The organism is Fulverythrobacter fulvus, assembly GCF_037154085.1.
Taxonomy (GTDB): Bacteria; Pseudomonadota; Alphaproteobacteria; order Sphingomonadales; family Sphingomonadaceae; genus Andeanibacterium; species Andeanibacterium fulvum.
In genome coordinates this window covers 961,051-1,017,581 of record NZ_JBANRM010000001.1, presented here as the reverse complement: position 1 = coordinate 1,017,581, position 56,531 = coordinate 961,051, and the positions used below count along the sequence as shown (strand labels likewise).

Below are 56,531 nucleotides of genomic sequence, written 5' to 3'. Positions count from 1 at the left end.
GCAGGAAGCGCCATGGCACAGGTTCCCCCCGATATCGCTACGCGGCTCCATGAAATGGGCCAGAGCATGGACCCGACCGTGGGCCAGCTTTACGAGCCGCTCTTCGCCGCCGAAACCTATGCCGGGATCGCGCTGACCCGCGACGTTTCCTATGGCGCCGACGCCCTGCAGAAACTCGACCTCTATGTGCCGGAGGCGGCAGAAGGACCGTTGCCGGTGCTGGTCTTCGTCCATGGCGGCGGTTTCGTGCGCGGGGACAAGCAGGGCACGTTCTATCCCGACAACATCACTGCCTGGGCCGCGCGCCACGGCATGGTGGGCGTGGGTATCAATTACCGCCTGGCGCCCGATCACCCCTGGCCGACCGGCGTGGAAGATCTGCGCGCGGCACTGGCATGGGTGCGGGCCAATATCGCGGCGCATGGCGGCGATCCCGAGCGGATCGTGCTGTGGGGCCATTCCGCCGGGGCGAACCACGTGGCGGATTATGTCGGCCATACGGAGCTGCATGGCGACGAGGCGGCAGGCGTGAAGGGCGCCATCCTGCTCTCGCCTAATTACGCCGTGGATGCGCCTGCGCAGGCGCATGTCTATTACGGCGCGGATGGATCGTTGCAGACCCAGTCCGCAACCATCGCCCGCCTGCGCCACGCCGCTACGCCGCTTTTCATCGGCTTTGCCGAACTGGACCCCGATCCCATGCGTCACACGGCCGAGACGCTGATCGCCGCGCTGTGCACGCAATCCGGCCCCTGCACGGCCAGTATCGACTTGCCGGACCACAACCACTTCACCGAAGGCATGGCCGTGGGCACGGATGACACTTCGCTCTCCGGCCCGGTGCTGGACTGGGTGAAGAAGGTGACCGCGCAGTAGATCGCGCTACTGCCGCCTGATCTCGTAATCGATCCTGATCCGGACCCATTCGCCATAGACATATTTGCCGCCCAGCCGGGGCGGGCGGACCTTGAACTGCCAGGCGGCGGCAAGGGCGGCGCGAGCAATGTTGGAATGGTCCGGGGATTCCTCCAGCGCAACGCAGCTGTCCACCCGGTATTCGGGCACCGTGCGGCAGGTTATCAGGCCCCAGCCAGGTCCGTCTGCGGTGGAGAGATAGCCGGCCAACTCGTCATGGGTCGGCTCGCGATACCATTGTGCGGCATACATCGGCTTGCCGTTGGGGGCAGTGCCGACGCGCTGCGAATCCTTGGCGCCACCTACATTCGCCGGGCCATAGGCCTGTTTCGTCTGCGCCGGTGCGGGCTGCGCCTTGGGCAGGTTCGAAATGTCGAGCTGCGCCATCTGGCTTTTCGAGATTGGAATGAAGGCAGGCTGGCTCGGCGCGGGCTGCGGCTGCACGACCGGCTCCGGGGCAGGTTGCGGATCGGGCTGGGGCTGCTGCTGCGGTTGGGCACTGGGCTGCACGACAGGCTTCTGTTCCTCCGGCTTCGCGTCCGGCGGAGACTCGGAATCGTCTTCTGACGAGGAATCGAACGTCGTTACTACCGAGGCGAGCGGAGCATCCTCCTTCTTGCCCATGCCCAGGGTCAACAGCAGCGCGAGGATGACTGCTTCCAGCAGCAGGGCGACGACGATCCCCGCGGCGCGACGGCCGAATTCGCCGCGCATCCGCTCGATCAGGGTCGTGCTTGAGGCGTAGGCCGGCTGGGACAAGGAACCTCGGGGTGGGGCTGCGACGATTTCTGGCGGCTCGATACCAGCACCGCGCCCTAATGTCTCGCGGATGAACCGTGGCTGTCGCACGATGATGCGTTCGCCTGTCCGCTACGGATCATCATTCGCTCAAATCCATGGATTGTTGTTTGCCAGCCCGCGATAATCTGGAATAGCGATTGCAGGCATTCACGGCTGAGAGTTGCTTTTTTGGGGTTGAGGGCGTTCGATTCCGGCACATGCGCCATCGGAGCGATGCCAGGCCCGGCTGTGAGTTTCGTGCGCGTTCTTGCTGCTGTGCTGCTGGCCTTGGTGCCTTCCTTCCTTGTTCCCGCGCCAGCCGGAGCGATGACGGACGAGATGGCGTTCGTCGTCTCCTCCCAGCAGGGCGACGGGGGCATGGATGCCTCCACGGCGCGTGTCGTTCGTGCGATCCTTGAATATTCGCGTTGGCCGAAAAGGGCAGATCCCGTGCGTTTGTGTGTGATTGGCCAGGCCGACAATGCGGAAGGGCTGGAGGCCATCATTCTTCCCGACGGACGGCAAGTGGCGGTCCGTCAGCTTACCCGCGATGCCGTTGCCGCGCCGGCCGCCTGCGATGCGTTCTATCTCGGCGCGATGGATCTGGCCGCGATGCGCCAATGGACCGCAAGGGCGCGCGGGCTGCCGATCGTGACCATTGCGGAGCGCGATCCGCAGTGCCGGAGCGAGGCCATGTTCTGCCTGGTCTACAAGCCGGCGGCAGTGACTTTCCGGCTCAATATCGATGCAGTGGCGCGCTCGGGCGTGCGGGTCGATCCGCGCGTATTGCGCATGGCGGAAGGAAGGTAGCCATGGCCGAGACGCAAAGTCCTTCGCTGCTTTCCGTTCTTTCGCGGGCGCACCGGCAATTGATCGGATTTGCCGTCATGCTGGCGGGCTTGACGGTGATGGCCAGTGGCGCGGCGGTGATCCGCGACAATGCGGAGCGTAATCTGACGCTGATCGCCCGGACGCTGTCCTATTCGGTCGAGCCGGCCATCGTGTTCGGCGACCGGGAGGCTATCGGCGAGAGTATTGCCTCGCTGGCCGGCAATGGCGCGGTGGAACGGATCGAGGTCCTGGATGCCGATGGCGCGGTGCTGCAGAGCTGGTCGCGCAGCGGCAACGGGCTGTCGGCGGGGATCGAACGGCTTGTCGGCAAGGTGATCTGGCCCACGCCCTATGTCATTCCCGTGCAACGCGGGGGCGAGAAGATCGGCGAGGTCCGTGTAATGGGCAGTTCGGGCGATATTGCCCGCTTCCTGCTGCAGGGGCTGCTGATCGCACTGTGCTGCACGGGTATCGCGCTGGTCGCCATGCGTATTCTGGCGCGCAAGCTGAAGCATGGCGTGATCGATCCGCTCAACCATGTGGCGGAAGTCGCCCGCTCCGTGCGGACGGAGCGGGCGTTCCATCGCCGCGTGCCGGCTCCGGGCCTTGCCGAAGTCGATATGTTCGTGGACGATTTCAACGCGTTGCTCTCGGAGCTTGAGGGCTGGTATGACGGGCTCACAGAGGAAAATCAGGAACTGGCGCGTCAGGCCTCGCACGATGCGCTCACTGGCCTCGGCAATCGCGCCTTGTTCGAAAGGCACCTCGCGGCGGCCATCCAGGCCGGGGCCTCGGGCGGTTCGCGTTTCGCGCTGCTTTATCTCGACGGGAACGAGTTCAAGCAGATCAATGACTGCCATGGGCATGAGGCTGGCGACAGAGTGCTGCAGGCCATCGCTGTGCGACTGCGCAAATGCGTGCGGCAGGCCGATACGGTGTTCCGCCTGGGTGGCGATGAGTTCGCCATCCTGTTAGGCGCGCCGATCGAAGCGGAAGAGGTCGACGCGATTGTCGACCGTATCGAGGCCGCGATGGAAGAGGCAATCGAACTCGGGAAGGGTGGCTTTGTCGCCCTTTCGATCAGCGTCGGCTTTGCGATCTATCCGGATCACGGGCAGACGGCCGAGGATCTGGTGCGCAGCGCGGATGCTGCGATGTATCGGGACAAGACCAGGAGAATTAATAATGCATTCGGTTGAGCAGGCAGCTGGCGGACGAACAATCAGGCGGCTGGTGGCCTCGCTGGCGTTCCTGCCGTTGCTGGCCTGCCAGACGATCCCGGACCAGCCTGTGTCGCCATATTCGGCGGAGCAGATTGCCAAGCTGCGCCAGTATGAATTCCGCGAGGAAGGCGATCAGTGGCTGCTTGGCCTCGACGGCAAGCTGCTGTTCCCTACTAACGGCTCGGTTCTGGCCGAAGAGCAGGTTTCGCGCATCGGTACCATGGCGCGTGAACTTTCCGGTGTCGGTATTCACGGGGCCGATGTGGAAGGCCATGCGGATTCGGTTGGCGAGGAATCCTATAATCTGGACCTGTCGCAGCGCCGGGCGAATGCGGTGAAGCTGGCGCTCGTTTCCGGCGGGATGACGGATGGCCGCGTCAAGGCAATCGGTCTGGGGGAAACCCAGCCGATCGCGAGCAATGCCACCGAGGAAGGCCGGCAGGAAAACCGCCGCGTGGTGATTATCGTCTCGCCCGAAGACGTTCTGCCCGAGTGATCCGGGCCTAGCCTCAGGCGAAGGCGGCGATGGCTCGAAGGAACACGTCGCCATAGGCCTCGCGCTTGCGGGTGCCGATGCCGGGCACTTCCGCCAGTTCGGCATGGCTTAGCGGACGGCGGGCGGCCAGTTCGCGCAAGGTGCTGTCATGGAAGATGACGTAAGGCGGCACATCCGCATCGCGGGCAAGGTCGCGCCGCAATTCGCGCAGCGCGTCGAATAGCGGATCGCCCACCGGGTTGGCGGTGCTGCCCCCGCGTTTGCCGCGTTTTGCCCGGGCGGGGGGCAGGACAAGCTGCACGCTTTCTTCTCCGCGCAATATCGCCCGTGCGTCCTGGCCCAACATCAAGCCGCCATGTTCGGTCGTCTCCAGCGCGCCGCGCACCAGCAGCGCCCGGGCGACGGGCTTGATGAGTGCAGTCTCCTCGCCCTCCACGATCCCGAATACCGACAGGGCGTGATGCCCGCGCTGGATCACTTTCTCGTTTTCCTGCCCCAGCAGCACCGCTTCCAGATGGCCCAGGCCGAAGCTCTGGCCAGTGCGATAGGCGGCTGAGAGCAGCTTGCGCGCAACTTCGGTGCCGTCCACGCCCTTGGGCGGGGTGAGGCAATTGTCGCAATTGCCGCAGGTGGTGGGGGGATGTTCCCCGAAGTGGCGCAGCAGCACAGCGCGGCGGCAGGTCGCGGTTTCCACCAGCGCGCCCAGCGCGCCGATCCGTGCACGCTCGCCCGGCTGGCGGGCTTCCTCTGTCTCGCCAATGCGCTGACGGGCGCGGACGAAATCCTCCGGTCCCCACAGCAGGGTGGCTTGCGCGGGATCGCCATCGCGCCCCGCACGGCCGCTTTCCTGATAATAGCTCTCGATGCTCTTGGGCAGGCCGGCATGCACCACGAAGCGCACGTCCGGCTTGTCGATCCCCATGCCGAAGGCGACCGTGGCGACCATCACCATATCCTCGCTGGCGATGAAGGCGGCCTGATTGCGGGCGCGCACTTCCGGATCCAGCCCGGCGTGATAGGGCAGCACGCGGCGCGCGCCCTTGGCGGCGAGGCTTTCCGCCAGGCGCTCGGTCTGCGCGCGGGTGGGGGCATAGATGATGCCAGGGCCGGTATTGGCGGCGAGGATGTCGGCCAACTGGCGCGAAAGCCCATCGCGCGGCTGCACGGCATAGCGGATGTTCGGCCGGTCGAAGCCCGAGACGATCAGGCCTTCTTCCGGGATGCCCAATTGGGCGAGGATATCCGTGCGGGTATGATGATCCGCCGTTGCCGTCAGCGCCAGACGCGGGACTTGCGGGAAGGCATCCAGCAAAGGGCGCAGCAGGCGGTAATCGGGGCGGAAATCATGCCCCCATTCGGAAACGCAATGCGCCTCGTCTATCGCGAAAAGGCAGATTTTCGAGCGTTCGAGCAGGTTGCGAAAAGCTTCGCCGCTCGCTCTTTCCGGCGCGACGTAAAGCAGGTCCAGATCGCCCGCCAGCAGCCGGTCCTGCGTTTCGCGCCAGTCGGCATCGGCGGAAGTGAGGCTTGCCGCGCGAATGCCCAGCGCCCGCGCGCTGCGCAATTGGTCATGCATCAGCGCGATCAGGGGCGAGATGACCACGCAGCAGCCCGGCAGGGCCACGGCAGGAAGCTGGTAGCACAGCGACTTGCCTGCCCCGGTAGGCATGATCGCCAGAGTGCCCCGGCCTTCCAGCACCCGCTCCACGACCTGTTCCTGCACGCCCCGGAAATGTTCGAATCCGAACACGTCGTGCAGCAGGGTGGCAGGGGATGGGCGCATGGCTTGGGGCTATAGGTTGCGGGGCCGGGCCTGCCTATGGGGTGCAGGCGGCTGTCCGCAGATTTGGGATGGTTCGATCCTCCCCGGTCCGGGGGGGGGCAGCCCGCAGGGCTGACGGAGGGGCACGTCCCTAGGGCAGAACGTAACGGCAGGAGCCCCTCCACCATGCTGTGCATGGTCCTCCTCCCCCCTATGGGGGAGGATTTAGAACGCCGCCAGCCCGGTAATCGCCCGGCCGATGATCAGGGCGTGGATGTCATGCGTGCCTTCATAGGTGTTCACCGTTTCGAGGTTCACCATGTGGCGGATGACCTGATATTCCTCGGAAATGCCGTTGCCTCCGTGCATGTCGCGGGCCATGCGGGCGATGTCGAGCGCCTTGCCGACATTGTTGCGCTTCACCATGCTGATCATGTCGGGGGCGAAGCGGTGTTCTTCCATCAGACGGCCGACGCGCAGCGAGCCCTGGAGGCCCAGCGCGATTTCCGTCGCCATGTCGGCCAGCTTCTTCTGGAACAACTGGGTGCCTGCGAGTGGACGGCCGAACTGCTTGCGATCGAGGCCATATTGGCGGGCGGCGGCATAGCAGAACTCGGCCGCGCCCATGGCGCCCCAGGAAATGCCGTAGCGTGCGCGGTTGAGGCAGCCGAACGGGCCCTTCAGCCCCTCGACATTGGGCAGCAGGGCATCGCCCGGCACTTTCACCTCGTCCATCATGATCATGCCGGTGGTGCTGGCGCGCAGCGAGATTTTGCCTTCGATCTTGGGCGCTTCGAGCCCGGTCATGCCCTTTTCCAGCACGAAGCCGCGGATCTTGCCGCCATGGGCTTCGCTCTTGGCCCAGACGACGAATACATCGGCAAAGGGGGAGTTGCTGATCCAGGTCTTGCTGCCGGAAATGACGTAGCCGTCGCCATCCGCCTTGGCCACCGTGCGCATCCCGCCCGGATCGCTGCCCGCATCGGGCTCGGTCAGGCCGAAGCAGCCGATCAACTCGCCGCTGGCAAGGCCGGGCAGATATTTGCGGCGCTGCTCGTCAGACCCATAAGCGTGGATCGGATACATCACGAGGCTGGACTGGACGCTGGCCATCGAACGATAGCCGGAATCGACCCGCTCGATCTCCCGCGCGACGAGGCCATAGGCGACATAGCCCGCGCCCGCGCCGCCGAATTCCTCGGGGATTGTCACGCCCAGCAGGCCGGACTGGCCAAACAGGCGGAACAGTTCCGGCGCGTCCACTTCGTCCCGGAAGGCGTCGATCACGCGCGGCTGCAGTTCGGACTGGGCGAAGCCGTGGGCGGCATCGCGGATCATCCGTTCTTCTTCGGTAAGCTGGCTGTCGAGATCGAAGGGATCGGCCCAGTCGAAGGGAACCATAAGGGATAGTCTCCTCTGAAACCGGTCAACTAGCGGGCCGCGGAAAGCCTAGCAAGAGGGATCGGCGACGAAGGTCAGACAGCCCCGAATTTTGCCTTGAAACCCGCATCGTCCCCTGCGGCGAGGAACTTTGCCTGTTCGGGCCAGCTATCGCGCCGGATACGGCCCGCAAAGGTGCCGAGCTGGGCGTCGATCCGGTCGATATCGGCATCGTTCCATCCGGCGATTTCGGCATAGGTCGTCACGCCCAGCGAATGGAGCAGCTTTTCCAGCTTGGGGCCGACGCCCTTGATCCGCTTGAGATCGTCTGCGGCAGAGGCCGCAGCGGCAGGTGCGGGGGAGGGTGCCGGTACCGGCTCGGCCTTGGCTGCCGCATTGGCTGCGGGCGCATCGATCAGCGCCTGATTGCGCTGGGCAGGCGCTGCGCCTTCGTCCAGCACGTCGGGCCGGGACGTGACCACCCGTGTCTTGCGGTTGGCGACGAAGATCCACCACGCGACCGCAATGCCGACGATCAGCGCGATCACGAACAGCCACCAATTGGCGGCGACCAGTTGCATCATTCCTTGTCCTCCCTGACAGGGGCCGGCGTACCGCCCCACAGCACCCAGCCCAGCGCCATGCCCGCCGCGAAGACGACCAGCAGCAGCACCAGCAATTCGAGCCAGATCGGCATGGGCGCATCGTTCCTTTCAGCGGTGGCTCTAAGGCTTGCCGTGCCCGGAGCCAAGGGCGCTATCGCGGCCCGGGCGTATCGACCGGCGTGGGTTTGATGGGCACGCTTTCGATCACGGAAAATTCGATGCGGCGATTGGCCGGATCGGTGGGATCGAGCCCCTCGACCGGCAGGGTTGAACCGACCCCGCTCGCCCGTAGCCCGTCAGCCGGAATCCCGCGCCCGACCAGCGCCGCCAGCACGGCATTGGCCCGCTCGCGCGAGAGAGCGAGATTGCTCGGCTCGGGGCCGGAGGAATCGGTGTGGCCGGTGATCGCGATGATCGCGCCGAGGCAGGGGCGCAGTGCCGCCGCCACTTCGTCCAGCAGGCCAAGGCTGGATGCGTCGATCCGGCTGGAGCCTTCCTCGAACCGGATGGACCGGGAACTGAGCAGTGCTGCGACATCGTTCTCGCAATGGAGCGGTCGTTCGGCAGGTGCCGCGCGGGAGGCGAGGGCAGAGCTGTCTTCCCAGCGCACGCCGCCCACGCCGGGGATGGCGGCAATTGCGCGGGCCACTTGCCCGCGCGAAGCGTCGCTGAGCCCCTTGCCGCCGATCAGCAGCGGATGGCGGCTGGGCTGGCCGCTGGCAGTGCTGAAGCGCGCGGTAATGCCAGTGCCGCCCGCCTTGGCAATAACCGCCTGCGCCTTGTGTGAGAGGTCCCCGGCAAGCGCAGGCCCGGTCAGCCGCGCGCCGGTGAAGGCAAGCAGCACGATAAGGGCCAGACCCAGGACCAGCGGGAGCAGCGGTGAGCGGAGCATGAACTCCTATATTCACGCGGGGCAGGTCGAGGTCTATCCCCGAACCGGAAAAAACTCAGCCTAGGGGTTCTTCCGTCTTTTTCTTCGTAACGTTCCGGCGGAACAGCAGGCGATCTTCCGGGCCGAAGCCCTTGTTCCAGATCATCCAGCCATAGACGCCCAGGATCAGCGGCACGCCCAGGCTCAGTTCCAGCCATTCGGGCAGCTGGATGGCGATCCAGCCCACGACGATGGCAGGGGCCGCGGCCCAGACGAGTGCCCAGCGCCAGTTGTTCACCGGCTCGCGCAGCAGGCGCGAGAGGATGAAGCCCTTGGTGATGGAGGCGAAGCCCAAAGCCAGTGCGAGTGCCAGAGCTGCGCCGCCCGCATAATAGAAATCCGGCAAATTATAGCGGTCTACTGCCATCATGAAGGCCACGGTCAGCCCCGCCTGCAACGAAATCGTGGTGAGCGAGACCCACAGGTTCTTCATCCGCGCCACGTAGATCAGCGCGGCTTCGGAGACGACTGCCGTGGCGGCTACCACTTCGGCGATCAGCAGGAAGGCGAGCGCGGCGGTGCCGCCGACGAATTCCGGGCCGACGAGGCCCATCACGGCCTCGCCCGGAATGCCCAGTGCCAGTGCCACGCCGGCCTGCATCGCAGTGATCCAGAAGCCGACCTGGCAGACCTGCTTGGCGATGGCGCCGTAATTCTTCTCGATGACGTTGCGGGTGATGACCGGGCCCAGGATCGGCTCGAAGCTGCTCTTGAGCTTGGAAGGCAGGCTGGCGACCTGCTGGGCCGCCCAATAGACCCCCACGGCCGTGGGGGTGGCGAACTGGCCCAGGATCGCGATGTCGATGCGGCGCGTGCCCCATTCCACCGCGTCGGCGGCGGCCAGCGGAATATTGCCGATGGCCAGCTTGCCGATGCGGAAAGGGTGCGGGGTCCAGCCATGAGGCATGCCATAGGCGCGGAACAGCGGGATCAAAGCGGTCAGCGCGGCGGCGAAGATCGATGCGATATAGGCCAGCGCCAGCCCGCTATGCGGCAGGAAGAAGAAAGCGCCGGCCGCCGCGATCGACAAGGTCCACGGCTCCACTACCGAACGCGCCTTCACCGTGGTGCCGATATCGTAGCGATAGGCAAGGGCAGACAGCGCGATGTCGGTCAGGGTGAAGGGAATCACTGCCAGCGGCAGCAGCCAGTCGATCTGGGTGAACCCGCCGGAAGGGAACATCACGTGTGGGAACAGCATCAGCAGGGCCGCCAGGGCGGAACCCGTGATGATGCTCAGCACCATGCCGTCGGCGATGATGTGGGCGGGGGGCTGCTCCCCGCGCGAAAGCTGCTGCGCCAGTCCGCGCTTCTGGCCCAGGGCGGCGAATTGTGCCGCCAGTTCCACGGCCACGAGCGCATAGGCGAAGCGGCCCAGTGCCTCGGCCCCATAGAGGCGGCCGGCGATGAACAGGAACGGCATGCGCGCCGCGAGGCGGAGCAGGAAACCGAAGAAATTTGTTCGCCCGCCCTTGGCCAGAGCGGCGATGTCGCCGCCTTCGGGCGCGGAATTATGCGTGGCGGCACTCAAGCAAGCTGTCCTTCGGCGCGCAGGGGACGGGCGAGAAGGTCCGAGACGACTTCCGGTGCGGAAACGCCGGCCAGCAGCCGTTCGACCGCCTCGGCAATGGGCATGGCGATGCCCAGCTGCGCCGCGCGTTCGACCAGAACCGGCGCGGTGGAGGCGCCTTCGGCAACAGTGCGGCGATTGGCAAGCAGGGCGGCGGGAAGCTGCCCTTCGCCCAGCGCCTTGCCAAGCGAGAAATTGCGGCTGGAGGTGGAGGAGCAGGTGAGGACGAGATCGCCCAGCCCGCACAGTCCCGCCAGAGTATGGGAGTTGGCGCCCAAAGCCTCGCCGAAGCGGAGCATTTCGGCATAGCCGCGCGCGATCAGGGCGGCGCGGGCATTCTGGCCGAGGCCCAGCCCTTCGACCACGCCGCAGGCAATGGCGAGTACGTTCTTCACCGCGCCGCCGATCTCCGCACCCACGACATCGTCGGTATAATAGGGGCGGAAGCTCGGCCGGGCGATGGCGGGCGCGAGCCTGTCCCACTGTTCTTCACCCCCGCTGCAGGCCAGCGTGACGGCAGTGGGGAGGCCCGCGGCCACTTCATGCGCGAAGGTGGGGCCGGATAGGACGGCGATTTCCGCACCCGGCACGGCATCGCGGGCGACATCTGCCATAAGGCGGCCCGTCCCAGCCTCGATCCCCTTGCTGCACAGGACCAGATCGCGCGGGGCGCGGGGGAGTTTGCGCAAAACCGTGCCCATGTGCTGGGCGGGGGTGACGATCAGCAGGATGTCGCACGCGGCCGCCTCCGCGATCTCGCTGGTCGCGCGGATCGAGGGGGAGAGCCTTGCGGATGGGAGATAGGCGCTGTTCACTCGCGCCGTGTTGATTTCCTGAGCCAGTGCCGCCTCGCGTGCCCATAGCAGCACTTCGCTGCCATCGCTGGCGAGCATCTGGGCCAGCGCCGTGCCCCAGGCGCCTGCGCCGATCACGCCGATATTGGTCGCCCCCTTAACCTTGCCTGACGTCACGCCTTGACCCCCGCGCCGCGTACCGGCTCGGCCGCCGGATCGAGCGGCCAGCGCGGCCGTGCGGCAATGTCGAGCGGGTCGGAATGGCCCGGCTCGAACCGCTCCAGCCCCGCCCAGGCAATCATCGCCGCATTATCCGTGCACAAGGCCATGGGCGGGGCGGAGAAGGGCAGGCCGAACTCTGCCGCGACGCCTTCCAGCGCCGCGCGGATGGCGGAATTGGCGGCAACCCCGCCGGCCACGACCAGCGCGGTCACTTCATCCATTTCCTGAAGAGCGATGCGCAAGCGGTCGACAACGCAGTCGACGGCCGCCTGCTGGAAGCTGGCGGCGATATCCGCGTCGGAATACTTGCCGCTCTCCTTGGCGCGCAGGACCGCGCTCTTGAGCCCGGCAAAGGAGAAATGCACTTCCCCGCTACCCACCAGCGGGCGGGGCAGGGGCACGCCCTTGGGGTTACCTTCGCGGGCCAGCTTTTCAACCTTCGGTCCGCCGGGGTAGCCGAGCCCGAGAATCTTGGCCGTCTTGTCGAAAGCCTCGCCCAGCGCATCGTCGATCGTGGTAGCATAGCGGCGATATTCGCCCACGCCTGCCACTTTCAGAATCTGGCAATGCCCGCCCGAAACGAGCAGCAGCGCATAGGGGTAGCGCAAGCTCTCATCCGCAAGGCGCGGGCTCAGCGCGTGGCCTTCCAGATGGTTGATCGCATAGAGCGGCTTGCCGGTGGCCATGGCGAGTGCCTTGGCGGAAACCAGCCCGACCATTACCCCGCCAATCAGGCCCGGCCCGGCCGTGGCGGCAATGGCATCCACATCGTCCAGCGTCATGCCCGCATCGGCCAAAGTGGCCTCGATCAGGGGGGCGAGCTTCTCGGCATGCGCGCGCGCGGCTATTTCCGGCACCACACCGCCATAGGGGCGATGTTCCTCGTCCTGGCTGGCGATACGTTGCGCAAGAATGCGCCGGTCGGACGCGACCAGTGCAGCCGCCGTCTCGTCGCAGCTGGATTCGATGCCAAGGATCCTCCTCATCCGGGGTTTCACTGGACGCAAATGCGCTTTAGGGCAACCCACTGCCATGAACGCTCCTGCAACACCTTCTCCGAAGCTCCGCCTCGGCACTCGCCGCTCCCCGCTCGCCATGGCGCAGGCGGAGGAAACCCGCCGTCGTCTGTGCGCCGCCCATGGCTGGGAGGAGGCCGATGTGGAACTCGTCCCCGTGCTCGCCAGCGGGGACAAGGTGCTCGACCGACCGCTGGCGGAGATCGGCGGCAAGGCGCTGTGGACCAAGGAACTCGACGCCTGGCTGCATGAAGGCCTGATCGATGCGGCGGTCCATTCGATGAAGGATGTGGAGACCTTGCGGCCCGACTGGCTGACCATCGCCGCGATCCTCCCGCGCGAGGATGTGCGCGATGTGCTGGTGGGTGCGGCCTCGATTGCCGAACTCGCACCGGGATCGCGGATCGGCACCAGCGCCCCGCGCCGTGCGGCGCAATTGCTCCATTTGCGGCCCGATTGCAGCGTGGTGAGCTTCCGCGGCAATGTCGCGACGCGCCTCGGCAGGCTGGAAGCGGGAGAGGCGGATGTGACCCTGCTCGCCGCTGCGGGGCTCAACCGGCTGGGCGAGAGCCATGTGGGCTCGCCGCTCGATGTGGATCAATGGCTCCCGGCCCCGGCACAGGGCGCGATCGGGATCGAATGCAACGCTGACGATGCGGAAACCCGCGCCCTGCTTGCCGCGATCGACCACGCGCCCAGCCGCGCACAGGTGATGGCGGAGCGGGCCTTGCTCGCCGGGCTGGGCGGTACCTGCCACAGCCCCATCGCGGTCCTGTGCCGCGAAGAAGGCGGCCTGCTGGCGATGCGCGCCGCGATCTTCAGCCCTGACGGGGTGGAGCGGGTCGAATTCGAAGCCCGCTTCGTTCCGGGCGACGAGGATGCGCCTGCCGCGCTGGCGGCGGAATTGCTACGCCGGGCTTCGCCCGCCATCCGTCAGCATTTCACCGGTTCTGCAGGCTGATGGCCGCCATGAAGCGCGCAATCGTGATCCGGCCCGTAAGGGGCATGGAAGATACGCTGGCGGCAGCTGCTGCCGTCGGGCTCGACATGGCCGGCTGGCCCCTGTTCGAAATGCGTGCCCGGCCGTGGGAGCCTCCGGCACCGGAAGGGATCGACGGGCTGCTGATCGGCAGTGCCAATGCGCTACGTCTGGGTGGGGCCGGGCTCGATGCCTTCAGGGCCAAGCCGGTCTATGCCGTGGGCGTGGCAACGGGCGAGGCGGCTCTGCGGGCAGGATTTCCGCTGGAAGTCGTGGGGACAGGCGGGTTGCAGCAGGTGCTGGACGGACTCGCGGGAAGGCCGCTCACGCTGCTGCGCCTTGCCGGGGAGAAGCATGTGCCGCTCAATCCCCCGCTCGGTATCGTGCTGGTGACCCGCGTCGTTTATGAAAGCGCGGCCCTGCCGATGTCGCCCGAACTGGAACTGGCCTTGCGGGAGGGCAGTGAGGAAGGCCCCGTTGTGCTGCTCTATTCGGCCGAGGCCGCACGGCATTTTTCCGCCGAATGCGAAAGGCTTGGGGTCGACAAGGCGCGGATCGCGCTGGCCGCGCTGGGCCCGCGTATCGCGGCGGCGGCGGGCCAGGGCTGGGCGCAGGTCCGCAGCGCGGCAGCACCCAATGAGGCTGCACTATTGGCACTTGCGCAGGACATGTGCCATTGAAACCGGATTGTTCCGTGCCATAAGAGTACTAACGGTGCGGACTGTCCGGGTCGACTAAGGACGATATGGAAGAAGATTTCCTCAGCCGGGCGCGGCCCCGCAGCCCTGAGCGCCGGGGCAGTGGCAGCGGCTTGCTGATCGGTGCCGTGCTCGTCTCCTTCCTCGTCGGGGTGGGGGCGACGGGCTATGTCGCATGGCAGGGCGGGCTCGATTTCCTGCCCGGCATCGGCGACGCGGCCCAGGATACATCCCAGCCAGCCGACCGCCAGCCGCTCCTCGCCTCCGCACCCACGCCAGGCGCCAGCGCGAGCGATGCCCAGGCCGCCGCACAGGCGGCAGAGAAGGTGGAGCAGGTCGCACAGCAGCAGGGCGGGATCGAAGCGCGCGTAGTCGCGGTGGAGCAGCGGCTGGACCAGCTTTCGCTGCAGGCGCAGTCGGTTGCCGGCAATGCTGCCCGCTCGGAAGCCTTGCTGGTCGCCTTCGCCTCGCGCCGTTCGATCGAACGTGGTCAGCCGCTGGGCAGCCTTGCCGATCAGCTCAAGCTGCGTTTCGGCGATGCCCATCCCAACGCCGTGCGCACAGTGATCGAGGCGGCCAAGTCCCCGGTCACCCTCGATCAACTCGTCGCCCGGCTGGACGGTTTGGCGCCGGATCTCACCAGAAGGTCCAGCAGCGAAATCAGCTGGGCACGGCTTAAGCGCGAATTTTCCGAACTCTTCGTCGTCCGGCATGAGGCGACGCCTTCGCCCCAGCCGCTCAAGCGGATGGAGCGGGCGCATCTGTTTCTCGAGAGCGGTCGCGTCGCGGCGGCAGCGGCCGAAGTGAGCAACCTTCCCGGCGCGGATAGCCCGGATGCCTTGCGCTGGATCGCCGACGCCCGGCGCTATGCCGCCGCACAGGATGCGCTCGACCGGCTGGAAACCGCCGCGATTTCCGACGAAGTGCGCCTGCGTGACGGGCAGGGCAGGCCGGTGCAGCAACCAAGCCCCATTCGCCCCTAGTCACTGCTGCCCTCTTCCAATATACGAACCATATACGAATCGTATATGGAGACCCCGATGGGCATCGTGAATATTGACGACGATCTGCACGATCAACTGCGCCGGGCGAGCAAGGTGTCCTGCCGCTCGATCAATGCGCAGGCGGCGTTCTGGATCAGGCTCGGCATGCTGTGCGAGACCAATCCGACGCTGAGCTTCAACCAGATCATGGAGCGGGAATTGAACTCCGCAGGCGTTTCGCCTCCACCGCTGGCAGATGTGGCGCATGATCAAGCAGCCTGAGGAATTGGCGCTGATGGCCCAATCCGGCCGTCTGCTCGCTTCCGTTTTCGAAATGCTCGACCGCACTCCACTGGCGGGTAAATCCACGCTCGAGATCGACGCGCTGGTGGAGCGCTTCATAGTCGACGATCTGGAGGCCCGCCCCGCCAGCAAGGGGCAATATGGCTTCGCCTTCGTGCTCAATTCCTCAGTGAACGACGTGGTCTGCCACGGTGTCCCCTCGGCGGTGGATGTGTTGAAGGACGGCGATATCGTCAATCTCGACATCACGCTGGAGAAGAACGGCTATATCGCGGATTCCAGCAAGACCTTCCTGGTGGGGGAAGTCCATCCGGCCGCGAAGCGACTGGTTCGGGGAACCTATGAGGCGCTGTGGCAAGGCATCCGCACTGTTCGCCCCGGCGCGCGGCTGGGCGATATCGGCGCCGCGATTGAACGCCACGCGAAGAAATACGGCTATAGCGTGGTGCGCGAATATTGCGGCCACGGCATAGGCCGGGAAATGCATGAAGACCCGCAAGTGCTCCATTTCGGCCGCCCCGGCACCGGAATGACCCTGCGCGAAGGCATGACCTTCACTATCGAGCCGATGCTCAACCAGGGCCGCCGGGCCGTGCGAACCGAAGATGACGGCTGGACCGTGGTAACCCGCGACGGATCGCTCTCCGCGCAGTTCGAACATACGGTGGCGGTTACCGCGACCGGGGTCGAGGTACTGACCTTGCGCGCGGATGAGCGCGGGATGGGGGGAAGGGATAAGGTTTCCTATACGTCATCCCAGCGAAAGCTGGGATGACGATGGGGCGGCCCACCATTCCCTTTCCCAGCCTATGTCGCTAGGCATGGCGGATGGATTTGGACGACCAGCTTCGCCGCTATTTCGGCACTTCGGACCTTTCGCAGGTGTCGCCCGCGGTTCAGGCCGATGGGCTTGACCGGATGCGGGTCGATTTCGGGCTGGAGACGGATCGGGCGCGGCGGTTTGCGCTGTGGAGCTTGCTCTACATGCTGGGACAGGCGCCCGATCTCGATGTCGCCTTCAAGGACGAGGCCGATCGCGAGGCCGCGCGCAACCTGATGGATCTGATGGCGGCTTCCGAAGGGGATTAACGCCCGTTGCTCTCAAAAATGCGCTCGTCATTGCGAGCGGCAAAGCCGTGCGGCAACCCAGGGCAATTGCACGCAAAGGTTCTGGATTGCCACGGGGCCTGCGGCCCCTCGCAATGACGTTTATTGGCCAAGCCCCGGCAGGCGCTTGCCTTTCCGGCGGCTTGTCAGATGAAACTGCCAGCACCGGTCGCAGCGATAGAGGCGCAGGTCCAGCCCTGATGCCCTAATGGCGGCCAGTGCATCGTCCTGAGTGCGATAGGAAGCCTTCTTCCGGCAGATGCTAAGCCTTGTGCGCATGGCATTGCCTGATCGGATTTCGTCATTGCGAGCGACCGAAGATCGCGCGGCAATGACGAAATCCGTTGAGAGGCCTTACTTGGCTACTGCAGCCGCCAGCATTTCCGGCGTGGGCGGAGCGGTATCCTTCGGGTCGGAACCCTTGTGCTTGTCGGTGGCAGGCAGGGGCGCACCATTGGCGATGCCGAAACCGGCCTGCTCGCCCGCGAATTCGGTGTAGGCGACGTTGACGTTCATATGTGCGCGGGCCAGCGGCGTATTGCCATATTCGAGGCCCTTCTTGATGTGCGTGTCGAGCAGTGGCGCGAATTCCGGATTGCGCTGCAGCTCGGCCACGGCCACGCCCGGTGCGTCGCCGCGATCATAGGCGGCCCTGGCTGCGGTAACGAGGGCACGGTTGAAGTGCGACAGGCGCGTGAGCCCGGCCCAATTGTTCACATGGCCGTGACCTTCGACCACGATTTCGATGCCCATGTCCTTCACGGCATCGACCAGCTTCTCGGTCTCGGTGGCAATGGCCTCTGCGCCGCCTGCGGGGAGGAAGGGCGCCATGTTCCACGCCATCACGTCACCCATGAACAGCAGCTTGGCCGCTGGGACGACCACGAAAGTGTCGCCGCCGGTGTGGCCCACGCCGGTGTGGAACAGCTCGATCCGCTCATCGCCTTCGCCGATGGTCAGGCGGTCCTTGTAGGTCTCGGTCGGCAGCAGCTTGGGATTGCCCTGCGGATTGGCCGCCAGTTCGGCCTTGGTGCCTTCGCTCATCACGATGCGGACATTGGGATAGAGTTCGCGGATGAAGTCGGTGCTGCCCGTATGGTCGGGATGGCTATGCGTGCAGATGATCGTCTTGATCGGCTTGTCCGTGATCTTGCGGACTTCATCCATGATCGCCTGGCCGTTGCCGGGCATCTTGGTGTCCACCAGGATCACGCCGTCATGCTGGACGACAACCAGCGTGTTACCGCCGCCGCCGAAGATCTTGTAGACGTTGCCGGTGATGTGTTCGATCGGCTCCGGCGGGGGCAGCATCGAACGCGGGGCCGCCGGGGCGCCGGGGCGAGCCGGGGGCGCGCCTGCGCCGGTCTGCTGCGCCGCTGCCGTTGCGGTCATGCTGCCCGCAACGAGGAACGCCAGGACTGCCTTGAACTTCATCATTTCTCTCCCTGATCGCGATTCGATCTTGTGCACGCGTTGCCTAGCCCGCGCAGGAATGCAGGCATAGGTCTGCAAGTGTAGCGAAAGGTCGCAACGGAGGGGGCGGCGTTCCGTTCCCCGGATCGCCCCGATTATGCCTGCAAAAGCGAAGGCAGCTTGCCGCTCATTCCGCGAGCCTCGTCCATGAAGAAGTTCTTCAGGGCGGGCAGGCGCTGCACGCCCGCCATGCCGAAGCGGCGGATGGCGGAGGCGGCGCGGCCTTTAACGCCGAACAGGCGCGTGATGCTGTCGCAAGTGGCCGAAACCGTGAAATTGTCGAGGCTGCGCCAGCGTTCGTAACGCTCGAGAATCTGGGCATCGCCCGGATCGAGGCCGAGGCGCATTCCGTCCATCAGCACTTCCACCAGCGCGCCGACATCGCGCAGGCCCAGATTGAGGCCCTGCCCGGCAATCGGGTGAATGCCATGGGCGGCATCGCCCGCCAGCACCAGTCTTTGCCCAGTCATCCGCGCGGTGTGCTGGAAGCCCAGCGGATAGGAGGAGACGCGGCTGTTCAGCTTGATCGTGCCGAACATGCCCTGCATCCGCTTGTCGATTTCGGCCAGGAAGGCGCGTTCGGAAAGCGCCAGCGTGCCGGCCGCATCCTTTTCCGCCACGGTCCATACCAGCGCGCTGCGGTGTTCTCCATTGGGCCCGTCACGCATCGGCAGCAGGGCGAAGGGTCCGGTGGGATAGAAGATTTCCCACGCGACATTGCCATGCGGCTTTTCATGATCCAGCCCCACGATCATCGCACGGTGCTGGTAATCCCAATGGGCCAGCTTCAGCCCCGCCTCGTCCCGCGTGGGGGAACGGCGGCCCTCGGCTGCGACCATCAGGCTGGCGTGGAGCACCTGCCCGTCAGACAGGGTGGCCGACACGCCATGTTCGCCGCGCTCGCGCTTCACCATGTCGACGGGCGCATGCCAGGCGATCAGCTTCTCGTCCTTCGCGGCTTCGAACAAGGCGAGGCGCAGATCTCGATTGGCGAACATACGGCCGAGCGAGCCTTCATCCGGCTGGGGGCGGAAATCGATCTGGCCGGGGCGCATGGCATCGGTGACCGCAATCGAATCGATCGGGCAGCCATGCGGCTCCAGCCTCTCGCCCAGGCCGATATTGCAGAACAGGTTCCAGCTGGCGGTGGAGATCGCGCTGGCGCGGCCGTCAAAGCCGTCAGCTGTCAGTTCCGCCGGGTCCGCGCGGTCTACTACATGGCTGGCAATGCCCTGTTTCGCGGCGGCGAGGGCCAGGGTCATGCCCACCAGGCCGCCGCCCAGGATCAGCAATTCGCGCCTCTCGTCCATCGTGCCTTCCTTGCGGGTTGGGAACTCAGGCCCTACGCCGTGAGTCCCATGCGAGACAAGTGCAACATTACCCGACACGAAAGACACATTGCCATGCCGGTGTTCCGGTGCATTGCCGCTCTGCTTGCTCTTCTGACCGCCATCTTCTCGCCCTCGCTCGCGGCGGCGCAGGGCCGGGCGAACCACATCGCCGCGGAACTGGTGGCCGAAGGGCCTGCTACGCCGGGTGGCACGGTGGACCTTGCCTTCGTGATGAAGCCCGAGCCGGGTTGGCACGGCTATTGGGCCAATCCGGGCGATGCGGGTTACGGCATGGAACTGACTTGGTCGCTGCCGGAGGGGTGGAGCGCGGGGGACCTGTCCTATCCCGTGCCGCAGACCCTGCTCATCTCCGGCATGATGAACCATGTCTATGAGGGGCCCTATGCAGTGCTGGTGCCGCTTTCGGTGCCGTCGAACGTCCGGTCGGGGGCAATTATACCCATTTCTGTCGAGGCCAACTGGCTGGCCTGTACGGACAAGATTTGCGTTCCGGAACAGGCGCTTCTGGCAGCTACCGTCAAAGTCGGTTCAGGAACCGCTACCGAGGCGCGCTTCGATGGCTGGCGTGCCGACATCCCGCCGTTGATCGACCGGGCAGCCAGCTTCTCGTTCGATAATAATACGTTGCGCATTGGTATCCCACTGCCCGCAACGCTTGAAATCGCCGCCCCGCACTTGTTTCTGGGTGAGACTGGCCTGATCGACTATGCCGCCCCTCAGACCTTCCGCCGGGAAGGGGATATGCTGGTGGCCGAACTGGCTTTGGCAAAGGATGCGGACCTTTCCGCCAAGGCGATTTCCGGCATTCTCAAGCTTGACGATGCAGGCAACGGGGTGAGCTTCGCCGGCCAGCCGGGCAGCGTGCCGCAAGGCGGCGAAGTGCTCGAATTCGGGGCCGCGAGTAATGGAATTCCGGCATTCCCGCTGCTTCTGGGGATGGCGCTGGTGGGCGGGCTTCTCCTCAATATCATGCCCTGTGTCTTCCCGATCCTCAGCCTCAAGGCCCTCAGTCTTGCCCGTGCGGGTGAGAGCGAGGCGGAGGCGCAGCGGGAAGGGCTGGCCTATACGGCGGGCGTGATCCTCGCCTGCCTTGGCCTTGGTGCACTGATGCTGGCCCTGCGCGCCGGTGGCGCGGAGATCGGCTGGGCCTTCCAGCTGCAGGAGCCGGGCGTGGTCGCAGCCTTGCTGGTGTTGGCAGTAGCGATCACCGCCAATTTCGCCGGACTTTACGAACTGCCTTCGCTTTCGGTTTCGGGGGGCGGACAGCCGATGGGTGCATTCGGCACCGGGTTGCTCGCCGCCTTCGTCGCAACGCCCTGCACCGGGCCGTTCATGGCCGCCGCGATGGGCGCGGCGCTGCTGCTGCCTGCCGCACAGGCCATGCTACTTTTTGCGGTGCTTGGGCTCGGCATCGCGCTGCCGTTCTTCGCCCTCGGCTTTATCCCCGCGCTTCGGCGACTGCTTCCGCGCCCAGGCAAATGGATGAGTGTTTTCCGCAAGGTAATGGCCGTGCCGATGGCGCTGACCGCGCTGGCGCTGGGCTGGCTGGCGTGGCGCCTGGGCGGCTGGCAATTCCTGCTGGCGGCGAGCAGCTTTGCGGGTCTGTTCCTGCTGGTCCTGGTAATCGCGGGGCGCCGGCAGCGGGCTGGGCAACGGGCATGGCCGCTGGTCGCGGGTGCCGTGCCGGTGCTGGCCATAGGCTGCGTGGCAGCCCTGCCGCACGTGATGGCACCGCCGGTTGCGGCGGAAGCGGGCCTGATCGCGGCACAGCCGTTTAGCGAGAAGGCGCTGGCCGAGGCGCGGGCGAGCGGCAAGCCGGTATTCGTGTGGTTCACCGCCGACTGGTGCCTGACCTGCAAGGTCAATGAAGGCGTTGCCATCGAGCGGGAGGAAACGAAGCAGGCCTTCGAGAAGGCCGGGGTCGTTGCCCTGGTGGGGGACTGGACCCGGCGTGACCCTGCGATCACTCGCTTCCTCACCGCCCATGGCGCGGGCGGCGTGCCGCTCTATCTGTGGTATCCGGCAGGAGGTGGAGAGCCGCAACAATTGCCGCAGGTGCTGACGCCGTCGACCCTTACGGAGCTGGCGGGGGCGAACTGATTTTCTGGGGCTCGGCCAGCCCGCCACGGCGGCACCAGCCGAGAAATTCGCGGGGCAAAGGGCTTCCCGCGATCTTCAGAGTGCCCGCACCGGGCAGGGTCGCCTCGATATTCCGCTGGCCGGTGAACACGTCCAGTTCCACGGCATCGGCGGGATAGAGACCCTCCCAGCGCCAGCCATCGGTCTTGGAGAGAGTGGCGTCGAGCTTGAGGCGGGCAGTGATGCCATTGCCCAGCACTGCGAACAGAGCCTTGGCACCGGGCTGCGACTGGGCATGGCGGATCACGGCGAGTTGCGGGGGCGTATCTTTCGCCAGCACGCAGTGCAGCGTGAGGAGCGGTGGCAGTTTTTCCTGCCCGAAATCGATTCCCTTTCCGTCGGCGGACACATGCCATGCAGCGCCCTCGCTATCGGGCGCAGGATTGAGCGCCAGCGAGGCCGCACTCTGTGTCTCCTCCAGATCGATGCGCTGCACCGGCGGCCGGTCGCAGGCAGTGACGATGAGAGAGAGGGGGGGAAGGGTGGAAAGGAAAAACCGGTTCATGCTTGTCTCGCGATACGCAGCAGCGCGATGCCGGTAACTGCGCCGATCGACAAGCCTGCTGCCATTCCCCCTGCAAGCGCGCTCAGGGCGATGAGAAACGGTGCAGTCGTCATGTCGGGCCAGGTTGCGGCAAGGAAAATCCACATCATCGCGATCGACCAGCCTGCGATATTGGCTGGAAGCCACCACCCGGCACGCGCGGTGAAGGGACGCAGGGCCAACCATTGCGCCACGCCGAAAACCAGTCCGCCCGCAGCCCCCATGCCTGCAGAGGCAAGGAGGATGAAGCCGATACCCGGTTCGCTTGCTGCGGCCGCCGGAGCGGATGCCGTGCCCACGCTGAGCGTCGAGGGCAGCATCCCCACGGCCCAGCCGAGAATGGCAACAGCCATGGTTGCGCCGACCCAGCGGTGTGGCGGCAGACTGGGGAATATCCGCCTCAGAACACGCCACTGGAAAAAGCCGATTGCGCCGCCTTCGACTGCACCCACGGCGACCATCATCAGATAGATCGCCCAGGCTTCAAGCGTGCTGTCGGGCTCGCCGATCAGGCTGTTCGCCGCCAACGCGACGATGCCGGCCAGGCCGATGCCGATGAATTCTCCGAGTGCGCAGGACAGGACCCAGCTGCGATACAGGCGATCTTCGGAGATCGAAGAGATCAACGCCCCCACTTCCGCTGAGTCTTGCCGTATCGCGTCTTGCGGGTGCCGGGCTTGCCTTCGTTACTGCGCCCCACCAGCGGAGCCTTCTTCTCGTCATCCGGCAAGCCAAGCTCTTCGGCTTCCAGGCGGCGGATTTCGTCGCGCAGGCGACCGGCTTCCTCGAATTCCAGATCTGCGGCGGCGGCGCGCATCTTCTTTTCGAGATCCTCGATATAGGCGCGCAGATTGTGGCCCACGAGGTTGTTGCGGCCGTCTTCCGCCTCGATGTCCACCAGCACGCCATCGCGGCTGGCCGTGTGGGCGACGATGTCGGCGATCTGGCGCTTGATCGTCTGCGGCGTGATGCCGTGTTCCTCGTTATAGGCGCGCTGCTTCTCGCGGCGGCGGTCCGTCTCGGCAATGGCGCGTTCCATGCTGCCGGTCATGCGGTCGGCATAGAGGATCACCCGGCCATCGACGTTGCGGGCCGCGCGGCCGATGGTCTGGACGAGCGAGGTTTCGCTGCGCAGGAAGCCTTCCTTGTCGGCATCCAGAATGCAGACGAGGCCGCATTCGGGAATGTCGAGCCCCTCGCGCAGCAGGTTGATGCCCACCAGAACGTCATAGACGCCCATGCGCAGGTCGCGGATCAGTTCGATACGTTCCAGCGTCTCGACGTCGCTGTGCATGTAGCGAACGCGCACGCCGGCTTCGTGCATGAATTCGGTGAGGTCCTCGGCCATGCGCTTGGTGAGGGTGGTGACGAGCGTGCGGTAACCCTTTGCCGCCGTCTCCCTGCATTCGTTGATGCAATCCTGCACCTGATCCTCGACCGGCCGGATCGTCACCGGCGGATCGATCAGCCCGGTGGGCCGAATGACCTGTTCGGCAAATACGCCGCCGGTCTGCTCCATTTCCCAATTGCCGGGCGTGGCCGAAACGGCGACGGTCTGCGGGCGCATCGCGTCCCATTCGTTGAAGCGCAGCGGGCGGTTGTCGATGCAACTTGGCAGGCGGAAGCCGTATTCGGCCAGTGTCAGCTTGCGGCGATGGTCGCCCTTGGCCATGGCGCCGATCTGCGGCACGGTCTGGTGGCTTTCATCGACGAACAGCAGGGCATTGTCGGGCAGATATTCGAACAGGGTTGGCGGCGGCTCGCCCGGCAGGCGGCCCGTCAGGAAGCGGCTGTAATTCTCGATCCCCGCGCAGCTGCCGGTGGCTGCGATCATCTCCAGGTCGAAATTGGTGCGCTGTTCCAGCCGCTGGTGTTCCAGCAGCTTGCCCTCGGCTTCCAGTTCCTTGAGCCGCTCGGTCAGTTCGAAACGGATTGCCTCGCTCGCCTGTTTCAGCGTGGGGCCGGGCGTCACATAGTGCGAGTTGGCATAGACGCGCACGCTGTTGAGGCTTGCCCCCTTGGCGCCGGTAAGGGGATCGAATTCGCTGATTTCCTCGATCTCGTCGCCGAAGAAACTCACTCGCCAGGCCATGTCCTCATAGTGGCTTGGGAAGATTTCCAGGCTGTCCCCCCGAACGCGGAAATTACCGCGCGCAAAGGCCGCATCGTTGCGCTTGTATTGCAGCGCCACGAGCTTGCGGATGATCTCCCGCTGGTCGACTTCCTGCCCCTTCTTGAGGTCGAAGATCATGGCCGAATAGGTTTCGACCGAGCCGATACCGTAAAGGCAGGAGACCGAGGCGACGATGATCACGTCGTCCCGCTCCAGCAACGCACGCGTGGCGGAGTGGCGCATCCGGTCGATCGCCTCGTTTACCGAGCTTTCCTTCTCGATATAGGTGTCGCTGCGCGGCACGTAGGCTTCGGGTTGGTAATAATCGTAATAACTGACGAAATATTCGACCGCGTTTTCCGGGAAGAAGCTCTTGAATTCGCCATAGAGCTGCGCGGCGAGAATCTTGTTCGGCGCCAGGATCAGGGCGGGGCGCTGCAAGGTCTCGATCACCTTGGCCATGGTGAAGGTCTTGCCGCTGCCGGTCACGCCCAGCAGCACCTGCGTTTTCTCGTCTTCGCGCATGCCCGCTACGAGTTCCGCAATCGCGGTGGGCTGGTCGCCGGCTGGCTCGTAATCCGAGACGAGCTTGAACGGCCGCCCCCCATCGGACTTTTCCGGGCGCGTGGGCTTGTGGGGCGTGAAAGTGCCCGACGTGTCGGGCTCTTCCAGACCCCTGCGGATTACGAGTTCGGCCATGGCGCGATATATGGCCGTTCTGCATGCGTTCCGCAACGGGGCGTTGGCAGGAAGGCGCCGGCTTGGTATCCCCATGCCGATGGGTCGCGTCATCTGTTCCGTTTTTCGAAGGGATCGATTTGATGCGTAAACTGGTTCTCCTGCCGATCGTGGCGGCAATTGCCCTTGCCGGGTGCGGCAAGAAGGAAGAAGCGCTGGCCAGTGGCGAGGCAGGCAGTGAAAAGGCTGCGCCTGCCGAGGCCGCGGCGGCAGGCCTCGAAATGCCGCAGCCGGGCGAATACAAGCAGACCGTGGAAATCATCGAGATGAGCATCCCCGGCATGCCTGCGGCGATGGCTGCGCAGATGAAGAAATCCATGTCGGCCAACATGGAACTGACAGATTGCCTCACTCCGGAAGAATCGAAGGAAGCGCTGAAGCAACTCACCTCGCGCGGGATGAGCAATGAGAGCAACTGCACTTACGAGAAGTTCGACGTGTCAGGCGGCAAGATCGACGCTGTGATGAAGTGCGGCGGCGATGGGGAAAAAGGCGGGGGCGGTACCTTCAAGCTCAGCGGCAGTTTCAATTCTACCGGCAGTGATATGACCGTGGAAGGCGATCAGATCGTTCCGGACATGCCCGGCGGCACAATGCATATGAAGATGCACATGGTTTCCGAACGCATCGGCGAGTGCAAAAGCTGACGACCTGAGCCTGGGCGGCTGCGGAAGGATTGCCCGGGATCGCCGGGGCCGATGTGTAACCCTTGCGTTACACGAAATGCCTATCGAAGTGTGCGGCGCTACACCCTCGTTTGGCCCGGTTTCGAGCCGTTTTCGGGGCTTGGCCGCAGCCTTGGGTGTTACCTTCCATTTCGGGTTTACGTGCAGGGTCCGCGCGGTAGGGAAGGCGGTCCCGGAAACGGGGCGGGCGCGGACGGGCAGGGTAGCAGGGCGGCTGTTCATCGGGCAGGATAAACGCCATCTGGGGGCCTGTAGGAAAGGGTTTTCTCGCCGGGGCATGGGAAGCAGGCCGCCCTGCCAGAATGCTACAGTTTCGTGACTGCGGCAGATTTCATTCAGCCTACAATAAGTCAGTTCTGTTACAGTGCCCGCATGAACTCGCTGAGTCGAAGCCATGCGGGCGCCGCGTTGCGCCGGAATGCCATCGGGCATCGCCCCTTGCGCATGCCTGCAGCGGGCGAGTGGCTGGATACGATCAAGGCGCGCGCCGCGCTGGTGGCTGAAGCGCAGCCCAGCGGAATTCACGGCCCGCCATTGAAGCATCTGCTGGGCGAGCTGCAGTTCCTCACGCGCCCGCTCAAGCGCAAGGAGCCGGGCCTTGCCGTGTCTCGCAGCGCCAGTCCGCGCGTGGTCATGCTGCTGCCCGGTTTCGCGACTCACCCGGTGCGGCTCCGCCGGCTGGCGCGCCATCTCGAAATGGCCGGTCACACGGTGAAGAATTGGGGCCTGGGCTTCAACATGGGGCCGTCGCCCGAGAATTTCGATGTGGTCACCCAGCGCGCGCTCGATCTCCATCGCCGCTATGGCGAGCAGGTGGTGCTGGTCGGCTGGAGCCTGGGCGGCATCTTCGCGCGCGAAGTGGCGAAGCGCCATCCCGATGCGATCGCCAAGGTCGTGACAATGGGCTCGCCTTTCTCGGGCAATCCCAAGGCCAATAATGTCTGGCGAATCTATCACCTGATTACCGGCCATTCGGTAGAAGCGCCGCCGGTAGTGGCGGATATCGCCACCAAGCCGCCGGTGCCGACAATTGCCCTGTGGAGCCCGCGGGACGGAATCGTCTCTCCGCGCAGTTCCTGCGGCCGTCCGGGCGAGCGCGACAGGGCAGTTGCCCTGCGTTGCGGCCATATGGGTTTTGCCTATTCGGACGAGGCAATCGAGGCGGTTCTGGCCGAACTCGAAGACATCTGATCGAATTCCACATTGACCCCTTGGCAGGCATAAAGTTCCGTGCCAGTGTTGCACTGCAACATAAGGGGCAGTGAGCATAAAGCCGGAGCCTAATTTCGATGAGATGCGGCAGGCCGACGGGTCCATCCGTCCGGCTTACCGGGACTACGTAACCTGGCTGGAAGAACAGGACCCGGCCCTCATGCGGCGCAAGAGCCGCGAGGCCGAACAGTTCTTCCGACGAACCGGGATCACCTTCAATGTCTATGGCGACGATGACGCGGAAGAGCGTCTGATCCCCTTCGACATGGTGCCCCGGATCATCACCGGCGGCGAATGGCGGCGGCTTTCGCGCGGGATCGAACAGCGGGTGAGGGCGCTCAACGCCTTTATGCACGATCTCTATCACCGGCAGGAAATCCTGCGTTCGGGCCGCATCCCGCTCAGCCTGTTCAAGGGCAATGTCGCCTGGCTGCCGCAGATGGTCGGCTTCACTCCGCCGGGCGGCGTCTACACCCACATCGTCGGCATCGATCTTGTCCGCACCGCGCCCAACGAGTTCATGGTGCTGGAAGACAATGCCCGCACGCCCAGCGGCGTTTCCTACATGCTGGAAAACCGCGAAACGATGATGGCGATGTTCCCCGAACTCTTCGCCAAGATTCACGTCCAGCCGGTTTCGGATTATCCTCGCCGCCTCGCCAAGAGCCTTGCCGCCTGCGCGCCCGATGCCGCGTCGGACAAGCCGGTCGTGGCAGTGCTGACGCCGGGCATCTACAATTCCGCCTATTTCGAACACGCCTTCCTGGCCGACCAGATGGGCGCCGAACTGGTGGAGGGCAGCGATCTGCGCGTGGTCGACGGCCGGGTGCAGATGCGCACCACGGCGGGCTTCCAGCCGATCGACGTGCTCTATCGCCGGGTGGACGACGATTTCCTCGATCCGCTGACCTTCAACCCGCAATCCATGCTGGGCGTGCCTGGAATTATGGACGTCTATCGCTCGGGCGGGATCACCATTGCAAATGCGCCGGGCACCGGCATTGCTGACGACAAGGCGATCTACAGCTTCATGCCGGAGATCGTGGAGTTCTACACCGGCGAGAAGCCGCTGCTGCCCAATGTGCCCACCTGGCGCTGCGCCGAGGCGGACAGCCTGGCCTATGTGCTGGATAACATCGCCGAACTGGTGGTGAAGGAGGTTCACGGCTCGGGCGGCTATGGCATGCTGATCGGCCCGACCTCGTCGAGCCGCGAGATCGCCAAGTTCAAGGACAAGCTGAAGGCCCGGCCGGACAATTACATCGCCCAGCCGACGCTGGCCCTGTCCACCGTGCCGATCTTCACCAAGGCCGGGCTCGCCCCGCGCCATGTGGATTTGCGGCCCTTCGTGCTGGTTTCACCCAACGGGGTGGACATCACGCCGGGCGGGCTGACCCGCGTGGCGCTGAAAAAGGGATCGCTGGTGGTCAATTCCTCGCAAGGGGGCGGGACCAAGGACAGCTGGGTTTTGGAAGACTGAGGGGCGCGGGCAAGAAGATGCTGGGCAGGACAGCCAATTCGATCTTCTGGATGTTCCGCTATCTGGAGCGGGCGGAGAATACCGCGCGCCTGCTGGAAGCGGGCTTCCGCATGGCGCTCACTCGCGGGGCGGATGCCGCCAATGAGGAATGGCGCTCGGTCATCGTTACGCTGGGCGAACGGGCGGAATACGAAGCCTTGCATGGCGAATATGCCGGCGCACAGGTGTGCAATTTCGTGCTGCGCGACAAGGAAAACCCGCAAAATGTCCTCGGCATGATCGAAGCCGCCCGGGCCAATGCCCGCAGCGCGCGCACCTCGATCACCGCCGAAGTGTGGGAATCGGTCAACGAAGCCTGGATGATGCTGAGCGAATTGCTCGATCGCCCGGTGCGCGAGGCGAGCCTGGGCAATGTCCTTGCCACTATCCGGCGCGAGGCGACGCTGGTGCGCGGCGCGACCTATGGCTCGATGTTGCGCAACGAAATCTATCACTTCGCGCGGGCGGGGACCTATCTGGAACGTGCGGACAATACGGCTCGCATCCTCGACGTGAAATATTACCTGCTGCTGCCCTCGCTCGCTTACGTGGGCTCCAGTCTCGATACCGGGCAATGGGACACGGTGCTGCGCTCCCTCTCGGCCGAGCGTGCCTATCGCTGGCTCAATGCCGGGCGAATGGACCCGCGGGGGATTGCGGAGTTCCTGATCCTCGACCGCCGTTTCCCGCGCAGCCTGGCCTTCTGCTACGATGCGTTGCGCGGCAATCTGGGCGCCCTTGCCGAACTCCACCATAATCGCGGCGACTGCCACGTGCTGATGCGCGAGGCGGATCGGAAACTGTGCGAGGCGACGATCGATTCGGTCTTCGACAAGGGCCTGCACGAGTTTCTCACCGCCTTCATCGGCGAGAACCAGTCCATCGCCAATGCCATCTCCCACGATTATCGTTTCATCGCCTGAAAGCCATGCGCCTCTCCATCCGCCATACCACTCACTACCGTTTCGCAGATCCGGTCGCGCATGGGCTCCAGCGCCTGCGCCTCACGCCCAAGGCCACGCATGGGCAGGAGATCCTGTCCTGGTCGATGACCTATGAGGGGGCGAAGCTCGAACTGGAATATGACGACCAGAACTGGAACCACACCACGCTGATCTCGGTGCTGCCGGGTGCGCAGGAAGTGGTGATCCATTGCGAAGGCACGGTCGAAACACAGGACAAGGCCGGTGTCATGGGCTGGCACGCCGGACATTTGCCGCTCTGGGCGTTCCTGTCCCAGACTGCGCGGACGAAGCCGGGCGCGAAGATGCGTTCGCTCATTGCCCAGGTGCGCCGCCACGACGGAGATGCGCTGACGATGCTGCACGGCCTTTCGGACGCGATCCGCGAGGCGGTGCGCTATGAAACCGGCGTGACGCATGTCCATACCACTGCCGAAGAGGCCCTGACCGAAGGCGTGGGCGTGTGTCAGGACCATGCGCATATCTTCATCGGCGCCGCGCGGGCGCTCGACATTCCGGCGCGTTACGTATCGGGCTATCTGATGATGGACGACCGCGTCCATCAGGAAGCGACCCATGCCTGGGCAGAGGCCCATGTCGAAGGGCTCGGCTGGGTCGGCTTCGACGTGTCGAACGGGATTTCGCCCGATCCGCGCTATGTTCGCGTCGCGACCGGGCGGGACTATGGCGAGGCGGCTCCGGTGACCGGGATCAGCTTCGGCGCGGCGCAGGAAGAACTGCACGTCGCATTGGCGGTAGAACAGCAGACCGTGGAACAGTAATCTTCAGGGCAGCGGTATTGCCACGGGCGGGATCGCCCGCAATGGCTGTTGAAGGATCAGAGTCAGGGGATTCGAAGTGACGTATTGCGTGGGCATGATGCTGGAAAAGGGGCTGGTGCTGATGAGCGACACCCGCACCAATTCGGGCGTCGATAACATCTCCACCTTTCGCAAGATGTTTCACTGGGAAGTTCCGGGCGAACGGATCATCACCCTGATGACGGCCGGCAATCTCGCCACCACCCAGGCTGTGGTCAGCCAGTTGGAAGAACGCAACAAGGCGCCGGACCAGCGGCAGAACTCGCTGCTGGAAGCGCCGAGCATGTTCCAGGTGGCCGTGGAAGTCGGTCGCCTGCTGCGCTCCACCATCCAGTCCTCCCAGGTGGGCAACGGGATGGAAGGGGAAGGGCGCTTCACTGCTTCGATGATCCTGGCGGGCCAGATCAAGGGCATGCAGCCCCGGCTGTTCATGCTGTACCCGGAAGGCAATTTCATCGAGGCGAGTTGGGACACGCCTTTCTTCCAGATTGGCGAAACGAAATATGGTCGCCCGATCCTGCTGCGCGGCTATGAAAGCGACATGGATTTCGAGGATGCGGTCAAGCTGCTCATGGTCAGCTTCGATTCGACCCTGAAGGCCAACCTTTCGGTCGGCATGCCGCTGGACCTGATGGTGATCGCCCGCGACAGCTTCGTGCCGCTGCACGAAAGGCGGATCGAGAAGGACGATCCTTACTTCCTGTCCATTTCCTCGCGCTGGGGCGATTCGCTCAAGGAAGCCGTCCACGCCCTGCCGGACTACCGCTTCGAAGGCTGATTTTTCGCCCTCCTACGATCGTTCGAATCGCTGCTCGCGGATGGGCCCTTAAGGGCAATTCCGTAATTCAAATCCGCTTCGGACCGATTTCTACTCTTGTTCTGACATATTGGTGCGAATTTACGGTATCTTATTGCCCTGAAACGGCGCCAAGTCGGAATGCATGCCAGGGGGGCATGCCCACATCCTTGAGGGCATGGGACAGGTTCTTACCATCCACTTCGTCGAACGCGACATCAAAGCGCGGGCAGAGGCTGCCCGGTTGGCGCTTGCACTCGGCTATCATGCCGAAGTGTATGCGAGCCTTGAGGAAATCGCGAAGCACCCACCGCGCGAGGGTATCCTTATCGTGCGCGACGACGAGCTCGGCAGCGGCGCGGCGGAGATTCTGGCTGCGCTCGACACGCTCGGCGTGTGCCTGCCGCTGGTGATCGCTTCCGAAGACGCTTCCGTCTCGCGCGTGGTCGAGGCGGTGAGCCTCGGTGCGCTGGATTATCTCCTTCTGCCGATCGAGGACGGAGCTTTCGCGGCCATGCTCGAACGGGTGGAAAAGCGCGCCCGCGAACAGACGCGCACTCGTCGCCGGATGATCGAGGCGCGGGAAAAGATCGGTTACCTGTCGGAACGCGAAGGCGAAGTGCTCGAACTGCTGGTCAATGGCGGCTCGAACAAGCTCATCGCGCGCGAGCTGGAAATCAGTCCGCGGACGGTGGAAATCCATCGCGCGAACATGATGGAAAAGCTCGGCGCCAAGCATGTCGCCGAAGCGGTGCGGCTCTATCTGGATGCGAAGCTGGATCGCCCGAGCAGGACCATCAGCGAACAGGAATAGGCGCCACCGCAGACCCTATCGGCAGAACGGCCGGCCGCCTCCTTCGAGGTGGAAATGGTCCTTGTGCGCTTCGTTATATTCCGGCCCCAGCACGGTGCCGAAGCGCTTGCACGCACTGGCATGGACGACGCGCAGGAATTCCCGCTCTGCCGGATTGCCGCTGCTCCACGCCTGCTTCACGCTGATCCGGCGACCATCGGCGAGGACGAAGCCCGATACGTCGATCGCATTGGCTGTGGCATGGGCGGACCGGCGCGAACTGCCGGCGACGTTGCGGCAGCTATAGCTGCCGAAGGTCTCGATCCGCGCGATAGGGCTGCCGAGGATTGTCCGCGCGGCGCGGTCGACACCGTAACGCGCCCAGCCGGCGAAACTGTTCGCCACCGGGCAGGCGACCGGGCCGATATTGGCGAGGCCGAGGGGGCGGCTCTCATCGCCGTAAAGTGCCGAAAGTTGCACAGTGTTCACAGTGGAGCAGCCGCCGCCGTAAAATTTGTCGGGCAGGGGAGTGAAGCTCGCCTCGGCCGCGCCGAGCTGAGTGAGGCATTGACGAGTCTCTGCGCTGGGGACGTAGGCGGGCTGGGCCGGGCGAACGGCCTGGCGGCCGGAACTGCTGCCCGAACTTCCGCCCGGCAGCATCGAGCAGGCGCCGAGCGCGGCAGATGCGAGAAACAGGGCGAATGCGCGTTTCATGGCGTGATTCTGCGACAAAGACGGTTAATTTTCAACTAAAACGGCTGTTTGCGAAAAGCGGATCGCCGCGCGTCCCGGCAATTCGCCTTGACACTCCCCGCAGCGCTACTAAGTGCGGCGGCGGGCCACGCGGTCCCAACGCCGCGCGTGCTCTCTGTGAGGAGAGTCTACATGACTGATACCAATGCCCGTCCGGCGGCCAAGCCGGCGCGTCCTTTCTTTTCTTCCGGTCCCTGCGCCAAGCCGCCGGGATATTCCCCCGAAAAGCTCGCTACCGAATCCCTCGGCCGCTCGCACCGCGCCAAGATCGGCAAGTCGCGTCTTGCCTATTGCATCGACCTGATGCGCGAAGTGCTTGAGCTGCCCGATACGCACCGCATCGGCATCGTGCCCGGTTCCGATACCGGCGCATTCGAAATGGCCATGTGGACCATGCTGGGCGCACGTGGGGTTACGGCTCTGGCCTGGGAAAGCTTCGGTGAAGGTTGGGTCACCGATGCCGTCAAGCAGCTCAAGCTCGAAGCCAATGTGATGCGCGCCGATTACGGCCAGCTGCCCGATCTCGACAAGGTCGACTGGTCGGACGACGTGCTGTTCACCTGGAACGGCACCACTTCGGGCGTGCGCGTTCCCGATGGCGAATGGATCCCCGACGATCGCGAAGGCCTGTCCTTCGCCGACGCGACCAGCGCCGTCTTCGCTTACGACATTCCGTGGGACAAGATCGACGTCGCCACCTTCTCCTGGCAGAAAGTGCTGGGCGGCGAGGGCGGCCATGGCGTGCTGATCCTCGGCCCCCGCGCCGTGCAGCGCCTGGAGGAATATACCCCCAGCTGGCCGCTGCCGAAGGTCTTCCGCCTGATGTCCAAGGGCAAGCTGGCCGAAGGCGTGTTCAAGGGCGAAACCATCAACACCCCGTCCATGCTGGCGGTGGAAGATGCGATCTTCGCGCTGGAATGGGCCAAGGGCCTCGGCGGCCTCAAGGGCCTGCAGGCACGCAGCGACGCCAATGCCGTGGCGCTGGACAAGATCGTGGCCGAACGCGACTGGCTGAGCCACCTCGCGGCCGACATGGGCACCCGTTCCAAGACCTCGGTCTGCCTCTCGGTCGAAGGCGCCGATGCCGACTTCATCAAGCAATTCGCCGGACTGCTGGAGAAGGAAGGCGCGGCCTATGACGTCGCCGGATATCGCGATGCCCCTCCGGGCCTGCGCATCTGGTGCGGCGCCACTGTCGACACCGCCGATATCGAGGCGCTCGGCCCCTGGCTCGACTGGGCCTATGCCGAAACCAAGGCCGCTCTGGCCGCTGCCTGATCTCCGTTTAACTCCCTCTCCCCTTGTGGGAGAGGGTTGGGGAGAGGGGTGCGCGAAGCGCTGGCATTGAGCCCCCTCTCCAGGTTCGACTAGGCGGTAGGCCGCCAAGTCTTCCCATCCTCTCCCGCAAGGGGAGAGGACATAAGGACACAAATCCCATGACCAAGCCCAAAGTCCTCATTTCGGACAAGATGGACCCCAACGCCGCCCGCATCTTCGAAGCGCGCGGCTGCGACGTGGACGTGATTACCGGTGAAACCCCGGAACAGCTGATCGCCCGCATCGGCGACTACGATGGCCTTGCCATCCGTTCGTCGACCAAGGTGACCAAGGAAGTGCTCGACGCCGCCAAGAACCTCAAGGTGATCGGCCGCGCCGGTATCGGCGTCGACAATGTCGACATCCCCTATGCCTCGGCAAAGGGCGTGGTGGTGATGAACACCCCCTTCGGCAATTCGATCACCACTGCCGAACACGCCATCGCCCTGATGTTCGCGCTCGCCCGCCAGCTGCCCGAAGCCGACGCTTCGACCCAGGCCGGCAAGTGGGAAAAGAACCGCTTCATGGGTGTGGAACTCACCGGCAAGACGCTGGGCCTGATCGGTGCCGGCAATATCGGCGGCATCGTGGCCGATCGTGCGCTGGGCCTGCGGATGAAGGTCGTCGCCTATGACCCGTTCCTTTCGGCCGAACGCGCCGTGGAACTGGGCATCGAGAAGGTCGAACTGGACGATCTGCTCGCCCGTGCGGACTTCATCACGCTGCACACCCCGCTGACCGACCAGACCCGCAACATCCTGTCGAAGGAAAACATCGCCAAGACCAAGAAGGGCGTGCGGATCATCAACTGCGCCCGCGGCGGTCTGGTCGATGAAGCGGCCCTCAAGGAAGCGCTGGATTCCGGCCATGTCGCAGGCGCTGCGCTGGACGTGTTCGCAGTGGAACCGGCCAAGGAATCGCCGCTGTTCGGCACGCCGAACTTCATCTGCACCCCGCACCTTGGCGCATCGACCAACGAAGCACAGGTCAATGTGGCGCTGCAGGTGGCCGACCAGCTGAGCGATTTCCTCGTCAATGGCGGCGTCACCAATGCGCTGAACATGCCCTCGCTTTCGGCCGAAGAAGCGCCGAAGCTGAAGCCCTATATGGCGCTGGCAGAAAAGCTCGGCTCGCTGCTGGGCCAGCTCACGCATGGTTCGGTTCCGCGGATCTCGATCCACACCGAAGGCGCGGCGACCGAACTCAACGCCAAGCCCATCGTGGCGGCCGTTCTCGCCGGTTTCCTGCGCGTCCACTCGGACACGGTGAACATGGTCAATGCTCCGTTCCTCGCCAAGGAACGCGGCCTTGAAGTGCGCGAAGTGAAGACCGAGCGCGAAGGCGATTATCACACGCTGATCCGTGTTTCGGTGAAGACCGATGCGGGCGAGCGTTCGGTTGCCGGTACGCTGTTCAGCAATTCCCAGCCGCGCCTGATCGAACTGTTCGGCATCAAGGTCGAAGCCGAACTGACCGGCCACATGCTCTACATCGTCAATGAAGACGCGCCGGGCTTCATCGGCCGTATCGGCACTCTGCTGGGCGAAAACAGCATCAATATCGGTACCTTCAACCTCGGCCGTCTGGCTGCTGGCGGCGAAGCCGTGCTGCTGCTGTCGGTCGATACGCCGGTTCCGGCCGAAGTGCTCGAAAAGGCTCGCAGCCTGCCGGGCGTGAAGCGGGCGATGCCGCTCAACTTCGCGTAAGGCGCCTGCAATAACCATCTCTCCATGGGCCCGGCCCCGGATTTTCTCCGGGGCCGGGCTTTCCTTTTGCGAGCCCTGCATCAATTGGGGGTTCGACAGGCCAAGCCCGAGGAGTTAGGGGCTCTCCGACATGAGCGATATCGACCGCGACCTGCTGCCCGAGGGGCTTGGAGACCGGCTGCCGCAAAGCGCGGCTGCCGCCACCCGGATCATGCGTGCCATCCTGGATGTGATGGACGCGCATGGATATGACCGCGTGCGCCCGCCGCTGATCGAGTTCGAGAAATCGCTCGCCGCGCGCATGGCCGGCATCCAGCCGCGCCGCATGTTCCGCTTCATCGATCCCGTCAGCCTGCGCACGCTGGCCCTGCGCAGCGACATCACGCCGCAGGTGGGCCGCATTGCCGAAACCGGCCTTGCCGCCGCGCCGCGCCCGCTGCGCCTTGCCTATGCGGGCCCGGTGACGACGATCAAGGCCGACGCGCTCGATCCCAGTCGGGAACGCCTGCAGGTGGGCGCGGAACTGATCGGCAGCGACGGTGTCGCCGCCGCCGCCGAGATTGTCGCCATGGCAATCGAAGCCGCCAAGGCCGCCGGGGCGACCGGGGTTTCGGTGGACTTCACTTTGCCCGATCTGGTGGACACGCTGGCCACCAGCATCCTGCCGCTCGACCCGCAGGCAATCGACGCAGTGCGCCGCGAACTCGATTCCAAGGATGCGGGCGGGCTCAAGGCTGTGGGCGGCGAAAGCTACCTGCCGCTGCTCTACGCCACCGGGCCGTTTGAGAGCGCCATCGAAAAGCTGGCAGGCATCGATGTGGGCGGCGTGCTGGAAAGCCGCATCCTGGGCCTGAAGGAAATTGCATCGCGCGTTGCTGGTGCTGCCCGGCTGACGCTCGATCCCACGGAACGGCACGGCTTCGAATATCAGAGCTGGTTCGGCTTCACGATCTATGCCGAAGGCGTCCGCGGGTTGCTGGGGCGCGGCGGCACTTACCGGATCAGCGGCGATGCCGCCGGGGAACAGGGCGGCGGCGAGGCCGCAACCGGCTTCTCGCTCTATCCCGATCCGCTGATCGACGTGGCCGCCAATGGCGCCGCGCGCGAGGCGGTGTTCCTTCCGCTGGGCCACGATCCTGCGGCAGCCGCGAAGCTGCGCGCGGAAGGTTGGCGCACGATTGCCGCGCTTTCGGATGCGGATGATGCGGCCACGCTGGGCTGTTCGCATGTGCTGGAAGGCGGCGCGGCGCATATCCTCCCCTGACAGGGGAGGGGGACCACCCGCAGGGTGGTGGAGGGGCACGGGCGATAAGGCCTGCCCTTCAAGTTCGCACTGTCGGGCCAGCCCCCACCACCGGGCTTCGCACGGTCCCCCTTCCCGTGCCGGGGAGGGGATGAACTACCCGAAAATCCGCTTCAGCCAGTCATCCACGGCCTTGGTCGCGGCATAGTCCGGATCGCCCAGGCTGCGATTGATGGTCATGTGGCCCTTGAGGCCCTTGCCGGGGAAGCTCTTCACCGTCACATCCGTGCCTGCCTTGCGCAGGGCGTCGGCAAGCGCGTTGCTCTGGCGGATGCCGTCGGCGCGCTGGACGTGGAGGATCAGGAAAGCGGGGGCATTGGGCTTTGCCGAGTGGAAGGTGGGCGAAAGTTCGCGCTGCCGGGCCGGGTCCTTGCCGAATGCGTTGCCGAACATATTGCCCAGCCACGGCCCGCGTGCCGCCTTCATCTGTTCGGGCACGTCATAGGCGGCGCCGTCGATCGGGATCACTCCGGCAATGTCCCGTTCGGACAGGCCGGCCGCCTTCAGATAGCGCGGATCGGTACCGACCAGCGCCACCAGATGCGCCCCGGCCGAATGGCCCATCAGCACCACCCGGCTCTTGTCGATGCCAAGCTGGCCCGCACGGTCGAGCAGGGCCTTGAGTGCGTCGGCCACGTCCTGCGCCTGCTGTTCCACCGTTGCCTTGGGCACCAGCCGGTAATCGATCGTGGCGAAGTTATAGCCTTCGCCCGTGTAATGCGGGGCCTTGTCCTTGCCGGTCGCATTATCCTTGCTGCCCTTGGACCAGCCGCCGCCATGCACGAACATCACCAGCGGCGCAGGCCCGCGCGTGGTCTTCGCCGAATGGAAATCCAGCGTCTGGAGCTTGTCCCTGCCATAGCTGATGGTCTGTTTGGCAATCGCGCGGGCAGGAGCGGTGCGAGCAGGGGCAGCCCGTGCTGTCTGCGTGCCCTCGCGCGAGGCGGCCCAGGCTGCGTCGGCAAAAGTGAGCGTGAGGCTGGAGGCAAAGAGGAGGCCGGAGGCCAGGGCTACGAACTGCATGCGTTTCGTCCTTTCGGGCCCCCGCACGCACGCTAATCGCGCAAACTGGCCATTCCAGCCGCGAATTGTCGCAAATTGTCGTGCGGGGTCATGTGACATGGCCTTGACTCCGGGAGCCGGAAGCCATTAACGCGCCCCCGCATTGAGGCAGCGTGAACCGCTTCCTTCCCGGATTTCATCCCGTCGCCGAGTCCTGTCGAAGGGCGTAGAGGATCCACCTGGCAGGGTGGTGAGGTATAAGCATGGCTAACGTTACCGTGATCGGTGCCCAGTGGGGCGATGAAGGCAAGGGCAAGATCGTCGACTGGCTTGCCAGCCGCGCCGATGCCGTCGTCCGTTTCCAGGGCGGCCACAATGCCGGCCACACGCTGGTGGTGGGCGAAAAGGTCTACAAGCTCAGCCTGCTGCCTTCGGGCATCGTCACCGGCACGCTGTCGATCATCGGCAATGGCGTGGTGCTCGATCCCTGGGCCCTCAAGGCCGAGATCGAAAAGCTCGAAGGGCAGGGCGTCGTCATCAATCCGGATAATTTCGCGATTGCCGATAATTGCCCGCTGATCCTGCCGCTGCACCGCGATCTTGACGGCCTGCGCGAAACGGCTGCCGGTTCCGGCAAGATCGGCACGACCGGTCGCGGCATCGGCCCGGCCTATGAGGACAAGGTCGGCCGCCGCGCGATCCGCGTGTGCGATCTGGCTCATCTCGATTCGCTCGACGCCCAGCTCGACCGCCTCTGCGCCCATCACGATGCACTGCGTGCCGGTTTCGGGCAGGATCCGGTGGATCGCGCGGCCCTGCTGGCCGAACTCAGCGAAATCGCGCCCTTCGTGCTGCAATTCGCGCAGCCGGTGTGGAAGCGCCTCAACACCGTGCGCAAGGCCGGTGCCCGCATCCTGTTCGAAGGCGCGCAGGGCGTGCTGCTCGACGTCGATCACGGCACCTATCCGTTCGTCACCAGTTCCAACACGGTCAGCGGCACGGCCGCTTCCGGCTCGGGCCTCGGCCCCAGCTCGACCGGCTTCGTGCTGGGCATCGTGAAGGCCTACACCACCCGCGTCGGCTCCGGCCCGTTCCCCACCGAGCTGGAGGACGAGACCGGCCAGCGCCTGGGCGAGCGGGGCCATGAATTCGGCACCGTGACGGGCCGCAAGCGCCGTTGCGGCTGGTTCGATGCTGTGCTGGTGCGCCAGAGCTGCGCCATTTCCGGCGTCACCGGCATCGCGCTGACCAAGCTCGACGTGCTCGACGGGTTCGAGACAGTGAAGATCTGCACCGGCTATCGCCTGCGCGGAAAGGTCTTGGATTACTTCCCCAGCCACGCCGCCGATCAGGCCGCGGTCGAGCCGATCTACGAGGAAATGGAAGGCTGGAGCGGCACCACTGCCGGCGCCCGTTCCTGGGCCGATCTGCCCGCGCAGGCGATCAAATATATCCAGCGCGTGCAGGAACTGATCGAAACGCCCGTGGCGCTGGTTTCCACCAGCCCGGAACGCGAAGATACGATCCTGGTGCGGGATCCCTTCCTCGACTGATATGGAGTGGGGCGATGACCTTGCGCATCGCCCTTTCCGCCGCCTTCTCCGCAGGTGCGGCACTGGCCCTGTCTTCCTGCACCTCCGTGCGGGAGGGACCACCACTGCGCGCCGATCTGATCCGGGTCGACAAGTCGGACCGGACGCTGACTCTCTATGCCGGGGGCACGGAGATCAGGACCTATTCCGGCATCCAGTTGGGCGGTGCGCCGCAGGGGCACAAGCGCTTCGAAGGCGATGAGCGGACGCCCGAGGGGCGCTACACCATCGACACGCGCAATCCGCAAAGCGCTTACCATCTCTCGCTGCGCATATCCTATCCCAACCCGCAGGATCGCGCCTATGCCCGGTCACAGGGACGCTCTCCCGGCGGGGATATCTTCATTCACGGCCAGCCCAATGCAATGCCGCTCGGCCGCGTGCCGGGGGACTGGACCGATGGCTGTATCGCCCTGTCCAATTCGGAGATGGAAGAGCTGTGGCAGGCCGTGCCGGACGGCACCCCTATCGTGATTATCCCTTAGTTGAATGACCTTGACCTGATCCTTGTTTGTTCTCACTATGTTCAAAATGGATCAGAGTCGGATCGCTTAAGGAGATTGCACGGTGGCACAGGCGCAATTCGCCCATGAGGATATGGGTGGGAACGGAGCCACAGGCACGGGTTTAGGCACGGGCATGATTGCCCATGTCGACCGGCTGCCGCTGGCGGTCTCGATTTTTGCCGCGCGCCCGCGTGTGCGGGAGGAAATCCGGGAAGACGCTTTGGTTGCCGGTTTTCGCGTCGGCCAGTGCGGCGATCTCTCGCTCCTGCTGGCCAATGAGGCGATCCCGCTGGGCGAAGTGGTGCTGGTGGATTGCCCGCAGGTCGGGCCCGCCGAACTGGCGGCGCTGACGCAGCTCGACCAGCGCGCTGCGCGTTCCGCTGCGCAGCTGGTGGTCGCGACCGGGATCGACGCGCTGGACGATGTCTTTGCCTGTCTCGACCAGTCGGGCGCCCAGATTCTCGTGGCGCCGGGCCGGGCGGAACGGATCGTCGCCATGGGCCGGGTGATCGGTCAGGCGGCGCAGATGCGCCTGCGCGAATTGTCGGAGGAAGACCGGCTCCAGCTTATCCGCCTGTCGGAACAGGTCGATGCAATTGCCCAGAAGCTCGACCGTCTGGGGGTGGAGCATCCGGCAGGCGCGCTTGCCCGCCATCATGGCGAAGCCGGCACGCTGCAGGTCGAAGTGCCTCCTTCAAGATGGCATGGGTCGGACGATGGCGGCGATGCCAGCGACCGGATGCGCCGCGCAGTGCGCCCGGCGCTGCCCGATCCCCGCCTTGTGCGGCAGATCATCCGGCAGCGCCAGTTGCGTGCGCGGTTCTTCGATGCGGACCTTTTCGCGGACCCGGCGTGGGATATCCTGCTGGACCTCACGGCTGCCCGGGCGGAGCACAAGCGGGTTTCCGTAACCTCGCTGTGCATCGCATCCGGCGTTCCGCCGACCACTGCCTTGCGCTGGATCGGTCAGATGACCGAGGCGGGGCTGCTGGCAAGGGTGGAAGATGAAGCGGATCGCCGCCGTGCTTTCATCGCCTTGTCGGACAAGGCGGCAGACGGAATGGCGCGCTATTTCGCGGAAGTGGCCAAGGGCGCGGCGCAACTGGGCTGATTTCGCAGTTTCGATCCCGGCCGTGCCCTCTGGGGGGAGGAGAAAGTTCGAGCGGCATTGCCGATGCAGCCTATTCGGTCCACCCTTGCGCCCCTCGCGATGAGGGGGCGGGGGCAGGCGGCCGCGGTTTTTCTCGCAAATGCGGTAAACCCGCTCCGCTCAAGGTTTATATGCAGCAGGTCGCCGTTTTTGCGTTGCCGCAAACCACCCCGTAACTACTACCGCCTAAGCATCTCTTTCACCGCCACTTGGACAGGGGGAAAGCTTGGCAGACAAGGTTGCGTTGATCACCGGTGTAACGGGACAGGACGGGGCCTATCTGGCTTCGCTGCTGCTGGAAAAGGGTTACGAGGTTCACGGCGTGAAGCGCCGTTCCTCTTCCTTCAATACCGGGCGAATCGAAGAGATTTATCAGGACCCCCACGTCGAGAACGCGCGGTTCCACCTTCATTACGGCGATCTCACCGATGCGACGAACCTGATCCGGATCGTGCAGGAAACCCGGCCGAGCGAGATCTACAACCTCGCCGCGCAAAGCCACGTGCAGGTGAGCTTCGAAACGCCGGAATATACGGCCAATTCCGATGCGCTGGGCACGCTGCGCCTGCTGGAGGCGATCCGTATCCTCGGCATGGAAAAGACCTGCCGTTTCTATCAGGCCTCCACCTCGGAACTCTACGGCCTCGTGCAGGAAGTACCCCAGCGCGAGACCACGCCGTTCTATCCGCGCAGCCCCTATGCCGCGGCCAAGCTCTATGCCTATTGGATCACGGTCAATTACCGCGAAGCCTATGGCATGCATGCCTCCAACGGCATTCTGTTCAACCATGAAAGCCCGCTGCGCGGCGAAACCTTCGTCACGCGCAAGATCACTCGTGCGGTGGCGGCGATTTCGCTGGGCCGGCAGGACAAGCTGTTCCTGGGCAATCTCGATGCCCGGCGCGACTGGGGCCATGCGCGGGAATATGTCCGGGGCATGTGGTTGATGATGCAGCAGGACGAGCCCGACGATTACGTGCTGGCAACCGGCGAAACCACGCCGGTGCGCGAATTCGCTCGCTGGGCGTTCGAGGATGCCGGCATCCCGATCGAATTCAGCGGCGAAGGCGTGGAGGAGAAAGGGCATTGCCAGAAGACGGGCAAGGTCCTGCTCGAAGTCGATCCCCGCTATTTCCGCCCGACCGAGGTGGACCTGCTGATCGGCGATCCGTCCAAGGCGCATCAGAAGCTGGGCTGGCGCCACGAAACGCCCGTTCGCGAACTGGCCCGAGAGATGGTGCTGGCCGATCTGGAGATCATGCGGGACGCACCGATCTCTGCGACCAACACCTGACGGCAACATTGTGCGATAGCCCCATCGAGGAGGCGTGGATGAGCAGTGCCAGCGAGAATGTGGCGCGGATGTTTCCTGAAATCGGCGCGGGCGGATATTCGCGCGTGGATGGAACTGTCGAGTTCTACAGCAGGGTCAATGCGCTGCTTCGGCCCGATTTCACCGTGATGGACCTTGGGGCGGGGCGCGGAGCCCAGTTGCTGGTCGAACCCGCTTCCTACCGCACGCGGCTGGCGACACTGCGGGGCAAGGTGGCGAAGGTCGTCGGCGTGGATGTGGACGATGCGGTGTTCGAAAATCCCTATCTGGACGAGGCCGGGCTGATCGAGATCGGCAAGCCCTATCCCTTTCCGGATGGCACTTTCGACCTGATCCTGTCGGACTGGGTGCTGGAACATGTCGCCAATCCGGTGGAATTCGCGGCGGAGATCGACCGGGTGCTGAAGCCCGGCGGCTGGTTCTGCGCCCGCACGCCCAATCGCTGGGGCATGGTGGGGCTGGCGACGAATCTCATCCCCAATCGCCTGCACACCAGGACGCTTTCGAAGCTGCAGCCCGGCAGGCAGAGCCAGGACGTGTTCCCCACCGAATACCGGCTCAACACGCTGGGCAGGCTGCGGGCGGCATTCCCGGCGGATCGGTGGGAGAATTATTCCTACCTCACCAATCCGGAACCGCCCTATGTCCAGAAATCGCTGCTGGCGATGCGGCTGGTGCGGCTGGCCTGGCGTTTCGCGCCGGACCATTTCGGCACGGTGCTGAATGTGTTCCTGCGCAAGCGGCCTGCTGAAGGAAGCGATGCATGACGGGGCCTGAGTTCGCGCTTGAGGGCAAGCGGGTATTCGTTGCAGGCCATCGCGGCATGGTCGGCTCCGCAATCGTCCGCCGTCTCCAATCCGAAGGTTGCACAATCCTCACGGCGGGGCGCGATGTGCTGGATCTGGGCGATCAGGCCGCCGTGCGGGACTGGTTCGCTCGCGAGAGGCCGGATGCGGTCTGTCTGGCGGCGGCCAAGGTGGGCGGCATTCTGGCCAATGACACCTATCCGGCGGACTTCCTCTACGACAATCTGATGATCGAGGCGAATGTGATCGAGGCGGCCTATCGCAATGGCGTGGGCAAGCTGCTGTTCCTCGGATCGTCCTGCATCTATCCCAAATTCGCGCCGCAACCCATCCGGGAGGATGCGCTGCTGACCGGGCCGCTGGAACCGACCAATGAATGGTACGCAGTGGCCAAGATCGCCGGGATCAAGCTGTGCCAGGCCTATCGCCGGCAGCATGGCTGCGATTTCATCTCCGCCATGCCGACCAATCTCTATGGGCCGGGCGACAATTTCGATCTGCAATCCAGCCATGTGCTGCCCGCGCTGATCCGCAAGGCGCATGAGGCGAAGGTTTCGGGCGCCGAGAGCATCACCATCTGGGGCACGGGCACGCCGCGGCGCGAATTCCTGCATGTGGACGATCTGGCAGATGCCTGCGTCTTCCTGCTGAAGACCTATTCGGATGCCGAGCACGTGAATGTCGGCTCCGGCAGCGACATCGCGATCCTTGAGCTGGCGCAGCTGGTGTGCCGCGTGGTCGGGTTCGGCGGCGGGATCGTGACGGATATTTCGCGGCCCGACGGTACGCCCAGAAAGCTGATGAGCAGCGAGCGGATCGCCGCGATGGGGTGGCGCTCCCGGATCGCACTGGAGGAAGGGATCGCCGGTGCCTATGCCAGCTTCCTTGCGGGCGAGGCCAGAGGCGGCGATGCAGCGGGCAGCTGACGCCCTGCCACCGCTTCGGTACCCGTTCCCGTCAGCCTTCCATCTTGCCCAGCAGCGCGATCTCGCCCCGTCTGCGGGCGGCGATCAGGTCGATCGCCAGGGCGATGGCGATCCAGATCGAGAAGCCGGCGAAAAACATGTAGCCGCCTTCCACCGTGTCCAGCGGCAACAGGAAGGGCGCGGCCACGCACCATGCCAGGCCCATCGGGATGCGCAGCCAGGCCCAGCGGTTCCATCCGCGATGCGACACCAGGTTGGACGCCACCTGCACCGTATTGGCGAAGGACACGGCGATGGCACAGACCAGCAGCGCCTGCGCCTGATCGGCATAGGACGGGCCGATGAAGAACAGCAGGCTCTGCGGCGCAACGGCGGAAAGGGCGATAAGCCCGATCCCGGGCAGCATGGCGAGTGCCACGAAGGCGCCGAGGCGCAACAGCGTGCGGTCTTTCGTCTGGGCGAAAGCGGGCACGAAGAAGGCCAGGCTGACAGCGGCGACCGGCGCGAGGAGCTGGGCGATGCGGGCGAGGGCGCCATAGGTTGCCAGATCTTTCGGGTCGCCCAGATGCGTCAAATAATAGATCGCGGCCTGCGACTGGAAGACGTTGAACAGATCGGCCGGCAATTGCCTGATGGCCACCGCGCGAATGGACTTGGTGGTCGCGGCCGCCGGCTTCGCGCCGCCGCCGCCAACCGAGCGCCTGACCCATTTCACGATCGGCGGGATACGCAGCGCCGCCGTGACGAGATTCACCAGCAGGGCGGCAGTCACCGACACGGCGTTGAACAGCCGCAAGGCGATCACCAGCAGGGCGCGGCCGAACGAGATCGTCGTGTCGAGATTCTGCACGGGAACGGCCTTGCCGTCGAAATAGAGCACCTGGTCGATCACGCCGCTCTGCAGGTCGGCCAGCCAGGTGAGCGCCAAGATGCCGACGATCACCCCCGCGATCAGGTTGCTTGCCCCGGCCTGCGTCAGCAGGAGCCAGGATGCGATCAGGATCGGCGGCATGGTGAGGGCCGAAACGATCAGCCGCGCCTGCACGGAAGAGGCAATGGCGCGTCCTGCGGCAAGGCGGTCGGGCCAATGTTCGGAAAGCTGGGCCGCCAGCCCCATGCGCACGCCGCCGCGCGTCAGCAGGGTGATCGCGCCGGCCATGGTGATCGCCACGGTGTAGAGCGCGTAATCCTCCACCGACATCCACCGGGCGAGCAGCAGGCCGGCAACCGCCGCCGCGCCCTGCGCCAGCACGCCGCCTGCAACGAACGATCCAATTCTTCTGAGCGAAATCACATGAAACCCGTTGATCTGGACCTGTCGGAAACACGTGGTCCTGTTATCGCTGACGCAGACCGTGCAATGTACATGGGAGAGGCCCGGCCATGAAGATACACGTCTATTGCCGTAGTTTCGCTCCTGCGATCGGCGGTATGGAAAGGCTGCTCGAAACGCTTGCCCGTGAATTCGCACGGGCAGGGCACGATGTCCATGTGGTGACCGAGACGCCGGGCGAGGCGGACCTGCCCTTTCCGGTCTACCGGGCGCCCGGTTTCCGTCGCTATGTGGAGCTTGCCCGCGCGAGCGACGTGATCCTCAGCGCACCGCTCAGCCTGCGCCGCCTTCCGGCGCAGATAGTGTCGGGCAAGCCGATCGTGGTGGCCCATCCCATCGCCTTTGGCGGTGCGGGCCTGCAGCGGCTGTCCGCCCATGCCAAGGGGCTGATCGCCCATCTGGTGACCAATATCGTGCCGAGCGGTTTTCTCGGCCAGGGCCTGCCGCGGCCCATCGTCATCGCCAATCCCTATGACACCGGGCTGTTCCATTGGCCGGAAGCGGGGGCGCAGCGCGAAGGGATCGTGTTTGCCGGACGGCTGATCCGCATGAAGGGCGCTCATCTTCTGGTGGAGGCCTTTGCGCGGATCGCCCATGCCCGTCCCGGCCTTGTGCTGACGATCGTCGGCAATGGCCCGGAAGAGGGCAATCTGCGCGAACTGGCCGCCAGCCTGGGCATCGGCGCAGCAGTGCGCTTCACCGGGCCCCTGCGCGGCGAGGCGCTGGCCAGCGAGTTCCGCCGCCACGCGATCATGGTGGTGCCCACGGAGGGGGTGGAGGCCTTCGGCATCATCGCCCTTGAAGGGCTCGCCAGCGGCTGCCGGATGATCGTGGCGCGCAGCGGGGGCCTGCCGGAGGCGGTCGGCCCCTATGCCCTGCTGTTCGAACGGGGCGACGTTGCCGGCCTTGCCGCCTGCCTGGAACAGGCGCTGGCCGAACGCGAGCCGCCCACGCGCGAGGCAGTGGAGCATTATCTGGAAGACTTCGCGCCGGAACGGATCGCGGCGCGTTATCTCGAGGTGCTCGAAGGGCGGCTGTGCTGAGCCCACGGACCGGCCGGGGTGCCGTTCAGGCTTTGCGGATCAGCAGGCACAGCGTGTCGCCCGGCACCGGGTCAGGCACGAAGCTGCGCGCAAGGGCCGCCAGCAGCCGGGTGGAGCCGCGCGAAGTGATGCTTGCGCCTTCCGGATAGGCCCAGCGCCGGTCGATCCGCAATCCGTGCCGGGGCAGCACCCGCTCCAGCGAGGTCAGCAGCACCGGATAGATATGGGTCGGATCGCCCTTGGCGTCGAACTGCTTGAGATTTCCGGTCAGGAAAAACCGCATGCGGCACAGGGCCGAATGCACGTTGGGCGTGGAGACGAGGAAGGCCCCGTCGTCGGCCAGATGGCGCGAGACATGGTGGAACAGGCGCCCGGGATTTTCCAGATGCTCGAGCAGTTCGATGGCAGTGATCAGCTTGAACTTGCGGTCGCCCAGTCCGACGTCGTCATAATCGAGATTCGCCTGGCTGATGGTTGCCCGGTCGGTGGCGAAATCATCGGCATAGAGGTCGATGCCGTGGAGGTTGGAATAGCCCAGCCCGCCCAGCCGGTGAAGCCAGGCGCCAGTGCCGCAGCCGATATCGAGCACCGGTTCGTCTTTTCCCATGGCGGGCAGATGCTCGGCAAGGGCGGCATGGAGCCCGCCCAATGTACGCTCGACAAGCTTGTCATTGCTCAGTTCGGCTGAATCCAAGGCTCTTGCTCCTAATCCGGTTCGAGATTGCACGAAGGCAGATACCCTTGGCGCATGAATGGGTTAAGGCAGAGCTAAGCCGATGCCGGCGAAGGCGCTGCACTGTCACGATTTGTCAATCCGAACGGCGCAGGGATAGGGCGGTTGAGACTATCCGCTCTTGGCCAAAGACCAAGTGTTTGCTCATTTGGCTCACGAATCTCGCGAGGCCCCCGAAATCGCATGCGCATCCTTATCGTCGGTATCAATTACGCCCCGGAGCCTATCGGCATCGGGCCCTACACAGCCGGTACGGCGCGTGCCCTGCGCGAGGCCGGGCATGAAGTGGAAGTGCTGACCGGCAAAGCCTATTATCCCGACTGGAAGATCGATCCGGCCTTTGCCCGGCCGATCTATCACCGCAGCGTGGAAGACGGGGTGCGGATCACGCGCTGCCCGCTTTACGTGCCTTCGCGCGATGGCGGGCTGAAGCGGATCGCCCATCATGCGAGCTTCGCCGCCGCCGCCCTGCCGGAAGCGGTGCGGATCGCACGGCGCTTCCGGCCGGAACTGGTGCTGGCCATCGCGCCCTCGCTGGTTTCCTTCCCGGTCGCCCGGGTCGCGGCGCGCATCGCGGGGGCCAGGCTGTGGCTGCATATCCAGGATTTCGAGGTCGAGGCGGCGTTCGCCACCGGGCTGATGGACAGCAGGTCGCTGCTGGCCAGGACCGCTGCCGGTTTCGAGGCGCGGCAATTGGCGGCGGCGGACCGGATCACGTCGATTTCCCCGCAAATGTGCGCCCGGCTGGCGGCCAAGGGCGTGCCGGAGGACAGGATCGCGCAATTCCGCAACTGGGCCGAGATCGAGCATATCCGCCCACTGGAAGCGCCGTCGCCCTATCGGCAGGAATGGAACATCGCCGAGCCCTTCGTCGCGTTCTATTCGGGCAATATCGCCAAGAAGCAGGGCATCGGGATCATCGTGGAGGCCGCCCGCCTGCTGCGGCACCGGCGCGATCTGGTGTTTGTTATCTGTGGCGAGGGGCCCAATCGCGCGGAGCTGGAGCGCGAGGCCGCGAGCCTGGGGAATATCCGCCTGTTCGACCTGCAGCCGCGCGAAAGGCTGGGCGAGTTGCTGGGGCTGGCGACGCTCCATCTGCTGCCGCAGCTGGCGGATGCGGCCGATCTGGTGCTCCCTTCCAAACTCGCCAACATGATGGCGTCGGGGCGCCCCGTAGTGGCCACTGCCGCGCCGGGGACGGGCATCGCCAACGAGATCGCGGATTGCGGTGTCTCGACGCCGCCGGGCGAGGCAGCCGCCTTTGCCGCGGCGATCGAAGCCCTGCTCGACGATGCGGAGCGGCGCGAGCGGCTCGGCTTCGCGGCCCGCCAGGCGGCGGAACGGCGCTGGAGCCGGGCGGAGCTTCTGGAGCAATTCTGCGCAATGGTGGAATATTCTCCCGATTTTGCGCGAAATCGGTAAAAACAATTTTCCTACAAGAACCGATATGGTTATTTGAGTGACCCTCTGGCGATTCCCTTCGCCGCTTTCGGAGGATTCCTCACATGACAGAGCTGCCTATCGTCGCTCCCGCGCGGTATTTCCCGGTCACGGCCATCGCCTTCGGTATGCCCGGCGGAGATGGAGTGACGGTCGACGCCGATCACCCGCTTCCGATGGAACTGGCGCCTGCGCCCTCGGGCGTTGTGCCACTGGCAGGCTCGGTCAGTTCGAGTACGGTCCTTGGCCCGTTCACGCCCCGTCTGGGGCGGCCGATCTGGCTCTCCCTGTCCGGAAACTGGACCGGTAGCGCAGCGTTCAAACGTTCGCCCGATGGCGGTGCCACCAGGCTGCCATTGACGGCAGGAGGCGCGCCATGGGGCATCTTCAACGGCAATGCCTGTGAGCAGGTGGTCGAAGAGACCGAGGCCGGTGCGACCTATTTCCTCGACGTGTCGCTGCTGTCGGGCACGCTGACCTACCGGGTGTCGCAATGATCGCGGTCGACGCGATTTCGCGTGGCCGTGCCCGCCAGCAGGGCATCGCGTCCCGCCGCCGCCGCCTGGCCGACAGTCTGCGCGCCACGATGGGCCGCTATGAAGTGCCGCGCTTCGTTCCCTGCGTCGTTGCCGGCATTGCCCAGCGGGCGACTGCCACGGCCTATGCATACGGCGCGCTCGTGGCGCAGGATGCTTGGGTGCTGCGGTGCATAAAGGCGGGTGCCTCCGGCGCTTCGGCCATGCTCTCGCTCGCCGATCCCGATTACATCGCGGATGGCGCGGCGGTCTGGGCCGTGCAGGGCAGGCTCGCCCCGGTTCCGTTCGCCAACAATCTGGCGATGGCGAAGGGCCAGCAATTCGCCACTGGCGGCATGATGTTCGAAGTGACAGTGGCGGGCACTACCCATGCCGCCGACGCCGCGCCTTCGGCCCCGTCAGGCGGCACGCATGGCAGCGTCACTTATGTCTATGTCGGCAGGCAGGAATTGCCGCTGGTCTATCTCGTGGAAGGGGCCGCGCCCGCCGGGACCAGCCAGCAGGCCGCCTGTTCCGACAATGCGAAGATCGCCGCCAGGGGCGGAGTGAAAGTCGATGCCTACCCCAATAACGGCACGGTCGGCACGATCATGAGCCAGAGCTGGGATGGGGCAGCTCTGGCGCGCGGGCAGGGATCGTGGCTGTGGCAGACCGATGCCCCCTTGGCGGCCATTCGCGGCTTCATGCAACTGTTCGGCGATCATATCTGGGTCGACGGCAGGATCGTGGCGAATGTGACGCAGACGGCGGCGGCGGCCTATCGCCAGATCGTGATCGACAGCACGGGCCTCTCGCGCAGGATGCGCACTATCCGCCACCGTTCCGGCAGTGTCACGGGCATTCTCGGCATCTGGGCCACCGGCTTCGACACGGTGCGTGCGTGGAGCGGCTATTCCCCGCTGCGCATCGTCTCGCTGGGGGACAGCTTTACGGAGGGATATGGCTTCACCTCCTATCTTTCCGACATGCTGGGGGTAGAGGACTGGTGGGTGCAGGGCATGGGCGACACCGGCATTCTCGATACGGGGCCCGGCCGCGCCAACTGGACCGAGCGGCTGACCCTCGATGTCATCTCGCGCGATCCGGATATCGTCCTCATCCCCCTGTCGCAGAACGATGGGCCGGGCGAAGCCACCAACATTGCCTTTGCCGCGATGCTCGATCGCATCCGCAACGAGACGCATGCCGAAGTGGTGGTGGTGGGCGTGTGGAACAATCGCGGGCCGCTGACGTCCGGCAATGCCTATGCGCTGGATACGGATCTGCAGGCCATCTGCGCCGCCAAGGGCGTGCCCTATATCAAGTGGCGCGATCTGCTGACCGATGGCGGCTATGTCGGTGCCGCAGCCGGTACCGGCAATTCCAAGTTCTACACCACGTATGACGGCACGCATCCCACGGCGCCTGCCGGCATGCATTTCCGCGCTTCCTATCTGGCGCCGCGCTTCCTTGAGGCGGTGGAGGGGCTGGCCGCCTGAGGCTAGGCGGGCACCAACCTAAAGTTGCATATCCCCGAGTAGCTTCGCGATATTGTCCCGGTAATTCGCGAAGCTGTATCGGTGGGCCGCCGCCGGGGCATTGGCTCGCCATTGCTCGACCAGGTCGCGGTTTTCGATGGCCTGCATCATCGCCTCGTACAGGGCCTCTTCGGCGATGTCTGGCATCAGGATGCCCGTATCCGCCGTCACCGCGATATCGGCATTGCGCGACTGGATGATGCCCATGCCCGAGGCGAGCGCTTCGTAAAGGACGATCCCGGCGCCTTCGAAATAGGTCGGGAAGATCAGCACGTCGGCCTCGCGCATCAAATCCACCATGCCCCGCCGTGCGACGGTGGGGATATGCGTGACCCTTTCGGCATAGCGGGCATAGGTCTGCGCGGGCACCTGCAAATCGCCGACGATCGTGAGCGAGGCAGCCTCCGGCGCGATCCGCTCCATCGCCTTGAGCGCGAGATGGACGCCCTTGCGGACCCCGGCCTGCCCGGCGAAGAGGAAGCGGAGCGGTTCGTTCTTCGGCCGGGGCGGGCGCGGGGGCGCATCGGCGAAGAGCAATTCGTCGTAGCAATAGGGCAGCACGCGCAGCTTCCCGGCAATCGCCGCGCCGCCATGCTGGGCAACGGTCTCGGCGGAAAAGGGCGAGCCGGCCAGAATGACGTCGGCCTGTTCGTATTCCGCCTGATTCTGCTCGATCCGCTGCTGGTCCATGCGGAAATCCGCCTTGGGGAAGAATTCGGGATAGTCCTCGAACACGGCTTGCATGATTTCATTATAGGCGCGCCAGTCGCCAATCGTGCGGTCGAGGATGCAGGCCCGGCCATGGGCCTTCGCGGTGGGGAACAGATTGCCCGCCACATTGTCATAGGTCCACAGGGCAAAGGGCTTCGGCCCGCCGAGCATCCGTTCCAGATCGTCGGCAATGCGCCTGTTCCCGATCCGGTCGAGCCGCGCGGCCAGATCGCGATAGCCCTGTCGCCGGGCAATGCGTTCCAGCCATTCCCACACGCCGCTCGTCCGCACGAGATCGGGGTTCAGGCCGCCATGGCTGAAGCGCCGGAACTCCCGCCCGAGCCGCTCGCCCAGCGATCTGGGCAGATAGCGTTCGATCCGATAGGGCCAGCGGTCGGGCTGGTAGAAGATCGAAGTCGCGTAGAATTCCAGCCTGCCGAGTTGCTGCAAGGCATAGGCCGTCTGCCAGCTGTGCTGGGTGCCGGGGTGCACGACCGCAACGTTCATAAAGTCAGCTTTCCCTTGCCTCGACCAGATCGCGCAGGCCCTTTGCGAATAGCTGGGTGTCCCCCCGGTCGGCGGACGCCAGCGCGGCTTGCGACATGCGCGCGTGCTTTTCGGGATCGGCGTGCATCAGTTCCATCCCGGCCGCGATGGTTCGCGGATCGTGCGGATTGATGAGGACGCCATTGACCAGATTGTCGACCAGAATGTCGGAGGCCCCGGCATTGACGGTGCAGATCACCGGCAGGCCGAGCGCCAGCGCCTCGTTGATGACGAAGCCGAACTGCTCCTCCACGCTGGGCAGGATCAGCGCCAGCGAACAGGCCATGGCCTGCCCCACTTCGCGGGTCTGCAGAAAGCCTGCAAACTCGACGAGATCCGCGATGCCCAGCCGGTCTGCCTGCGCGCGCAGTTCCGCTTCCAGCGGGCCGTCGCCCAGGATGCGCAGGCGCCGCGCACCGGGATAGCGCCGGTTGAATTCGGCAAAGGCCTCAAGCGCGGCGGCGATGTTCTTCTTGGGCACGAGGCGGGCGACGATGATGAAGTCCCGCTGCTCGAACGGCGGCACTTGCGGCAGGGTCGCGGCGACATGTTCGCGCAGGCGCTTGGTGTCGATCGTGTTGTAGCCGAAGACCATCCTGGCCCGGTCCACCCCCAGGAACGCCAGATATTCGCGCGAGCGCAGGCTGGAGGTCATCGCGCCGTGATAGGGGCGCAGGAACAGGCTCTTCGCCACTTCGCGTCGCAACACGCGGGGCAGATCGTCGAACTTGGAATTCATCATCGCGAACAGCCGCTTGCCCGTGAACAATCGCAGCAGGATCGCGCAGGTCATGGTCGGCAGGCCGTAATGGCACAGGAAGACGTGGCGGGCCGGGTGCCTGCGTACCGCCTGGAACAGCCGCCAGACCTGCGCGGCGAAGGACGGGCGCTCCCCGGCGGCGTTCAGCGTCACCACGCGGTAATCGACCGCCACTTCCGCTTCCCAGCTATAGGTGTCGCTGGCGTGGCTGAACTGGATTGCGGTTACGTCGAACCCGGCTGCCGCTGCGGCCCGCAGCCGGTCGTCATGCGTGGGGCCGAGATTATCCCACACGAAGAGGAGGGGCAGGTCAGGCAAGGCTTGTCCTTTTTGTATCGAGTGGATGCCTGTTGCACAGCAACATTACCGCGATCCGAACGCTGTCTGTGGATGGTCTCGCTTCGGCCGGGATCAGGGGTGCCCGGTCGCGCCTTCCGCCGCGGGCCCGCCCGCCCGGGCCGCGACCTGCGCGCGAAAGGCGGCTTTCGAAATGGTCTGGCCATATTGCCGCAATGTGGCAGCGGGGCCTTGCGCCAGCGGCAGGGCGGAAAAGCCCAGCAGCAGCACGAAGAACACGAAGGGGTAGGGGTTGAGGTTGAAGAAACGGTCATTGAGCATCAGCATCGCCAGCGTTGCCGCCAGGATCGAGGCTGCCCTGCGATCGCGATGCCACATCCTGACGCCGTGATAGATCATCAGCCCCAGAACGATGAGGAACATCAGCCCGAGATTCGCGAAGCCGTAGAGGAAGAAATTGTGCGGGGATTCGATCTCCCTGACTTCGTAGATCGCGGAGCCGTTCCCGACGATGGGGCTTTGCATGAACAGATCATAGGCCATCTGCCAGCGATCCGTCCGCCCGACCAGCCCGGTGCCCTGTCCGCGATAGGGATCGTCCAGCAGGAACACGGCGTTCAGGATCTCTTCGGTAAAGCCGATGGCAGTCACGCTCACCAGAGCGACGGCCAGGATAAAGGCCCCGAAGATCGCTGCCGGATATCTGCGGGCATATGCCATCCCGTCATTCAGGAAAGTGATCGCCAATGCGATCAGCATCGCCAGCAGGGCCGAGCGCCCCTGCATCAGCAGGACCGGCGCTACCAGGATCAGCGCCCTGAAGATAATCGCCTTGCCGCGGAAGAAGATGCAGGCTGCCATCAGCGCGATCGCGTTGATCTCCGAACCCAGATTCGGATGGGTCTCCGAAAAATACAGCGCGCGGCCGTTCACCGGAATCGTTCCGATCAGGGCGAGCGCCAGATAGAGCAGGCTCGTGGCGCAGACGGTATCGACGAACGCCTTTCCGTAGGAAACCAGCCTCTCGCGATCGGCGACGATATAGACGCTCAGCAGCAGGCTGATCGACATCGCCGCCAGCTGGAGCGGCGCATCGCTGTTCTGATAGGGCGAGGCGATCAGGCTGATCGCCGACACAGCGGCAAAGACCAGTACGAAGCTCGCGCTGCTCAAGGCCGGACGCCGGAACGGAAGCAGCGCGACGATAAGCAGCTTCACGACCAGGCCGGCCCCTACGAAGGCAGGCGGCGTGCTCGCGAAGATATAGGCGAAGATCGGTGCACAATCGGCAATGCCGGCCATCGCCGCTAGAACCCGATGATATTTCGACCCCGAAGTGAAGGGAGCGTTTGCCTGACCTGCAATCGCCATGCCCTGTCGCGCCATCGTTCCTCAGCCATTTGCTGGGGCCGCGTAGTGCGGTCCCGGAAAGGTTCACTGCCTTTGCCGCGTAAGCGAAACAAGGCCATGGTCCGGCATTTTCGGCAGGCCGCAAGTCTGGCACGGGCAACCGTGCAGCACAGGCCATGCCGAGCTTGACGAGCGTGTTCGAACTTGAAACGACACAACTCGTTGCCAGGCGGGCAAACCAGTTTCCGTCCGGTTCTTCCGCACAAGGGCAGTGCCAGCAAATTATGAAGATACTGCACTACACCCATTCGCTCACACGCTCAGCGGGTGGGGTATTCTTCGCCGTCACCGGGCTGGCCAAGGCAATGCAGGCACTGGGGCACGAGGTTTCGGCCATCGGTTGGGCGGACGAGCATTTCGAGGAAGACCGGGCGCTGTGGGGCGAGGTGAGGTTGCTGCCCCGGCACAGCGGCAATCCCGGCTATGGCTTCGCCCCGCAAATGCTCGCCCGCATTCTGCAGGAAAAGCCCGACATTCTGCATGTGCAGGGCATCTGGTCCGCCGCGTCGATCTATGGCCGCATGGCTGCGGCAAGGGGTATCCAGGTCGTCTGCTCGCCGCATGGCATGCTGGAGCCCTATATCCTCGCGCGGCGCCCGGCGGTGAAATCGGTTCACGCGGCGCTGTTCGAACGCCCGATGTTGCGAACCGGGCATGTCCACGCACTCAATGCAAAGGAACGGGACGCGGTGCTGGCCTTCATGCCCTCGCTGGCGGGGCGGATTTTCGTGGCTCCCAACGGAGTGGAGCAGGCCGTCGCGCCCGAACCCGATGCTGCCCGCGCGGGCACGCTTTTCCTCGGCCGCCTGCATCCCAAGAAGCAGGTGCTCGAACTCATGCGTAGCTGGCGCGCGGCTCCCGCCCTTGCGCAAGAGCAGCTGACCATCGCCGGCTGGGGCGATGCCGATTACACCGCCGAAGTTCGCGCCCTAGCGGAAGCCGCGCCCAACATTCACTTTGCCGGCCCGCTTTTCGGCGAAGCCAAGGACAAGGCCCTGCGAGAAGCCCGGCATTTCATCCTGCCGTCGTTGAGCGAAGGCCTGCCGATGGCAGTGCTGGAGGCGATCCAGCTGGGCTGCATCCCGGTGCTGACCGACGATTGCAATCTGCCCGAACTCTTCTCGGACGGGATCGCGCTGCGCATGGCGACGGATTTTTCCGATTTCGAAATAGTAATGAGCGATGCAGTGGCGCGGCCGGAGGAGGAAGCGCAGCGCATGTCTATGGCGGCGGCGGCCTATTCCAACCGCTATCTCTGGTCGAACATTGCCGCGACCATGGCCGGGGAATATCGTCAGATCCTCTCCGGCAGGACATAGCGGCGACACTTCGCCGCACAGACAGGAAGCGCCCGAACAATCATGTCATCTCCTCTGGACGCCCGGCAGACCAAGCCCCTTGAAGGCGGGGCGAGCTTCTCGCTCGGCAACCGGGTCTTCCGTGCAGTCTGGGCAGTGGCATGGACTGTCCTCGCCCGCTGGACCCCGCCGCCGCTGCATGGCTGGCGCCGCTTCGTGCTGCGCGCCTTTGGGGCGCAGGTGGGGCGCAATGCCCGGCTCTATGGCTCGACCCGGGTCTGGTATCCGCCCAATCTTACGCTGGGCGAGGGCGTGCTGCTGGGGCCGGGGGTCAATTGCTACAATCAGGGCCGGATCGAGATCGGGGCCTATACGGTCGTGTCGCAGGGCGCCCATCTGTGCGCCAGTTCGCACGACATTTCCGACCGCGATTTCCAGTTGGTGCTCAAGCCGATCACGATCGGGGAACGGGCATGGATCGCGGCCGAGGCATTTATTGGCCCCGGCTGTGTCGTGGCGGATGGCTGCGTGATCGCGGCGCGCGCGGCCCTGTTCGGGAAGACCGAGCCGTGGGGCGTCTATTCAGGCAACCCGGCAAAGCTGCTCAAGATGCGCGTGTTGCGCAATTAGGCGACGGTTGAAGCATTCACCGCGTTGACCTGCCGCGCAGACCCGTTAAAGGCGCGGTTTCCGAGTGATCGGGCGGTTAGCTCAGTTGGTAGAGCATCTCGTTTACACCGAGAGGGTCGGGGGTTCGAGCCCCTCACCGC

Annotated in this window: 53 protein-coding genes and 1 tRNA gene (1 of these 54 running past the window's edge); 34 read left to right on the top strand and 20 right to left on the bottom strand. The window is 64.9% G+C overall.

Going from position 1 to position 56,531, the window contains the following annotated elements:
- Positions 1–12: 12 nt before the first annotated feature.
- Complete coding sequence (locus WFP36_RS04970) at positions 13–876, top strand: alpha/beta hydrolase (RefSeq protein ID WP_336978374.1); 864 nt, start codon at positions 13–15, stop codon at positions 874–876.
- A gap of 6 nt (positions 877–882) precedes the next feature.
- On the opposite strand, the gene WFP36_RS04965 is transcribed toward WFP36_RS04970, so the two are convergent.
- A complete protein-coding gene (locus tag WFP36_RS04965) occupies positions 883–1,674 on the bottom strand; it encodes a hypothetical protein (protein WP_336978372.1) in 792 nt (263 codons plus the stop codon).
- Between the two features lie 270 nt (positions 1,675–1,944).
- Between WFP36_RS04965 and WFP36_RS04960 the strand changes: the two genes are divergently transcribed.
- From WFP36_RS04960 to WFP36_RS04950, 3 genes are read left to right on the top strand one after another with little or no spacing between them, the layout of a single operon-like run.
- The gene (locus WFP36_RS04960) at positions 1,945–2,505 is read left to right on the top strand and encodes a regulatory sequestration protein YfiR (protein ID WP_336978371.1); all 561 of its coding nucleotides are present in this window, start codon (positions 1,945–1,947) and stop codon (positions 2,503–2,505) included.
- A 2-nt stretch (positions 2,506–2,507) separates the two neighbouring features.
- A complete protein-coding gene (locus tag WFP36_RS04955) occupies positions 2,508–3,725 on the top strand; it encodes a diguanylate cyclase DgcN/YfiN (protein WP_336978369.1) in 1,218 nt (405 codons plus the stop codon).
- Positions 3,712–4,245 (top strand): outer membrane lipoprotein YfiB, encoded by a 534-nt coding sequence (locus tag WFP36_RS04950; RefSeq protein WP_336978367.1) that lies wholly within the window; start codon positions 3,712–3,714, stop codon positions 4,243–4,245. The genes WFP36_RS04955 and WFP36_RS04950 overlap by 14 nt, the downstream gene beginning before the upstream one ends.
- 13 nt (positions 4,246–4,258) lie before the next feature.
- Here the strand turns inward: WFP36_RS04950 and recQ are convergent, their stop codons facing one another.
- The 7 genes from recQ to tsaD form a co-directional block, all read right to left on the bottom strand.
- The gene (gene recQ / locus WFP36_RS04945) at positions 4,259–6,028 is read right to left on the bottom strand and encodes a DNA helicase RecQ (protein WP_336978365.1); all 1,770 of its coding nucleotides are present in this window, start codon (positions 6,026–6,028) and stop codon (positions 4,259–4,261) included.
- 204 nt (positions 6,029–6,232) lie between these two features.
- On the bottom strand, positions 6,233–7,408 hold the full coding sequence (locus WFP36_RS04940; protein WP_336978363.1) for an acyl-CoA dehydrogenase: 1,176 nt from the start codon (positions 7,406–7,408) through the stop codon (positions 6,233–6,235).
- Between the two features lie 74 nt (positions 7,409–7,482).
- Entirely contained in the window at positions 7,483–7,971 is a 489-nt protein-coding gene (locus WFP36_RS04935; RefSeq protein ID WP_336978361.1) for a hypothetical protein, read from the bottom strand.
- A 172-nt stretch (positions 7,972–8,143) separates the two neighbouring features.
- Positions 8,144–8,884 (bottom strand): OmpA family protein, encoded by a 741-nt coding sequence (locus WFP36_RS04930; RefSeq protein ID WP_336978360.1) that lies wholly within the window; start codon positions 8,882–8,884, stop codon positions 8,144–8,146.
- A gap of 55 nt (positions 8,885–8,939) precedes the next feature.
- Positions 8,940–10,454, bottom strand: coding sequence for a lipopolysaccharide biosynthesis protein (locus tag WFP36_RS04925; protein WP_336978358.1), 1,515 nt, complete (start codon positions 10,452–10,454; stop codon positions 8,940–8,942).
- Positions 10,451–11,464 (bottom strand): NAD(P)H-dependent glycerol-3-phosphate dehydrogenase, encoded by a 1,014-nt coding sequence (locus tag WFP36_RS04920; RefSeq protein ID WP_336978356.1) that lies wholly within the window; start codon positions 11,462–11,464, stop codon positions 10,451–10,453. Before WFP36_RS04920 ends, WFP36_RS04925 begins: the two co-directional genes overlap by 4 nt.
- Positions 11,461–12,495, bottom strand: coding sequence for a tRNA (adenosine(37)-N6)-threonylcarbamoyltransferase complex transferase subunit TsaD (tsaD, locus tag WFP36_RS04915; protein WP_336978355.1), 1,035 nt, complete (start codon positions 12,493–12,495; stop codon positions 11,461–11,463). Before tsaD ends, WFP36_RS04920 begins: the two co-directional genes overlap by 4 nt.
- Before the next feature lie 46 nt (positions 12,496–12,541).
- Between tsaD and hemC the strand changes: the two genes are divergently transcribed.
- The 6 genes from hemC to WFP36_RS04885 all read left to right on the top strand — a co-directional run bounded on the left by hemC (position 12,542) and on the right by WFP36_RS04885 (position 16,577).
- Entirely contained in the window at positions 12,542–13,486 is a 945-nt protein-coding gene (gene hemC / locus WFP36_RS04910) for a hydroxymethylbilane synthase (RefSeq protein WP_336978353.1), read from the top strand.
- An 8-nt stretch (positions 13,487–13,494) separates the two neighbouring features.
- A complete protein-coding gene (locus WFP36_RS04905; protein ID WP_336978350.1) occupies positions 13,495–14,184 on the top strand; it encodes a uroporphyrinogen-III synthase in 690 nt (229 codons plus the stop codon).
- A 65-nt stretch (positions 14,185–14,249) separates the two neighbouring features.
- Positions 14,250–15,185 (top strand): hypothetical protein, encoded by a 936-nt coding sequence (locus WFP36_RS04900; protein WP_336978348.1) that lies wholly within the window; start codon positions 14,250–14,252, stop codon positions 15,183–15,185.
- A 57-nt stretch (positions 15,186–15,242) separates the two neighbouring features.
- Positions 15,243–15,467 (top strand): ParD-like family protein, encoded by a 225-nt coding sequence (locus WFP36_RS04895; RefSeq protein ID WP_336978346.1) that lies wholly within the window; start codon positions 15,243–15,245, stop codon positions 15,465–15,467.
- Complete coding sequence (gene map, locus WFP36_RS04890) at positions 15,451–16,263, top strand: type I methionyl aminopeptidase (protein ID WP_336978705.1); 813 nt, start codon at positions 15,451–15,453, stop codon at positions 16,261–16,263. Before WFP36_RS04895 ends, map begins: the two co-directional genes overlap by 17 nt.
- Positions 16,264–16,316: 53 nt before the next feature.
- Positions 16,317–16,577 carry a hypothetical protein gene (locus WFP36_RS04885; protein ID WP_336978344.1) on the top strand — a complete coding sequence of 87 codons (261 nt, stop codon included), beginning with the start codon at positions 16,317–16,319 and terminating at the stop codon, positions 16,575–16,577.
- Positions 16,578–16,949: 372 nt separating this feature from the next.
- Here the strand turns inward: WFP36_RS04885 and WFP36_RS04880 are convergent, their stop codons facing one another.
- Together WFP36_RS04880 and WFP36_RS04875 are read right to left on the bottom strand one after the other, a co-directional pair.
- Positions 16,950–18,029, bottom strand: coding sequence for an MBL fold metallo-hydrolase (locus WFP36_RS04880; RefSeq protein ID WP_336978343.1), 1,080 nt, complete (start codon positions 18,027–18,029; stop codon positions 16,950–16,952).
- 134 nt (positions 18,030–18,163) lie between these two features.
- Entirely contained in the window at positions 18,164–19,378 is a 1,215-nt protein-coding gene (locus WFP36_RS04875; RefSeq protein WP_336978341.1) for an FAD-dependent monooxygenase, read from the bottom strand.
- Between the two features lie 93 nt (positions 19,379–19,471).
- Between WFP36_RS04875 and WFP36_RS04870 the strand changes: the two genes are divergently transcribed.
- Positions 19,472–21,520, top strand: coding sequence for a protein-disulfide reductase DsbD family protein (locus tag WFP36_RS04870; protein WP_336978339.1), 2,049 nt, complete (start codon positions 19,472–19,474; stop codon positions 21,518–21,520).
- Here WFP36_RS04870 and WFP36_RS04865 read toward each other — a convergent pair.
- The 3 genes from WFP36_RS04865 to uvrB are packed head-to-tail and all read right to left on the bottom strand — an operon-like array spanning position 21,495 to position 24,915.
- Positions 21,495–22,064, bottom strand: a complete 570-nt coding sequence (locus WFP36_RS04865) for a hypothetical protein (RefSeq protein WP_336978337.1) — start codon at positions 22,062–22,064, stop codon at positions 21,495–21,497. The two genes, WFP36_RS04870 and WFP36_RS04865, sit on opposite strands and share 26 nt — an antisense overlap.
- Positions 22,061–22,729 (bottom strand): hypothetical protein, encoded by a 669-nt coding sequence (locus WFP36_RS04860; protein ID WP_336978336.1) that lies wholly within the window; start codon positions 22,727–22,729, stop codon positions 22,061–22,063. The genes WFP36_RS04865 and WFP36_RS04860 overlap by 4 nt, the downstream gene beginning before the upstream one ends.
- Positions 22,726–24,915: an excinuclease ABC subunit UvrB gene (uvrB, locus tag WFP36_RS04855; protein ID WP_336978334.1), complete on the bottom strand. Its 2,190-nt coding sequence runs from the start codon at positions 24,913–24,915 to the stop codon at positions 22,726–22,728. The genes WFP36_RS04860 and uvrB overlap by 4 nt, the downstream gene beginning before the upstream one ends.
- 122 nt (positions 24,916–25,037) lie before the next feature.
- Between uvrB and WFP36_RS04850 the strand changes: the two genes are divergently transcribed.
- From WFP36_RS04850 to WFP36_RS04820, 7 genes are all read left to right on the top strand, one after another.
- Positions 25,038–25,601, top strand: coding sequence for a DUF3617 domain-containing protein (locus WFP36_RS04850; protein ID WP_336978333.1), 564 nt, complete (start codon positions 25,038–25,040; stop codon positions 25,599–25,601).
- Between the two features lie 483 nt (positions 25,602–26,084).
- Entirely contained in the window at positions 26,085–26,831 is a 747-nt protein-coding gene (locus WFP36_RS04845; protein WP_336978331.1) for an alpha/beta hydrolase family protein, read from the top strand.
- Between the two features lie 103 nt (positions 26,832–26,934).
- Entirely contained in the window at positions 26,935–28,332 is a 1,398-nt protein-coding gene (locus tag WFP36_RS04840) for a circularly permuted type 2 ATP-grasp protein (RefSeq protein WP_336978703.1), read from the top strand.
- 17 nt (positions 28,333–28,349) lie between these two features.
- Positions 28,350–29,294 (top strand): alpha-E domain-containing protein, encoded by a 945-nt coding sequence (locus WFP36_RS04835; protein ID WP_336978329.1) that lies wholly within the window; start codon positions 28,350–28,352, stop codon positions 29,292–29,294.
- Positions 29,295–29,299: 5 nt separating this feature from the next.
- Positions 29,300–30,115: a transglutaminase family protein gene (locus tag WFP36_RS04830; RefSeq protein WP_336978327.1), complete on the top strand. Its 816-nt coding sequence runs from the start codon at positions 29,300–29,302 to the stop codon at positions 30,113–30,115.
- 76 nt (positions 30,116–30,191) lie between these two features.
- Positions 30,192–30,932, top strand: coding sequence for a proteasome-type protease (locus WFP36_RS04825; protein WP_336978326.1), 741 nt, complete (start codon positions 30,192–30,194; stop codon positions 30,930–30,932).
- A 196-nt stretch (positions 30,933–31,128) separates the two neighbouring features.
- Positions 31,129–31,764 carry a response regulator transcription factor gene (locus tag WFP36_RS04820; RefSeq protein ID WP_336978324.1) on the top strand — a complete coding sequence of 212 codons (636 nt, stop codon included), beginning with the start codon at positions 31,129–31,131 and terminating at the stop codon, positions 31,762–31,764.
- A gap of 15 nt (positions 31,765–31,779) precedes the next feature.
- Here the strand turns inward: WFP36_RS04820 and WFP36_RS04815 are convergent, their stop codons facing one another.
- Positions 31,780–32,457 carry an extensin family protein gene (locus tag WFP36_RS04815; protein WP_336978323.1) on the bottom strand — a complete coding sequence of 226 codons (678 nt, stop codon included), beginning with the start codon at positions 32,455–32,457 and terminating at the stop codon, positions 31,780–31,782.
- Between the two features lie 171 nt (positions 32,458–32,628).
- Between WFP36_RS04815 and WFP36_RS04810 the strand changes: the two genes are divergently transcribed.
- From WFP36_RS04810 to WFP36_RS04800, 3 genes are all read left to right on the top strand, one after another.
- Positions 32,629–33,774 carry a phosphoserine transaminase gene (locus tag WFP36_RS04810; protein ID WP_336978322.1) on the top strand — a complete coding sequence of 382 codons (1,146 nt, stop codon included), beginning with the start codon at positions 32,629–32,631 and terminating at the stop codon, positions 33,772–33,774.
- Positions 33,775–33,932: 158 nt separating this feature from the next.
- The gene (gene serA, locus WFP36_RS04805; protein ID WP_336978320.1) at positions 33,933–35,519 is read left to right on the top strand and encodes a phosphoglycerate dehydrogenase; all 1,587 of its coding nucleotides are present in this window, start codon (positions 33,933–33,935) and stop codon (positions 35,517–35,519) included.
- A gap of 130 nt (positions 35,520–35,649) precedes the next feature.
- Positions 35,650–36,783, top strand: coding sequence for an ATP phosphoribosyltransferase regulatory subunit (locus WFP36_RS04800; RefSeq protein WP_336978318.1), 1,134 nt, complete (start codon positions 35,650–35,652; stop codon positions 36,781–36,783).
- Between the two features lie 135 nt (positions 36,784–36,918).
- Here WFP36_RS04800 and WFP36_RS04795 read toward each other — a convergent pair whose 3' ends face one another.
- The gene (locus WFP36_RS04795) at positions 36,919–37,845 is read right to left on the bottom strand and encodes an alpha/beta hydrolase (RefSeq protein ID WP_336978317.1); all 927 of its coding nucleotides are present in this window, start codon (positions 37,843–37,845) and stop codon (positions 36,919–36,921) included.
- Between the two features lie 242 nt (positions 37,846–38,087).
- Between WFP36_RS04795 and WFP36_RS04790 the strand changes: the two genes are divergently transcribed.
- The 6 genes from WFP36_RS04790 to fcl all read left to right on the top strand — a co-directional run bounded on the left by WFP36_RS04790 (position 38,088) and on the right by fcl (position 44,137).
- A complete protein-coding gene (locus tag WFP36_RS04790; protein ID WP_336978316.1) occupies positions 38,088–39,377 on the top strand; it encodes an adenylosuccinate synthase in 1,290 nt (429 codons plus the stop codon).
- Between the two features lie 14 nt (positions 39,378–39,391).
- Positions 39,392–39,901 carry a L,D-transpeptidase family protein gene (locus WFP36_RS04785; protein WP_336978314.1) on the top strand — a complete coding sequence of 170 codons (510 nt, stop codon included), beginning with the start codon at positions 39,392–39,394 and terminating at the stop codon, positions 39,899–39,901.
- Positions 39,902–39,983: 82 nt separating this feature from the next.
- Entirely contained in the window at positions 39,984–41,033 is a 1,050-nt protein-coding gene (locus WFP36_RS04780; RefSeq protein ID WP_336978313.1) for a winged helix DNA-binding protein, read from the top strand.
- A 265-nt stretch (positions 41,034–41,298) separates the two neighbouring features.
- Positions 41,299–42,366 (top strand): GDP-mannose 4,6-dehydratase, encoded by a 1,068-nt coding sequence (gene gmd / locus WFP36_RS04775; RefSeq protein ID WP_336978312.1) that lies wholly within the window; start codon positions 41,299–41,301, stop codon positions 42,364–42,366.
- Positions 42,367–42,404: 38 nt separating this feature from the next.
- Complete coding sequence (locus WFP36_RS04770) at positions 42,405–43,172, top strand: class I SAM-dependent methyltransferase (RefSeq protein ID WP_336978311.1); 768 nt, start codon at positions 42,405–42,407, stop codon at positions 43,170–43,172.
- Positions 43,169–44,137: a GDP-L-fucose synthase gene (gene fcl, locus WFP36_RS04765; protein ID WP_336978310.1), complete on the top strand. Its 969-nt coding sequence runs from the start codon at positions 43,169–43,171 to the stop codon at positions 44,135–44,137. The genes WFP36_RS04770 and fcl overlap by 4 nt, the downstream gene beginning before the upstream one ends.
- 31 nt (positions 44,138–44,168) lie before the next feature.
- On the opposite strand, the gene WFP36_RS04760 is transcribed toward fcl, so the two are convergent.
- On the bottom strand, positions 44,169–45,431 hold the full coding sequence (locus WFP36_RS04760) for a polysaccharide biosynthesis protein (protein ID WP_336978309.1): 1,263 nt from the start codon (positions 45,429–45,431) through the stop codon (positions 44,169–44,171).
- 89 nt (positions 45,432–45,520) lie between these two features.
- Here WFP36_RS04760 and WFP36_RS04755 point away from each other — a divergent pair, with 89 nt between their 5' ends.
- The gene (locus WFP36_RS04755) at positions 45,521–46,513 is read left to right on the top strand and encodes a glycosyltransferase family 4 protein (RefSeq protein ID WP_336978308.1); all 993 of its coding nucleotides are present in this window, start codon (positions 45,521–45,523) and stop codon (positions 46,511–46,513) included.
- A 25-nt stretch (positions 46,514–46,538) separates the two neighbouring features.
- Here WFP36_RS04755 and WFP36_RS04750 read toward each other — a convergent pair whose 3' ends face one another.
- Positions 46,539–47,207 (bottom strand): class I SAM-dependent methyltransferase, encoded by a 669-nt coding sequence (locus WFP36_RS04750; protein WP_336978306.1) that lies wholly within the window; start codon positions 47,205–47,207, stop codon positions 46,539–46,541.
- A 222-nt stretch (positions 47,208–47,429) separates the two neighbouring features.
- Here WFP36_RS04750 and WFP36_RS04745 point away from each other — a divergent pair, with 222 nt between their 5' ends.
- The 3 genes from WFP36_RS04745 to WFP36_RS04735 all read left to right on the top strand — a co-directional run bounded on the left by WFP36_RS04745 (position 47,430) and on the right by WFP36_RS04735 (position 50,700).
- On the top strand, positions 47,430–48,668 hold the full coding sequence (locus WFP36_RS04745) for a WcaI family glycosyltransferase (protein WP_336978304.1): 1,239 nt from the start codon (positions 47,430–47,432) through the stop codon (positions 48,666–48,668).
- 83 nt (positions 48,669–48,751) lie between these two features.
- Complete coding sequence (locus WFP36_RS04740) at positions 48,752–49,183, top strand: hypothetical protein (RefSeq protein WP_336978302.1); 432 nt, start codon at positions 48,752–48,754, stop codon at positions 49,181–49,183.
- Positions 49,180–50,700, top strand: coding sequence for an SGNH/GDSL hydrolase family protein (locus tag WFP36_RS04735; RefSeq protein WP_336978300.1), 1,521 nt, complete (start codon positions 49,180–49,182; stop codon positions 50,698–50,700). Before WFP36_RS04740 ends, WFP36_RS04735 begins: the two co-directional genes overlap by 4 nt.
- Positions 50,701–50,718: 18 nt before the next feature.
- Here WFP36_RS04735 and WFP36_RS04730 read toward each other — a convergent pair whose 3' ends face one another.
- The 3 genes from WFP36_RS04730 to WFP36_RS04720 form a co-directional block, all read right to left on the bottom strand.
- The gene (locus tag WFP36_RS04730) at positions 50,719–51,957 is read right to left on the bottom strand and encodes a glycosyltransferase family 4 protein (RefSeq protein ID WP_336978298.1); all 1,239 of its coding nucleotides are present in this window, start codon (positions 51,955–51,957) and stop codon (positions 50,719–50,721) included.
- A gap of 4 nt (positions 51,958–51,961) precedes the next feature.
- A complete protein-coding gene (locus WFP36_RS04725; protein ID WP_336978297.1) occupies positions 51,962–53,074 on the bottom strand; it encodes a glycosyltransferase family 4 protein in 1,113 nt (370 codons plus the stop codon).
- Between the two features lie 93 nt (positions 53,075–53,167).
- On the bottom strand, positions 53,168–54,439 hold the full coding sequence (locus WFP36_RS04720) for an O-antigen ligase family protein (protein WP_336978295.1): 1,272 nt from the start codon (positions 54,437–54,439) through the stop codon (positions 53,168–53,170).
- A gap of 248 nt (positions 54,440–54,687) precedes the next feature.
- Here WFP36_RS04720 and WFP36_RS04715 point away from each other — a divergent pair, with 248 nt between their 5' ends.
- The 3 genes from WFP36_RS04715 to WFP36_RS04705 all read left to right on the top strand — a co-directional run.
- Positions 54,688–55,782: a glycosyltransferase gene (locus WFP36_RS04715; RefSeq protein ID WP_336978293.1), complete on the top strand. Its 1,095-nt coding sequence runs from the start codon at positions 54,688–54,690 to the stop codon at positions 55,780–55,782.
- A 42-nt stretch (positions 55,783–55,824) separates the two neighbouring features.
- The gene (locus tag WFP36_RS04710) at positions 55,825–56,391 is read left to right on the top strand and encodes an LbetaH domain-containing protein (RefSeq protein ID WP_336978291.1); all 567 of its coding nucleotides are present in this window, start codon (positions 55,825–55,827) and stop codon (positions 56,389–56,391) included.
- 70 nt (positions 56,392–56,461) lie between these two features.
- A tRNA-Val gene (locus WFP36_RS04705) sits at positions 56,462–56,531 on the top strand (it continues 6 nt past the right edge of the window).

Coding starts and splice junctions, on each gene's coding strand:
- WFP36_RS04905 (WP_336978350.1), top strand. CDS start 13,495: ATGAAGCGCGCAATCGTGATCCGGCCCGTAAGGGGCATGGAAGATACG.
- WFP36_RS04820 (WP_336978324.1), top strand. CDS start 31,129: ATGGGACAGGTTCTTACCATCCACTTCGTCGAACGCGACATCAAAGCG.
- WFP36_RS04880 (WP_336978343.1), bottom strand. CDS start 18,029: ATGAAGTTCAAGGCAGTCCTGGCGTTCCTCGTTGCGGGCAGCATGACC.
- WFP36_RS04835 (WP_336978329.1), top strand. CDS start 28,350: ATGCTGGGCAGGACAGCCAATTCGATCTTCTGGATGTTCCGCTATCTG.
- WFP36_RS04970 (WP_336978374.1), top strand. CDS start 13: ATGGCACAGGTTCCCCCCGATATCGCTACGCGGCTCCATGAAATGGGC.
- WFP36_RS04950 (WP_336978367.1), top strand. CDS start 3,712: ATGCATTCGGTTGAGCAGGCAGCTGGCGGACGAACAATCAGGCGGCTG.
- uvrB (WP_336978334.1), bottom strand. CDS start 24,915: ATGGCCGAACTCGTAATCCGCAGGGGTCTGGAAGAGCCCGACACGTCG.
- WFP36_RS04810 (WP_336978322.1), top strand. CDS start 32,629: ATGACTGATACCAATGCCCGTCCGGCGGCCAAGCCGGCGCGTCCTTTC.
- WFP36_RS04895 (WP_336978346.1), top strand. CDS start 15,243: ATGGGCATCGTGAATATTGACGACGATCTGCACGATCAACTGCGCCGG.
- WFP36_RS04870 (WP_336978339.1), top strand. CDS start 19,472: ATGCCGGTGTTCCGGTGCATTGCCGCTCTGCTTGCTCTTCTGACCGCC.
- WFP36_RS04875 (WP_336978341.1), bottom strand. CDS start 19,378: ATGGACGAGAGGCGCGAATTGCTGATCCTGGGCGGCGGCCTGGTGGGC.
- WFP36_RS04930 (WP_336978360.1), bottom strand. CDS start 8,884: ATGCTCCGCTCACCGCTGCTCCCGCTGGTCCTGGGTCTGGCCCTTATC.
- WFP36_RS04940 (WP_336978363.1), bottom strand. CDS start 7,408: ATGGTTCCCTTCGACTGGGCCGATCCCTTCGATCTCGACAGCCAGCTT.
- WFP36_RS04710 (WP_336978291.1), top strand. CDS start 55,825: ATGTCATCTCCTCTGGACGCCCGGCAGACCAAGCCCCTTGAAGGCGGG.
- tsaD (WP_336978355.1), bottom strand. CDS start 12,495: ATGAGGAGGATCCTTGGCATCGAATCCAGCTGCGACGAGACGGCGGCT.
- WFP36_RS04730 (WP_336978298.1), bottom strand. CDS start 51,957: ATGAACGTTGCGGTCGTGCACCCCGGCACCCAGCACAGCTGGCAGACG.
- WFP36_RS04845 (WP_336978331.1), top strand. CDS start 26,085: ATGCCTGCAGCGGGCGAGTGGCTGGATACGATCAAGGCGCGCGCCGCG.
- serA (WP_336978320.1), top strand. CDS start 33,933: ATGACCAAGCCCAAAGTCCTCATTTCGGACAAGATGGACCCCAACGCC.
- WFP36_RS04745 (WP_336978304.1), top strand. CDS start 47,430: ATGCGCATCCTTATCGTCGGTATCAATTACGCCCCGGAGCCTATCGGC.
- WFP36_RS04830 (WP_336978327.1), top strand. CDS start 29,300: ATGCGCCTCTCCATCCGCCATACCACTCACTACCGTTTCGCAGATCCG.
- WFP36_RS04800 (WP_336978318.1), top strand. CDS start 35,650: ATGAGCGATATCGACCGCGACCTGCTGCCCGAGGGGCTTGGAGACCGG.
- WFP36_RS04735 (WP_336978300.1), top strand. CDS start 49,180: ATGATCGCGGTCGACGCGATTTCGCGTGGCCGTGCCCGCCAGCAGGGC.
- WFP36_RS04755 (WP_336978308.1), top strand. CDS start 45,521: ATGAAGATACACGTCTATTGCCGTAGTTTCGCTCCTGCGATCGGCGGT.
- WFP36_RS04720 (WP_336978295.1), bottom strand. CDS start 54,439: ATGGCGCGACAGGGCATGGCGATTGCAGGTCAGGCAAACGCTCCCTTC.
- WFP36_RS04840 (WP_336978703.1), top strand. CDS start 26,935: ATGCGGCAGGCCGACGGGTCCATCCGTCCGGCTTACCGGGACTACGTA.
- WFP36_RS04795 (WP_336978317.1), bottom strand. CDS start 37,845: ATGCAGTTCGTAGCCCTGGCCTCCGGCCTCCTCTTTGCCTCCAGCCTC.
- WFP36_RS04790 (WP_336978316.1), top strand. CDS start 38,088: ATGGCTAACGTTACCGTGATCGGTGCCCAGTGGGGCGATGAAGGCAAG.
- WFP36_RS04715 (WP_336978293.1), top strand. CDS start 54,688: ATGAAGATACTGCACTACACCCATTCGCTCACACGCTCAGCGGGTGGG.
- WFP36_RS04815 (WP_336978323.1), bottom strand. CDS start 32,457: ATGAAACGCGCATTCGCCCTGTTTCTCGCATCTGCCGCGCTCGGCGCC.
- recQ (WP_336978365.1), bottom strand. CDS start 6,028: ATGCGCCCATCCCCTGCCACCCTGCTGCACGACGTGTTCGGATTCGAA.
- WFP36_RS04850 (WP_336978333.1), top strand. CDS start 25,038: ATGCGTAAACTGGTTCTCCTGCCGATCGTGGCGGCAATTGCCCTTGCC.
- WFP36_RS04885 (WP_336978344.1), top strand. CDS start 16,317: ATGGATTTGGACGACCAGCTTCGCCGCTATTTCGGCACTTCGGACCTT.
- WFP36_RS04740 (WP_336978302.1), top strand. CDS start 48,752: ATGACAGAGCTGCCTATCGTCGCTCCCGCGCGGTATTTCCCGGTCACG.
- WFP36_RS04785 (WP_336978314.1), top strand. CDS start 39,392: ATGACCTTGCGCATCGCCCTTTCCGCCGCCTTCTCCGCAGGTGCGGCA.
- WFP36_RS04865 (WP_336978337.1), bottom strand. CDS start 22,064: ATGAACCGGTTTTTCCTTTCCACCCTTCCCCCCCTCTCTCTCATCGTC.
- fcl (WP_336978310.1), top strand. CDS start 43,169: ATGACGGGGCCTGAGTTCGCGCTTGAGGGCAAGCGGGTATTCGTTGCA.
- map (WP_336978705.1), top strand. CDS start 15,451: ATGATCAAGCAGCCTGAGGAATTGGCGCTGATGGCCCAATCCGGCCGT.
- WFP36_RS04935 (WP_336978361.1), bottom strand. CDS start 7,971: ATGATGCAACTGGTCGCCGCCAATTGGTGGCTGTTCGTGATCGCGCTG.
- WFP36_RS04770 (WP_336978311.1), top strand. CDS start 42,405: ATGAGCAGTGCCAGCGAGAATGTGGCGCGGATGTTTCCTGAAATCGGC.
- hemC (WP_336978353.1), top strand. CDS start 12,542: ATGAACGCTCCTGCAACACCTTCTCCGAAGCTCCGCCTCGGCACTCGC.
- WFP36_RS04900 (WP_336978348.1), top strand. CDS start 14,250: ATGGAAGAAGATTTCCTCAGCCGGGCGCGGCCCCGCAGCCCTGAGCGC.
- WFP36_RS04955 (WP_336978369.1), top strand. CDS start 2,508: ATGGCCGAGACGCAAAGTCCTTCGCTGCTTTCCGTTCTTTCGCGGGCG.